Genomic DNA, 51737 nt, shown 5'->3' with positions numbered 1-51737 from the left:
GTTTTGGTTCGCACTTAAACTTACCACTTTTTCATGCCTTTTTCATATCGTTGCAACAAAGCCTTGATTGATCCTAACCTATTTATTGGACTGATGGTTAAGTTAACTTATAAGGAGCTACGTCCAAATGGTTTAAGGAGGGAGGAATATAAACCCTCAGGGGTGATTATTCATCCTTTATCCACCTGAAAGGAGTTCCTCTATTTTTATCAGAAAACTTAGCGTTAGACCACTAAGTAGTTATTGAAAATATTCGTCAAAGAAAAAGAGTGGACAAATGTCAGTACATCTGCCCACTCTAGAAAATAATAAATTATTAGCAATTATATATCATTCCCCAAAGAACCTGGTCCTTGTGAAGACTTTTGCTGCTTACCCGCCATATTTAACATAATTGTGAATCGAAGAGTATCTTCTAATGGGTGGTTTCTCTTGTTCGCAATCAGGTAAGAAAAATCAAACCCAAACATCTGGTAACGAATTCCTACCCCCAATGTAAAGTATTGACGATCGCCTTTCTGAGGGCTTTCATAAAAATAGCCAAAACGAGCAGCGAACATTTCATTATACCAATACTCCAAACCTGTACTGATCATAAACTCCTTCATCTCTTCTGAGAATCCACCAGGAGCATCTGCAAATGAACCAAAGATACCAGAGAATAATGCCTTATCAGCATTCACATTGACACCATTTTCGTCATACTCAGGTGTTGGTACTAACAACTTATTCACATCAAAAGCCCAAGTCAACTTGTTATAAGGATCCAGTTCTGCTGTCAACGCTGATCCTAAACGAAGGTTTGATGGGATAAAATCTTCTTGAGAGTTCGTACTGTAACTCATTTTCAAACCAACGTTAGATACATTTGCTCCTAATGCCCATAATGTTTTATACCCTGCAATTTCCAGGTCAGGGTTTTGCCAATACGCATTTAAGTCAAAAGCCACAGAATGTCCCGGACGGCTATCTAAACCATTAGAACTCGAGTTGACTGATCCCGCCAAGTTAGAGTAAATATAACGAGCACCAAGTCCCATACTGAATCGTTCTGACAGTAACATGGAGAAGTTTGCATCAAACGAGAATTCTCTTGGATCAAATGTTCTGGTCACTTGTGCGAACTCATTCGTAAAATCAATGCTACCCAACTCAAAGTAACGCATACTACCACTAATCACTTGTCGATCATTGATTTTATAATAACCTGATAAATAACTGATAAACATATCATCAACGACCTTGTGTAACCAAGGATTTACAGCCAAAGATACTCCGTATTTATCCTTTGCAAAAGGCAACTTGGAAGCATTCCAGTAGACTGAATTGGCATCAGGGGAAGTTGCCGCCCCTACATCTCCCATACCAGAACTTCTAGCATCTGGAGCAATCGTTAAAAAAGGTACTGCGGTAATAATCGGATTGCCATCTTGCTCCTGCCCTAATACAGATCCTGATCCTGAAGAAGTTCCTTGTCCAAAGGCTGTAATAGCGCTCAACAGAAACAATGCTGTTGCTATAAAACCATTTCTCATCATATTCATTTTAATCATTAAAATTCAATAAGTAGCTAAATATTAAGCGTAAAGGTTCTGATCTATAGGCAATCCTTTAGTATTATTATTCGATCCAAATTTACAATATTAATATATCCTTTTAATAATGAAAACGAATCACCCAATAAGTATATTATTCTCACCTATTACAATCTGACTTCAACGTTTTCACTCAGTTAAGTATCATTTTTAGATAATATTCTCCTTGTAAATTACGACCTTTATTTCGAACTTTTATTTTACAAATGTAGATACCCTTTCGTAGGTAAGAAGAAAAGGCCTTTTCTCCTTTCCAACTTAATACTTGTTCTCGTTCTGTCCATGGAATCAACTCAGAATCCTGATAAACTAACGTACCTTCCATACTGTAAACCATCAAATCAACTTCCATGGCCTCTCCCTCATAATCATGTTCAAAACGAACATTGATATCCTGTCCCTGTATAATAGGGTTCGGATAAAGCCTAACATCACGCAAGACTAGGCTTTCAGAGTATGCTACATTAATCTTTAAAGAAGTCTCACTGTAATTGTTGTGAGTATCCCATGCTGTTACAATTAACTCATGCTCCCCTTCAGGTAACTCATTTAGAGGAAAACTTAACCTTCCCGTTTGATAAGTATCAGGGTCAGTACTATAGTAAGGTGTAAGGTCAAACTCCCCCACTCCATCAATCTCTAACCATATTTCATGTCCCAATGAATAAGTGGAAACATTAATCCCAGAAGCATCTTGTAGTTCCAAGGATAATAATGCACTCTGTCCTATCGTAACGCCTTCTACATAGGGAACATCGTTTATCAGGGCATTGATAATGGGTCCTTCGGTATCCTCGTTCACCAATGAAGGATCCGCACTTCCCCCAAGGAGTAGTTGATTATGCGCACCGGCAACATCTCTATGTAAACTATCAAAAGCGTAAAAACTAAGTTTTGCAGGAGCTATTGTGTAATCGATATCTTTAGGAATAATAAAACGGGAAGTAAACTGTCCTTGTTTTACGGATGCTTTTCCTCTGAAAACTATCCCTTCCTGGGCCTCATATGAAAAAACACTTTCTTCTCCCTCATTACCCAACGTCTGCTTTTTCTCCTTCTGTCCATATAAAGTTACTTCAACCGTTCCATTAAAGGTTGTATCCCTTCGGTCTATTCCTTCTACAACTTCTCCCGTTAACATTACTTCTTGTAAAGCCCTTAAAGTATCTACTGAAGTTGCTAACGATTGATTTACCGATTGCAATCGGATATTATTTGGAGGCATTCCCAATGCCATAGAAGGATCTCCTAGCAAAGCAAAATTACGATTAGATACACCTGCCAAGCTATTATTCTTCGTCAATCGACATAAGTCTCCCAAACGCACCTTCTCTCCTCTACGATATAATGTTTGCAAAACATCATAAAAGGCTTTATTCAGTTTAAAGTTCGTGTGTGAGGTTACCGGTCTAGTGGTCGTCAATAATGCTACTCCACCTCCTTTAGGGTTTAATAGCAATTCCTCCGCTGCTGAAGTTATCACAGGATGATCGTATCGACCAAACTCACAAGTGGCCGTTACGAATAGAGGTAACCTATTCTTATTGTTTAAGTCTAAGACATCATTATAGCGCAAGATTCTTTCATCAGCCCATACAGCCGTTGATCCATGCCCACTATAGTTCACTATCAAAGAACCTTGTCTGATAGCTTCTAAAAGCACTTGATTACAATCATCAGAAACCGCTCCATTGGCTGTCGACACTTCTTCATAATTATCTAGAAATATTCTGTAAGGAGAAAATGTGGACAACTCATCGTCTATATAAGTAGCTAAACTATTTGCCTGCTCTTGATGAATATTTCCATCACCATCATCTGCTACAAACGTGATTTGACTTCTCCATTTACCAGCAGTAGTAGGCGTCAATTGATAATCAATAATCTTCTGTACAGCCGTTTGGGCTTGTTCAAGGGTCGTAACGGGTAATCTTCCTACTCCAATTTCCATATCGTATTCATCAGAAATGGTCGTTTCAAAATCTTCTAGCCAAACCCCTTCGTCTTCATCCATAAAAGCAAAAAAATCATCAGAAGAAAATGTCTTAGTCGGTGACAGTCCATCTCTTGATTCATAAATAGGTACCCAACTAGAAGAAGGATACTGGAACCCTCGATAATCGAAAGAAGCATCTCCTACCAATAATAAGTACTTTAGCTTATTGGAATGTAAATACTTCCTTCTTACATAATTTCTTATAGCTACAGGGTCCTGCTTTCCTCCTGAATACAAGTTGTATATCTTGTCAACCTCTACAACTTCAACAAGAAGGCCATCTTCGTCCCTCCTAAAGTCTGCTAAATGTTGTGCTGCTGCGACAAAATCCGAATGAGTAACGATCAGTAAATCAGGTGTAGCGATCTGTTCTAGATCCTGATTTTCAATACGCCCAATAAGGGTGGGTAATCTGACATTCTCCCTCTGAAAAGCAATCAACCTAACGGCCGACTGCGCAAACTGAGTCGCATATTCACCTGCTAAGTTTTTGGCTAGTACTTTGGCGGCTAGCGGATCTGTCACATTCCACAACTCATCGATTGACTCCACCTCCTGCAAGGAGAATTGATACTCTTGTGATTCTTGTAAATCTATAAAATGATAAAAAGATGTTTCTCCTGAAAATATAAGAGGTTGATGATAATTGAGTGTCACAAAATCTAAATATGCTTGTCCTTCTGTATCAGAAGTCTGCAAGGTAAGTTCCAAAGCAAGATCCTCATCAATAAGGATTTCTTCAGCATCTAGTAATACCTCTGAAATGTTTCCTTGCCTTCCATATTTATATGAATTGTAACTTGGAGCTCCAGCAATTTCCACTTTCCCGAATGGTATTGATTGACCTAATGTAATATCAACCGTTGATAATTGTTTTGATTTTGCTGCTATGGAAAAGAGCCCTTTAACACTTCCATTAATCTCTTTAGACGTTGCCGGAAAATTTAATGTCAATTGCCCTGAAATTCGTTCTCCATACCAATACCTGCCTGAAGGGTTGGATAAAAGCTTCCGCTGCTCATTTTCGTGATGGACCATCCTCACGTAATGTGTCAAACTTTTTATTGTACCCTGATCCGTAGCGCTACTATTGTTAGTAATACGTTTCGCTTCAGTACCCGAAGAAGGTAATACTTTTAGAAAGTAGAAATTAGCAATATCATAAAGATGGGTCTCTTCTCTCCAAAGAGCTTTTAAGGTATCAAAATAAACTTTCGACGGTCCCTCCCCATAAAATAAAAAATAGTCCTGATCTGTTAAAGATGCTCCTTTTGCTCCTGAAAACTTTAATGGTATTTCTACCAGTTGCGCTATAAGCTCTGAGTTCGGCTGTGGAAGCATCCCTGAAGAACTCACCCCATATAGTCGAATCTGATTTTCAGACAGATCTTGCCATTGGATCCCTTCAGCTTTCAACAAAGAAGCATCTATCTTATATACTCCATGTTCTTTTATCTCCAGTTTCAACAATGTTCCATCAGCTAAAACGCCTTGGGCATAAGTTAATACCCCTCCTCCCTGCAGGATCAATAAAAGTAAAAGGTGATAAATGTATTTTATCATGATAAATGGTATAGTGGTAGTCTGTGTATTCTATAATTAAGCAAATGTCCCAGAGATTCCTAGAGAAGGTTCTTTGAGTATTCCTCTCTTAAAAAAATTAAGACCTGGTTGATTATCATAAATTTACAATAATCATAAAACAAAAAACGAAGGTTCCCAGCTATGATTCAAAAAATACCCCACTTTTCACAATATCCGAGATCTTTTATAGTATTTTGATATGATAACGTTAGGTCTACAGAAAGTCATTCTACTAATTTGTAGCATTATAAACTTCCATCATCATTCGATAAAAAAATATGAGTCACCCCAAATATTCATTTAGAGTGACTCATCAAAAAACTTTTTTCAATAAAACTATGCGTTGTTGTTCAACATCTCCGCAAATTTATCAAACAAGTATCTAGAATCGTGAGGACCAGGTGAAGCTTCTGGGTGGTGCTGTACCGAGAATGCTTGCTTGTCTTTCAAACGAATTCCTTCTACTGTATTATCATTCAAGTTAACGTGTGTAATCACGACGTGATCACTGTTCTCAATATCTTCTCTGCTAACAGAGAACCCATGGTTTTGAGAAGTAATTTCACTTAAGCCTGTTTCAAGGTTTTTCACTGGATGATTCAACCCTCTGTGACCATGGTGCATCTTATATGTGCTGATTCCTGCAGCTCTAGCCAATAGCTGATGTCCAAGACAGATACCAAACAGCGGTTTTTCTTCGTTCAGAATCTCTTTAACAGTCTCTACAGCATAATCCATTACGCCAGGATCTCCAGGACCATTAGAAATAAAGTAACCGTCAGGATTCCATTGCTTCATTTTTTCAAATGGTGTTTTTGCAGGGAATACTTTACAGTAAATACCTCTTTCTGTCAGGTTACTCAAAATGGACTTCTTGATACCAATATCCAATACAGCCACTTTCAATGGGGCATGAGGATCCCCCTCGAAGTATCTTTCTTTGGTACTTACCAATGAAGAAAGCTCTAAACCTTCCATACTTGGGGTCGCTTCAAGCTTTTCTTTAATTTGCTCCAAATCCGTAGAATCAGAAGAGATAATGGCATTCATTGCTCCCTTTTGACGAATATGACGTACCAATTTACGTGTATCGATATCAGCAATACCTACGATTCCAGCTCGCTCCAAATATTCTTGCAACGATCCTTCAGAAGTAACTCTCGAATGAACATTTGAGAAGTTTTTAACGACCAGTCCTCTAATCTGTACCTCTGATGATTCATCTTCCGTTTTCACTGTACCGTAATTTCCGATATGTGAAGTTGTATTGACAATGATTTGTCCATAATAAGAAGGATCAGTATAGATTTCCTGATAACCAGTCATACCCGTGTTAAAGCAGATTTCACCTGCTGAGGTTCCTATTTTACCTACGGCTGTTCCATGAAAGGTCGTGCCGTCTTCGAGCATCAAGATTGCTGTTTTTTTCTCCATGTATACTACAGACTTTTTATTACCTTAAAATTGCGCAAAGGTAAAAATATTACGATAAAATTGTTAAAGAAATAAGGGATAATAATCGTCAACTAATAGAAATTCACTGAATATCAGTATTTTCACATCATAAAACAGCTAAAGTACCAATGTTTGTTCAACTCAGTACATTTTTAGCTCATAAAAAAAGGGAAACAGTCATAACGACTGATTCCCTTTCTTTATATTTTCAATAACGACTCGCATAAGAATTACTCAGCTGATTCGTTAGACTCAGTGCTAGCATCGGCAGCGTCAGAAGCTTTCTTTCTTCTTCTTCTCTTCGATTTAGTAGCAGTAGTACCTTTAGGGCTATAGATTTCGTTGAAATCAACCAACTCGATCATTGCCATTTCAGCACCATCACCCAAACGTCTACCAGTCTTGATAATACGAGTATATCCACCTGGTCTGTCAGCTACTTTGTCAGCAACTGTTCCAAACAACTCATCGATTGCTTGCTTGTTTTGCAAGTAAGAGAAAACAACTCTTCTAGAGTGCTGGCTATCATCCTTTGCTTTAGTGATCAAAGGCTCAACAAACTGACGAAGTGCTTTTGCTTTCGCTACAGTAGTGTTGATTCTTTTGTGCTCAATCAAAGAATTAGCCATGTTTGTAAGCATTGCTTTTCTGTGAGCAGTTTTTCTACCTAGGTGGTTGAATTTTTTTCCGTGTCTCATCGTAGATTCTTATTAACGATAGCCGTATTAGGTACTATCATTTTTACAACATTATAAACTTTATAGTACCAGCCGTATTAGGTACTGGCACTTTCTGGCCATGAAGCCACTAAAATAAACACTTACCGAAGTATACTAGCTATTAATAATCGTCATCCAGTTTGTATTTGGTAACATCCATACCAAATGTCAATCCTTTTTCCGCTACCAACTGCTCCAACTCCGTCAGGGACTTCTTACCGAAGTTTCTGAATTTCATCATATCAGAGATCTCAAGAGAAGCCAAATCACCTAACGTCTTCACATCAGCAGCTTTTAGACAGTTATAAGCTCTAACAGAAAGATCAAGCTCAGACAATGGAGTCTTCAATAGCTTACGCATATGAAGGAATTCCTCATCGATAGGCTCTTCATCCTTCTTGTCAGTAGGATCCCATGTCATTGTATCATCAGAGAACAACATGAAGTGCTGGATCAAGATATGTGCAGCTCCTTTCAAAGCATCCTCTGGGTGAATAGATCCATCTGTCTCAATGTCAATGATCAGTTTCTCGTAGTCAGTCTTTTGTTCAACCCTAAAGTTTTCTACGTGATACTTTACATTTTTCACTGGAGTGAAAATGGAGTCAATAGGAATATAACCTACAACATCCTCACCATTTTGCTGCTCTTCCGCAGGAAGATAGCCTCTTCCCTTGCTTAACGTCAGTTCAACCTGAAGATTAATCGAAGGATCTACATGACAAACCACGTGATCTGGGTTTAATACTTCGAAGTCGTTTGTAAACTGCGTAATATCACCTGCGGTGAATTTGTCTTTTCCGCTGATACTGATGTTGATCTTAAAGTTAGGATCATCGGAAACTTTCTTGAAACGAACTTGCTTCAAATTCAGAATGATTTCCGTCACATCTTCCACTACCCCTTCCATAGTCGAAAACTCATGCAACACAGTAGGGAACTTCACCCCCACGATTGCATAACCTTCCAAGGATGAGAGTAGAATTCGTCTCAGCGCATTACCTACGGTAACGCCATACCCTCTTTCAAGTGGTTTGAATTCAAAGAGACCATGAAAATCGTCTGCTTTTTCCATCACCACCTTATCAGGCATTTGAAAAGCTAAAATGGACATATATGATGTTGGTTTTTCTGGAGATTATGTATATGATAGTTGAAACAGCCTTTGAAAGAAACCTTTCAAAAGCTGCTTCGAAAATTTTATTACTTAGAGTACAATTCGACGATCAATTGCTCCTGTAGATTTTCAGGGATCTCATCTCTTTCAGGGTACGTCAAGAATTTACCAGCAAATTTGTCTGAGTCCCACTCCAACCAAGGGTAAGCAGAACGCTGACGACCAGAAACTGATTCTTGAACAACTTTCAAAGCTTGTGACTTACCTTTAACACTTACAATGTCACCAACTTTCAAAGAGAATGAAGGAATATTAACAATAGAGCCATTCACAGTAATATGCTTGTGAGAAACTAACTGACGCGCTGCTCTACGAGTAGGAGCAAGTCCTAATCTGTAAACAGTGTTGTCTAATCTAGCTTCCAACAATTGAAGCAAAATCGTACCAGTGATTCCTGGTTTAGAAGATGCTTTTTTATAAAGGTTACGGAATTGCTTCTCCAATACACCGTAAGTGTATTTTGCCTTCTGCTTAGCAGCCAACTGAACTGCATATTCAGACTGCTTTCTTCTTCTATTCTTTCCGTGCTGTCCCGGAGGATAGTTCTTTTTCTTAAGCTCTTTACACGCCCCAAAAATTGGATCATTAAACTTTCTAGCAATTTTGGAGGTAGGTCCTGTATATCTAGCCATTTCTTATTCTAAAATTAATATAATATAATAAAAATAATGATCTTGGCCACGGCTAATGGCCAACTATCTATTCAATGTATACACCCACACATTTAGCCGTTTCCTATGATTAGACTCTTCTTCTCTTAGGAGGACGACATCCGTTGTGCGGTAGTGGAGTCACGTCTCTGATAGTCGTTACTTCAATACCTGAGTTTTGAATAGTTCTGATGGCAGACTCTCTACCCGAACCTGGTCCTTTAACGAAAACTTCTACTTTTCTTAGACCAAGATCGTGTGCTACTTTCGCACAGTCTGCAGCCGCCTGCTGCGCAGCATATGGAGTGTTCTTTTTAGAACCTCTGAATCCCATCTTACCCGCAGAAGACCAAGAAATCACTTGCCCTTCCAGGTTAGTGATAGAGATGATGATATTGTTAAAAGAAGCTTTGATGTGCACTTGGCCTTGAGCTTCAACCTTAACAACTCTTTTCTTAGCTTTATCTTTTCTCTTCTGAGCCATTGCTTAATCCAGTTGAATATACTAAAAATTACTTTTTCTTGTTTGCTACTGTCTTTCTCTTACCCTTACGAGTACGAGCGTTGTTCTTTGTTCTTTGACCTCTCAAAGGAAGACCTTTTCTGTGTCTCAAACCTCTGTAGCAACCGATATCCATCAAACGCTTGATGTTCAACTGAACCTCTGACTTCAGTTCACCTTCAATTTTGTAGCCATTGTTGATGATATCACGAATTTTCATTGACTCTTCGTCATTCCAATCCGCTACTTTTTTGTTTTCATCAACACCCGCCTCTGCTAAAATACCTGCAGCAGATGCTTTGCCGATTCCGAAAATGTACGTCAAAGAGATAACGCCTCTTTTATTATCCGGAATATCAACTCCTGAAATACGTGCCATTACTTATTTAATTACTGTGAATTTAAATTGTAAAAAAGTTACACGGTAAGGTACCATTACCCTTGTCTTTGCTTATGACGAGGATTTTTCTTATTGATTACGTATACCTTTCCATTACGTCTGATGATCTTATCATCAGCACTTCTCTTCTTAATTGAAGCTCTAACCTTCATTTCTCTTTAATTTAAAGATTACAAAATAACCCCTGAAAGTTTATATATTTAGGTAAGTGTTTCTTCGTCACTAAGGTAAAAGGCAAATGTACACCCGAATAGTTCTATTATTACCCGCTCATTAACAAACGATAACAATTAACCTTTCTATTCGTCCCTTTTCGTTACATTATTTATAACGATAGACAATTCTACCTTTGGTCAAATCGTAAGGGGACATTTCCAATTTCACTTTATCCCCAGGTAGAATACGAATATAGTGCATTCTCATTTTACCCGAAATATGAGCTACCACTTGGTGCCCATTTTGCAATTCTACGCGGAACATTGCATTTGGCAAAGCTTCGACAATTGTTCCGTCCAGTTCGATATTAGATTGTTTTGGCATATTAGAATTTATAGACTTCTTCTATGTATTTAAACGTGGTCAACACTTCTGTTTCCCCATTATGTATCGCAACAGTATGCTCATAATGAGCAGACGGTTTGCCATCTCTGGTACGGATTGTCCATCCATCTGCATCCTGTACGATTCCTCTAGTCCCCAAGTTAATCATTGGCTCAATCGCAATAACTAGCCCATCTTTGATTTTGAGTCCTCGTCCTTTTTTACCGTAATTAGGAACTTCCGGCTTTTCATGAAGATCTCTCCCCAATCCATGTCCTACTAGTTCTCTTACCACACCATATCCGTGTGTTTCGGCATATTTCTGTACGGTGTAACCAATATCCTCGATGTGATTATTCAACTTGGCTTGTTGAATCCCCAAAGTTAAACATTCTTGTGTAACTTTCAGAAGTTTCATCACTTCAGGTGCAACATTTCCTACAGGGTAGGTGTATGCACTATCAGAGTGGAAGCCATTCAGGTATACTCCACAATCAATAGAGATCACATCTCCATCCTTCAACTCATAATTATTCGGAATTCCGTGTACTACTACATCATTCAATGACATACATAGTGATGCCGGAAATCCTCCATAATTCAAGAAGGAGGGGTTAGCCCCATGGTCCTTGATAAATTGCTCAGCAATTTTATCAAGTTGCTTAAGGCTCACCCCTTCTTTGATGTTTTTCGCAACTTCTGCATGAGCTCTTCCCAAAAGGTCAGCGCTTTCACGCATAAGAGCTATTTCATCTTCTGTTTTATAATAGACTTTCATTAAGCTATTGCAACATTTTGTCTTCCCTTAACGTTCCCAGACTGCATCATGCCATCATAGCTATTCATTAGCAAGTAAGAGTCAATCTGCTGGATAGTATCCAAGATTACTCCCACCATGATGATCAATGATGTTCCTCCAAAGAATGGTGCCAAACTAGCGGTTACGTTTGCATACTGTGCAAAAGCAGGAAGTACTGCAATAACTGCCAAGAATATAGCACTAGGAAGTGTGATTTTATCCAAGATCAAGCTGATGTAATGAGACGTTGCTTCTCCTGGTTTAACACCCGGAATGAAAGCATTGTTTCTTTTCAAGTCATCTGCCATTTGATCAGGATTGATTGTAATTGCCGTGTAAAAATACGTAAACAAGATGATCAACGTTGCGAAGGTTGTGTTATACGCAACCGACGTGTAATCTGAGAAGTTGTTTGCAATCCAAACTGCAGTATCGCTAGTTTCAGCGAATAAACCTGCAATAAGAGAAGGCAAGAACATCAAAGATTGAGCAAAGATGATAGGCATCACGTTTGCGGCATTCACCTTAAGAGGAATATAAGATCTCTGTCCGGTCTTGAATGATTTCTTTTTACCACCAGCTCCTACAATCTGTTTAGCATATTGTACTGGTACTTTTCTGATGGCAGTTGTCAACAACACTACACCCATGATTACGAAGAACATCATAATGAGTTCAATCACCAACCATAGCGCATTGCTATTACTGTCAATCTCTTGCATGATTGCTGCTGGAAGCGCAGAGATAATACCGATCATGATCAGCATAGAGATACCATTACCGATACCCTTATCTGTAATACGCTCACCCAACCACATACAGAAGACTGTACCTGCTGTCAGAAGGATTACTGACGACACATAGAAGAATTGTTGAGAAACGATCACTGCTCCTTCAGGAACAGACGTAGCCAAATACGCAGAAGATTGAGCCAACGTAATAGCGATGGTCAATACCCTTGTAATTTGGTTGATCTTTTTTCTACCCGACTCTCCTTCTTTCTGAAGTCGTTGAAAGTACGGGACAGCCATTCCTAACAACTGCACCACGATAGATGCAGAGATGTAAGGCATGATACCTAGAGCAAAGATAGAAACTCTACTGAATGCTCCCCCTAAAAGTGTATCTAGGAATCCCATAAGATCATTACTTGGATTACCTGCTGCAGCCGAAACAATTTCCGGATCCAAGCCTGGCAACAAAATAAATGACCCTAGTCTAAATACAGCAAGAAAACCCAGGGTATAGAAAATTCTATCTCTGAGTTCCTTGATTTGAAAAATGTCCCTTAGTGTCGTGATAAACTTCTTCATGCTTATTAAAGTGTATTTGCTTTTCCGCCCGCTTGCTCAATAGCTGCTTTAGCTGAAGCAGAAAATGCGTGTGCCGATACCTCTAAACTAGCTTTAAGCTCACCTCTACCCAATACTTTAATTTTGTCATTCTTGTTCACAAGACCAAGATTAACAAGTTCTTCTTGAGTAAATGCTGTGATGCCCTTAGCCTCAGCGATTTTTTGCAGAGTATCCAAGTTCACAGGAGTGTACTCAACTCTAAAAGGGTTTTTGAAACCAAACTTTGGCACTCGTCTGTAAAGAGGCATTTGACCTCCTTCGAAACCAATTTTTTGGCTGTAACCAGATCTGGACTTCGCACCTTTGTGACCTCTTGTCGAAGTACCCCCTCTGCCGGAACCTTGTCCTCTACCAACCCTCTTGTTGTTTCTTACAGATCCTGCTGCTGGACGTAATGTATGTAATTTCATAATAATTATAAATCAAAATATCCACAAAATACTAGTGCAGACGTGCAAAAGTACAAAAGATATTATAACTCTTCAACTATAACCAAGTGACTTACCTTGTTTACCATCCCCAAAATTTGAGGAGTAGCCTCATGCTCTACGGTTCTGTTGATTTTACCTAAGCCCAATGCTTTGATTGTAAGCTTCTGGTTCTCAGGTCTCTTGATCGTAGATCTTACTTGAGTGATTTTGATTTTCGCCATCTTCTCAAATTATTTAATTAACCATTAAATACTTTGCTCAAAGATACTCCTCTTTGCTCAGCAACGGTGTAAGCATCGCGCATTTTCAACAAAGCGTCGAAAGTGGCTTTTACTACGTTGTGAGGGTTAGAAGAACCTTGAGACTTTGCCAATACGTCATGCACACCTGCAGATTCCAATACGGCACGCATTGCACCACCGGCAATTACTCCAGTACCCTTAGAAGCTGGCTTGATCAAAACGTTACCGCCGCCGTACTTACCTTTCATAGCGTGAGGAACTGTACCTTTCAATACAGGAACTTTCACCATGTTTTTCTTAGCGTCGTCGATACCTTTAGTGATCGCGTCAGTCACCTCATTGGCTTTACCAAGACCGTAACCTACAGAGCCATTACCATCTCCAACTACAACGATTGCAGAAAAGCTGAATCTTCTACCACCTTTTACTACCTTCGCTACACGCTTGATCGCAACTACCTTCTCTGTTAGCTCCAGGTCCGTTGATTTTACTTTTTTGATGTCTTGTTTCATTCTTCAAAAATTTTTAGAATTTCAGTCCACCTTCTCTAGCGCCGTCCGCTAAAGCTTTCAACTTACCATGATACTGGTATCCGTTTCTGTCAAAGATTACAGCAGAAACTCCTGCTGCAATAGCTTTCTCCGCCAACTTTTTACCAGTTTCAGTAGCTAAAGCGATGTTAGCTGACTTACTTTCAGGAGCAACTTCTTTAGAAGATACTGCTGCGATTGTATGACCTTTTTCGTCATCGATCAACTGCGCAGTAATTGCTGTGTTGGATTTATACACAGAAAGTCTTGGTCTCTCAGCAGTACCAGAAACCTTTTTTCTGATAATCCTTTTTATTCTAAGTCTTTTTAGATCTTTCTTAGTAGCCATGTCGCTTATTATTTACCAGTTTTACCTGCTTTTCTTCTGATTACCTCACCGACAAACTTGACACCTTTACCTTTGTAAGGTTCTGTCTTTCTTAGAGACTTCAACTTCGCAGCTACTTGTCCTACTAGTTGCTTGTCGATACCCTCGATGTGCACAATCGGAGCTGCACCCTTAGGAGATTCTGTAGACACTGAAAGCTCTGCAGGAATCTGGAAAATAATAGAGTGCGAGTAACCTAAGTCCAAGTTCAATAGGTTGCCTTGGTTTGTAGCTTTGAAACCTACACCCACAAGCTCTAGAGACTTCTTGTAACCTTCTGTTACACCTACTACCATATTCTGAATCAAAGCGCGGTACAAACCATGCATTGCTTTTGATTCTTTGCTTTCGTTTGGACGAGTAAGAGCAACCTCTCCCTCATTTACCTCTAGTTCGATGCCTCCTTTCATTTCTTGAGACAACTCCCCTTTCGGTCCTTTTACTGAAACTACCCCTTCGTTGAATTTTACTTCAACACCTGAAGGAAGGGTAATCGGTTTTTTACCAATTCTTGACATTTGTCTTCCATTTTCGCTTAAGGCTTCAGCAAGATGCTGAAGCGGTCAGCTATTTTAAACAAAAATACTTGTGACGTATACCGACTAGTATACGTAGCAAAGAACTTCACCACCTACGTTAAGCTCTTTTGCTTCTTTGTCAGTCATAACACCTCTCGATGTTGACAAAATCGCTACACCCAAGCCATTCAATACGCGAGGCATATCAGATGCCTTCGTATATTTTCTTAGACCTGGACGAGAAACTCTCTCAAGACTTACTAGAGCAGGTTGCTTTGTTGCAGGGTTGTATTTCAATGCAATTTTAATAACACCCTGAGTGTTCACACCATCCTCAAACTTATATCCTTGGATAAACCCTTTGTCATGAAGCACTTTAGTCATTTGCTTCTTTAAGTTAGACGCAGGCACTTCCACGATCCTTTTGTTAGCGCGGATAGCGTTTCTAAGTCTTGTCAGGTAATCTGCTATCGGATCCATTTATCTTAATATTTTTACACACACGATGTGCGCGTGAATGTCCCTCAAATGATTAAATCTTACCAGCTTGCTTTAGTTACGCCAGGAATTTTACCAGCGGAAGCCATCTCTCTGAAAGTCACCCTAGAGATACCGAATTTTCTCATGTATCCTTTTGGACGACCAGTCAATTTACAACGATTGTGCAAACGAACTGGAGAGGCGTTCTTAGGTAGTTTATCTAGCGCTACCCAATCACCAGCTTCTTTAAGCGCTTTTCTTTTTTCGGCATATTTTGCCACCATGCGCTCTCTTTTTCTTTCTCTAGCTTTTACTGCTTCTCTTGCCATTGTGTATCTAAGTTTTTTATTTCTTAAAAGGCATTCCAAACTGCTTAAGAAGCTCAAATGCTTCCTCGTCCGTGTTGGCTGAAGTAGTGAATGTAATGTCCATACCGGTCACTTTCTTCACTTTTTCGATTGAGATCTCTGGGAAGATGATTTGCTCTTTCAATCCCAAAGTGTAATTCCCTCTACCGTCCAACTTGGTCTTGATACCTTGGAAGTCTCTTTCACGTGGCAGAGCAATAGTAATCAGCCTGTCCAGGAATTCGTACATTCTCTCCCCTCTAAGGGTAACTCTCGCACCAATTGGCATTCCGTCTCTCAACTTAAAGTTCGCAATCGACTTTTTCGCGATAGTTGGAACCGCCTTTTGACCTGCAATTACAGAAAGTTCTTCAACTCCTGTATCGATCAACTTCTTATCGGCTACCGCATCACCCATACCACGGTTGATAACGATTTTCTGTAGCTTAGGAACTTGCATAACAGTTTTATACTGAAAGCGTTCCATCAAAGCTGGCACGATCTCTTCTTTATATTTATTCTTAAGTCTTGTTGGATTTGCCATCAGTCTATGAATTCTCCAGTTTTCTTAGAATATCTTTTCAGCTTGCCTTCAGCATCTTGCTTGCGACCAACCTTAGTTTGCTCTCCTGTTTTAGGATCGATCAACGCTAGGTTAGAAATGTGAATCGGTGCTTCTTTTTTCTCCACACCACCTTCTGGCTTTTCAGCTGTAGGCTTAATGTGCTTCGTTACAAGGTTTACACCTTCAACGGTAGCTCTTTGTTTTTCACGGTCCATTTTCAGTACCACGCCTTCTTGGCCTTTGTGGTTTCCTGAAGTAACCGTTACTTTATCTCCTTTCTTGATATGAAATTTCATGTCTCTTATGAATCAAGTTATAGCACTTCTGGTGCTAGTGAAACAATCTTCATAAACTGCTTTTCACGCAGCTCTCTCGCAACTGGGCCAAATACACGCGTACCTCTTGGCTCGTCATTTGTATTTAAAAGTACCGCCGCATTATCTTCGAAACGGATGTAAGAACCATCTTTTCTTCTAACTTCTTTCTTAGTTCTTACCACTACAGCTTTAGAAACTGTACCTTTTTTCACGTTTCCTGAAGGTAGGGCCGACTTCACAGTAACAACAATCTTGTCACCTACAGTCGCGTAGCGTTTTTTAGTACCTCCCAGTACACGGATACACAGCACTTCTTTTGCACCTGAGTTATCCGCCACGTTCAGTCTAGATTCTTGTTGTATCATTGTATGATCCTTATTAGGATTTTATGATGTCTAACCAAATAGTTTATATCGAGCAATTACTTCGCTTTCTCAACGATTTCCACCAGTCTCCATCTCTTTCTCTTCGAAAGAGGACGAGTTTCCATGATCTTCACGGTATCACCGATGTTACATTCGTTTTTGGCGTCGTGCGCCATGAACTTTGAAGTATGCTTCACGAATTTTCCGTAGATAGGGTGCTTCTGGCGAGTCTCAACAGCTACTACAATAGAGCTATCCATTTTGTTGCTCACTACCACACCGGTACGTTCTTTTCTGAAATTTCTTTGCATCTTAAATCAGCTCTTTTAATTATTTGCTAATTGCTCTTAGAACCATTTTCTTGTTCACAGGAGCTGCAAACTTGTTTTTCTGTAGAAACTCACTCACTGTTTCGCGAGTAACGCCCTCTGCTTTCACCTTGTCCTCCAACTCAGCTGTAACTTTCACGTGAAGCTCTGTCTTCAGTGAAGCAACTTTTCTTCTTAGAGATCTGATTTGCATCGGATTCTCAATCGGATTTACAGCATGAGCGAATTCCAACTCGTCCAACTGCTTTTGAGAAGCTGCAAGCTCTGCATTCAACTCCTCTGCGGACATCTTCTTGATTTGCTCTTTTAATTCTTTAGTCTTCATGATGATTATCCTACGTAATCTGGTCTAACCACAAATTTCACGCTGATAGGAAGCTTTTGAGCAGCAAGTCTCATCGACTCCTGAGCTCTATCTAGAGATACCCCATCAGACTCGAATAGGATTGTTCCTGGCTTCACTGTTGCTACCCAATATGAAGGAGCACCTTTACCTTTACCCATACGAACCTCTGCAGGCTTCGATGTTACTGGTTTATCAGGGAAAATACGGATCCAAACCTGTCCTTCCCTTTTCATCGCTCTGTTAATCGCAATACGCGCAGCTTCAATTTGTCTTGATGTGATCCATCCAGACTCCAAAGCTTTCAGACCGAAGCTACCAAAAGAAATCGTGTGTCCTCTTTGAGCAACACCTCTCACTCTTCCTTTTTGTCTCTTTCTGTACTTTACTCGTTTCGGCTGTAACATGACAAAAATCTATTTAACAAACACCGGAACCGTTCCGGCGCAAAAATACTCTACAAAATAGCGCACAGCTAATATCGTTTTTGCTCTATACACAAAAACATCCCTATGAGGGTCCAACAAATAATTCTACTACTCAGATTTCTTGTTTGGGACTTATGTTCATGTCAGATAAACACAGTTTCCCTCGTAATGGGATTGCAAAGGTACACCCTTTTCTTTGTAATACAAAGATTTAGAGAAATATTTCTATATTTTCTCACTACCTCCCTGCAATGCGTTCCATTTGCATGTTACTGCGAAATCATTTGAAAAACACTATTTGACCTCTGAATAATTCAACCCCTTAACGCTTATTCACCAAAGCACCCTCTTTATCGCTTATTTTTGGTATCTACAAGTATCGTCACCGGTCCATCATTCATGATTTCTACCTGCATATCTGCTCCAAATTCTCCTGTTTCCACCTTTCTACCCAATAATTCCTCTAAAGTATCCTTCATCTGTTCATATAAAGGAATTGCTCTATCTGGCTTCGCTGCATCAATATAAGATGGACGATTTCCTTTTTTTGTACTGGCATGCAACGTAAACTGACTAATCAATAGGATATCACCTCCTACATCTTTAATAGAAAGATTCATCTTATCCTCTTCATCACCAAAGATTCTCATATTGACAATCTTATTTGCTAGCCATTGTACATCTTCTGCTGTATCTTCATGCCCTACACCTAAAAGTACATTTAAACCCTTATCTACCCTACCAACAACTTCACCATCAATACTTACCTGTGACTTACCTACTCTTTGAATTACTGCAATCATCTATTCCAAATAGTCAGTTTAATTAAAAAATACCCGAAAGCACAAAAATAATAAAAGCCTTTATACTGCAATAATTTACATTCGTCATTATCACAATATAAAGGCTCAATACATAACGCCTGATTAATCATTCCGCATCCAAAATGAATACCTGATCCAACTGATAATCCTTAGGCCTTTGTTCCCCTTGTTTCCATTCTTGCAAATAGATCACTACTTCATACCGCCCTGGCTCTAAAATTCCCATATCAACTTTTCCACTCCAACTACGAGACTCCTGCCCTTGTAGTATAATGTATTTACTGATATATAGTTCTATTCGTTGCTTTTCATCCATAATGACTGGCGCTGATAACAACACACTCACCAGTCCTCCTTTTACGATCATAGACAGTTCTACATAAGCCGTCACTGGAACCCCTTCTTCACACCCCACTGCATTAATCGTAAGCTCTGGTTGGTACTGAGAAAAAGCTATAGCTTCCATCCCAGTACCTTTTGGGTTATTTTGTTGATCTCTATCTAGCATATAAATTCCTTCAGTTGATAAGCAGTTAATTTCTTTACACAGCTTTCAACACCACAATGGAACGAGGTCCTACTCTATAAGTACTTTCTGTAATTACTGGAGCTTGTTGTTCATCAAGGATATCATAAGGAGCATTTTGATGTGTATCTATAATACGACAGAAATGGGTATGCTCCACATCTAATGAAGGCTCCGGCACCTCAAATTCCTGAGATTCCCAGAAAGCATTCAACATGACATATATTTGTTCTTTTGACTCCGTATCTGTCAACATAAAAGATATACTCCTACTATCTGGATGTGTATCAGGAGTATCAAAGTCTTTCGCCCCATGCCAAGTAATAATAGGCAAACGCTTACGCACATTGGAACTCCAGAATACCTCCCGCTGAAATACATCATGAGAAAGATTAAACTTGATCAGTTTTTTCACAAACTGATATAAATCCTGGTGTCGCTCAACATCTTCCCAATTGAACCATGCAATACTATTATCCTGGCAGTAAGCATTATTATTTCCATGCTGTGATCGCCTCACTTCGTCTCCCATCGAAATCATAGGGGTTCCTTGTGATAGCAATAGCATACAAAAGAAATTCTTGATTTGTCTCTTTCTCAATACTTCTACATCCGGCTTCACTGTTGGGCCTTCTACACCACAGTTCCAGCTCAAGTTATGACCATGCCCGTCTCTATTCATCTCCCCATTAGCCATATTGTGCTTCTGGTTATAGCTGACCAAGTCATTTAATGTAAAACCATCATGACAAGTCACAAAATTAATACTTCGGTTAGGATCTCTACCTTCTGCGTGATACATCTTATGACTGGCTTCAACACAATCCATCATATCATGAATTACGTGTCCGTCACTTTTTACGAATCTTCTCATGGTATCCCTAAAAACTCCATTCCATTCACTCCACTTGTCTCCAATGAAGTTTCCTACCTGATAAAGACCTGAAGCATCCCAAGCCTCGGCAATCATCTTGGCCCCTGCCAATACCGGATCCGACTCTATTTCCCATAAAATTGGAGGGTTTTTCAAAGGCTCTCCATCTTCTCCTCTTGATAACACAGAGGCTAAGTCAAAACGAAAGCCATCTACGTGCATTTCCGATACCCAATAGCGTAAAGAATCCATAATCATTCTCCTTACGATCGAATGATTGGCATTCAAGGTATTTCCACAGCCTGTAAAGTCCCTATATTGGTTTTCCTCATCCAGCATATAGTAAGTAGGATTCGCTAACCCTCTATAGCATAAAGTAGGCCCTTCAGCATGTACCTCTGCCGTATGGTTATACACCACATCCAAAATTACTTCAATCCCTTCCTTATGCAGTGCTTTTACCATATCCTTAAACTCACGAACCACCTGAGTTGGATCCTCAGGGTTCGTACCATACGCATGATGGGGTGCAAAAAATCCCAATGGGCTATACCCCCAATAATTGGTTTTATTTTCTGGAGCATCGTAAGGATCGAACTGTTGAACAGGTAATAACTCTACAGCAGTTACACCTAACTCCTTGAGGTAAGGAATTTTCTCTTTTACGCCGGCAAACGTACCTTTCAGTTCTTCTGATATACCAGAAGATGCATGCTTAGTAAAACCTCCCACATGCATTTCATAAATAACTGTCTTTGCATAAGGACGATATAGTGGGCGATCCCCTTCCCAACTATAATCATTGTCATCCACTACAATACTTTTAGGAGCATGGGCAGAATTGTCGCCGGGGCGAGTTGCTGCTTTTCTATTATACTTAGGACTCAAATAAATTGCCTTCGCATAAGGGTCTAACAACAACTTACTTTTATCAAAATATAAACCTTGCTCTGGATTGTATGGCCCATGTACCCTGTACGCATACACTTGTCCATGCCCTACGCCTTCTACAAATACATGCCAATAATAGAATGTTTTATTTTCTTCGGGGTTCAGCGTGATCACCCGACTAGGTTTTACGCTATCTTTATCTTCAAAAAAAAGTAATTCGACCTTTGTCGCATCAGTAGAAAATATGGAGAAGTTGGTTCCTCTTTTTTGCACCGTAGCCCCTAGGGGATAACTCGTTCCATGTAAAATTTGCCCTGTTGGGATTTCTACTGATTTCATTTCTTCCGAATCTATTATAGTTTCCATATATGGTTTAATGTTAATTATAGCCAAAGACGTCTGTTCGTTTCTTAAAAATATACGCTACAAACGTCACGCAATACAAAATACATAAATGGGCAGGAAGGAAGAATAGGACGTAAGGTGTATCCCCTAATAGGTAAAATTTATATGCATCGTACTTATTTCAAAAAATACAGTTACTGTTCCCTCTTCTCTGTAGGCTCCTGCTGTTCTGTTTCCTTTTTCCAAAAATACCAATAATATGTTTCCTCCCCTGAAAAAGTCATTTTTGTTAATACTTTTCCACCAGCAATTCCAACCACTTGTCCCATAGTTTCCGTCATTAATTCATACGCTCCTTTTTCTGTATCTAATCTGTAGATGACAGATTCTGTCGCATTGGCCTTCACTAAATAAGGTCTATACGCCAACCGGTCCCATAACATATATTCCACATTACCTTTGGTTGCTAAAGAAGGAAAAGCCACTGTTTTCCAAGAATTATTTTTCATATCCATCCACACCACTTCTTTACAACAAGGAAAGTTCAACAGTACCTGTTGTTTATAGACACTAATTGCCTCTGAAGCTGGAAAATCCTCTGAGAATCGTTCGCAATGTCTCTCATGACTCTTGATAACGGATTGTTCTCCATTTTTGGCAAACCAGGTATACACTCCTTCCGCACAAATATCGGTCTTACCTTTAGCCTTTCTACTAAGCATTCCATAAGGCGTCAATATATACCAATCCTTTTTCCCATATCGCTTTTTAAATGCTCGGTCAATCTCATAGGTGTGTACCAACACCAATCGATCTCGTTGTATTTCCCATTTCTGTAGATGCTTCTGGGTTGATGTAAATACGTGAGTTGTATCCATAGGAAACATCGCATTTAAAGTACCTGAAGGACTAAAGTCATTCACGATAATAGAATCCACGGCTTGTCCTGTGGCATTCAATAAGAACATCCTTTCCTCTGAAGCCACCACTACATAGGATGTACTGACCACCTTCATATAGGTCGGGCCTTTTTTCAGTGGATCATGAAATAAAAGTTGATTTATATCTGGAAGGGTCTGGGCAGACAGAACATACCCATTCAATAATAAAAATAGAAGTAATAGTTTTTGCATAATTAAAGGGAGTATAAAGATTATCTCCCTCTAAAATAGCAAATTACGCACCAAGGATGGTTATGAATTATACTTTGTATTAAAATAATTGGACAAAATCCTAATATACCTTTAATCTTCGTACAGTTCTTTTAGCCATTCGTTCACTGTTTCCTGATCAAAATAATCCGGATCAAAATCCTCCAACTCTATTTCCTTGAACCACTCCATGATCTCCTCGTGCTCCTTATGCTTTGGATTCTTGAAAGCATCCATCATATCCCTATATGCCCAAATACCACCGCAGTCTTCCAAAGGCCCTGCCCCTGCTCCTGCAGTACATGCAGGATAAAACTGCCCTTCTTCTACCGGCAATACCTTTTCCAATTTTAATTCATGCAACCAAGCATCTCCAAAATCATACTCATACAATAGGGTATCTTTAGGGTTTTGAATCACCTGACTTAAAATTGTCTCCTGATAATTATCCTGCTCAGGGCCTATTTCTTTTCCAGATTCTGGGTTAGTAAAACTCCAAAGATGAGCATCCGACCAGCCCATCAATACCTGAATAGTATAGTGTAGTTCCTCAAAATTAATAGCAGAATTTACGACAAAACGTCTCCAAATCGTAGGCTTGGAATCCACCAAAGTTAACTTGAACTGATAAACCTGATTATCCATATTCTTTATCTTTTTTGGCAAATTACATATTCTAGGTAGAATATCACATAAGTAGAGCACAAACACCTATTCCATAAACAATCAACTATAAAGTGATTGCCTATTTTTCAAAAAAAAAAACTGGTAGGGATTTTGTTTCCCTATCTGTTTTATCAGTATAGGAATTATTTTAACTAAAGCAGATTATAATGAACAAGTTTACCAAACTAGTATCAGCAGCAGCACTATCCGCAGCTCTTTTTTCATGTGAAGGAACAGAGAACCTGGACGGAGGAAACACTGCAATTTCATTCAAGGGAACAGGAAGTGCGCTCACACTATCTAATGCAAGAATGGCGAATACGACCATGATCTCAATCACAGAGGCTCAAATGGGGCTAAAAGCGATTGAAATGGAAGCAGAATGGGAAGTAGAGGATGACATGGGCAATGAGATGGAATATGAGAAGGAGTATGAGTTTGAAGGAGCCTATACCTTGGACTTAGTCGCAGGTACAGCTTCTCCAGAGCTACCTTTGTCTATGGTTGAGCCGGGTCTTTACAATGAGGTAGAGGTAGAGATTGATAATGTATTGGAAGGAGAGCATTCTGTGATCTTTAAAGGAACGTATGAATCAGCAGAAGGCGCTGTTGCTTTTGAATTCACTTCCAATGAGGAGTTTGAGTTTGAGGTAGAAAGCGATACAGGTTTCCAAATTGATGAGGCAACAGTAAGCAACCTTTTGGTATTGTTTGATTTTGATATCATCCTGAACGGGGTAGATATGAGTACAGCCACTGTCGCAGAGGATGGCGTTATTTATATTAATGAAGCAATGAATGCTGAATTGTATGAAACGATCACAAGACAGCTGGAAATTGCTGGTGACGTTGATGAGGATGACGACAATGATGGCGAGCATGATGACGATGAAGAAGAGGAGAACGAGGTAGAGGATTAATCCTTGATTCATTATAGATAGAACAGCCCCTGATGAGATATATGACATATTTCATCAGGGGCTATTTTTATACTATACGCTTAGGTCAATCAATCTCCAGGGCTAATACTAAATGAACCGTCACCATTAAAATCCGTTAATGTAACAGTGATCGTCCATTGCCCACGGGCTCCTGGTAAAGACACTCCAGAACGAGAATCGTCTCCTAAGCCTACACGCAATGTCTGATCCAAAACATTGCGATCATCGGTGTCATCTATCCGTAAATTGAAGCTACTTCCGGGAGTTGCCGTAATGTCCATATTCCAATCCACCGTAAACTCAGGGTTGTTCCAGGTATACACTTGCTGGGTACTTCCACCATTTCCTGTAACGTCCCCTCCAAAATCTGATCCCGTTTCGTTAATTGAGACGGAAGCCCCCACACCATCATCATCATCGCAACTCATGAAACAAAAGTTCACTGCCAACAACACTATAAATAAGGGAGTGATTTTTAAATAATTACTTTTCATACGCTTTAAATAGTTGATGATATTAACTCGAATCCTCCAATTACAATAATTTATTGCGATAAAACAGTGACTTATACCGAGCAAAAGTCATCGACTAAAAACACACCTATATGCCATGTTATTACAGTTTTCTATACCCCCCCTTGCTTTAAGCATTTTTTTGGTACGATTATTTCTCAAAAAATTACTAGTTTTCAGTAAAAAAATTATAATTTAAAAACACTACTAGCACGACACCCATAACTTGTTTCAATCAACCAACTTTTATAAGTACTGTAACTACATTGACAAGTATGACGAGGATTATATTATCAATAATTGCTGTTTTTTTACTTAGTGGTTTTTCTGTCCCTACCCCTCTCAAAAAAGTAAAAGACGACTACCTTGCTTTACGTGAAAGCATTGAGAAAGAAAGAATACAAACAGCACATCTTTATACTGAACACCTTATCAGTATGGAAGAAGTAGGGCATATTTTCACAGATAATTTTGTTACCAATATTATCCCTCAATGGATTGGGACTCCTTGGAGTCAGGATGGTAAAAGCTTCTACCCACAACAAGGAAGTATCAATGACTCCTATTTTGTGATGACAACCTTATTGCACATGGGGATCAGACTCAATCGTTATGATTATGCCCGAAAAAGTGCGCTAAAACAAGCGGAGACCATTAAGCTTGAGCATCATCTTATCAATTATCAAGGTTCTTCTGATAGCTTTTTCAAAGAATGCCAAACGCATTATGACTATGGGATTTACTTTTTAACGATCGAGGACTATGTTGGCTTTCTTTATATCGACAAGGATGATGAGTTTTACTTTATTTATACCTCCCATACCCAAGAAGAAGAACAAGTTATCATGAAAAATGTGGAGGAATGTTCCTTTTTAAAGGGGGATCTAACGGCTACTATGGTTCCTATTTCTACCAACTACTCTCTTATGGAATATTGGTTGAGTAATAAGAATATTCCTTAGTATCGATTTGCAAACCCTCGCCCTGAGGCGAGGATCTACAAGGGATATTCTATCCAATCGTTACTGTACTATGTCCATTCCCGCTTTTTTGTAAGCGGATATGAGTTCCTATTCTTTCCTGCAGTTCAGGGACATGGGAAATGACCATAATCTTTTTCTGTGTTTCATATTGTAGATTTTCCAATGTTGCCAGTACATCCTCCAAGGTTTCTTTGTCCAGCGTACCGAAACCTTCATCGATAAATAAGCTTTCGATACGGATATTATTACTTGCCATATCTGCAAGTCCCAGCGCAAGGGACAGGCTTAGTAAAAAGGTTTCTCCGCCACTCAATGTCCTCACCGCTCGCACCTCTTCTCCCATATCTTTATCATAGACGAATAAATCATCGGTAGGTGTCTGGTATACTTGTGTTACAAATTGGTATCGTTTACTAATTTGCGCCAAATGTCTATTGGCATACTCCAGCAATATTCCCAACATTAAAGCCTGGGCATAATTATTAAATTTATCTCCTGTACTCGACCCTAACATGCTATTTAGGGTATGCCATATATGGCAGTTTTTTTCTTGGTCTTTTATCTTCTTCTGGATTCTTGTTCTTTTGACCTGCTGTTCTTTATCTTGCTGGAAAGCAGCCTTAATACTCGCAATCTCTTCTTGAAGCGTATCAATCGTGATTTGTAACGCTGCGAGATCCTTTTCCAAGGTGGGTTTATCCAATGTTACATCTTGTAATTTTTGTTGATAACTGGATATACCTTGTTTTTTCTCCTGCAGTTTGGTTATAAGTACCGTTCCTTCTTCCTTTAAGCTACTTTGTTGCTTGATAATCGTTTGATATTCGTCTTCTGTCAATAACTGCTCTCCTATAGTGGCCCAATCCTGTATTCCTCTCTCTATCGCTTTTTCTTTCAGTTTGATTTCTGTTATTGCACACTCCTCCTGCAGTTGTTTTTGCTGAGAATCCAATTGTACTTTTCTATCAACAAGGTGCTTCAAGGAAGTCTCCAATCTGGTCACTTCAGCATTAAGTTGTTGTAAAGCCGTTGCGCATTCCTCTTTTTGTTGATGAAATTGCTCTTTCTCAATAGCAAGGTTTTTATCACCAAAAAGGGAGAAACGCTGTCGCTGAAGTTTTTCTTTTTGTTCTTGTAATTTTTGGTAAGCGGCCTCTCTTTTCGCTTCCTCTTCGTTTATTTCTTGTAATTGTTGCTGCTGTTGCCCCAATGTCTGCTGTAACAGTAATAACTCCTGCTTCTCCTCTTGGTAAACCAATACTTTTCGTTCATAAGCAACCTTTTGTTTTTTGAGGAAACCTAAAGCGTCTGATGGGTCGTCAATATAAGTTGTAAAAGGCTTCACCATAGTATCCCATTGTGCCTCCACCTCCTCATACTTCAACTGTGTTTTTTTAATCGCATTCAACTCAAAGAGTAACTGCTCATAACGTGCCTTTTGCTTCAAGCATTTACTCCCCTCCTTCAATTGCTCATACTTTTCACTCCTGTTCTCTATAGTATCTTCTGGAATTACCTTCTGTACTTGCTGCATACATTTATCCTCCTGCTCTTTCAACTGAGTGTACTCCTTCTGCAACTCCATTTTCTGCTCTCCCAACATCTCCATTTTTGTCTCCACTTCACCACAATTTCTCTTCAAGCTATTGGTTGACTCTTGAGACTCCTTTAACACCACCTCCCAATGTTTCAACTCTTTTTCTACCGTCGCTCGTTCTTCTTCTGCAGTTGACTGATGTCCATAAGGATGCTCTTTACTTCCACATACCGGACAAGGTTGCTCAGGACGAAGGGCTTTTCTCAAGGCAACAATATTCTCACTGCTTTCTAGTTGTACACGCTGCCATTTGACAGAGATCTCCTTATAAGAAAGTCCGGCATATTCTTGTGTCTGTATTGCTTTTTCTAATTCCCCTTGCAATGACTGCATCTTCAACTGATACGTCTTTGCTCTGTCCTCAAGAAGTTGAAGCTTCTGATTTATGGTTTCTTCTTGCTTTTGAACTCTAAAAGCCTCTTCTAATAAACCTATCGCATTGGCATATTGCTCTTCCGTCCAATTAGTATAAGGAAGTTGCTCATTCAATTGAATGACACTTTTCTTCAACTGATCCATCCAGGAGCTTAATGGTGTGATCATGTCACCTCCTTCTATCGCCTCCCATAGCCTTTGCCTCGTCTGTGTACTGGAAACTTCCTCCACCTGTTGCTGCAATACATTTTGTTGTTCTTGCAAGCGCAACTGATATGTTTGCAGTACCGCATATTTTTCTGTTAACTCTCCCAATACCTGATGCTGCTGCAACCAATTATTTGCTTGAGCTACTGCTTCCTCTTTTTGCTGAATCTTCCCATTTTTTTGCTCAATATTCTTTTGAACTGTCTCCCTCTTTCCGTTTAGTTGCTCCAGCTCCTTCCTTTCACTATTACTCAAGGTCACCTGTCTTTCCAACATTTTATCCAGCTCCTCTACCTGTTTCCATTCTGTACCCAGCGCCTGCTCTTTCTCCTTGAAGGTCTCTAATTGTTTTATATACTGTTGCTGTTTAGGGAGTATCTCTTGTAAACTTGTGTTCGTTCTTTCCCAAACCTGTTCTTGCTGGGTAATTTGCTGTTGAACTTCCGATTGCTGTGCTTTTTTATGATTCAGTTGCTCCCACAAGGCTTTAAGCGGTGCTACTTTTTCATGAAGCTCCACTCTGATTGTTTCCTGTTGAAATCCTTCTTTTTTCTTTTCCCAAGAAGCATAGTCTTCCAACAGTGCTGTATGTTCTTTTTCTAAAAGCTCCAGTTGCCTAAAGGACGATAAATACTCATTCCACTGCTTCCATACCTCCTGTTTTTCTTGCAGTAATATCTTTTTCTCCTCTTCCTCTTCTTTTTTCTGCTGTACCTCCTCCTCAGTCAACCCCTTATATAAAGCTAACTGCTGTTGCAATTGCTCCAGTGTACGTTGCTCTTGTATATGACGCTTATACACTTTTATAGAGATATCCCTGAAATCAAATGTCCTGGTGATTTTCTCCAATAAAGTATTACGCTCTGCCTTGGAAGCTTTCAGTAACTTTGTGAACTCTCCTTGAGAGAGCATGACGGCCTGTATAAATTGATCATAATGTAAGCCTATCACTTTCTCTACCTGCGGCACCACCTTTTGATAGGTTCCAGATGCAATAATCTTTTCTTCTCCATTCGCTAATTGCGCTAACTCCATATGATACCCTGTGATCCTATGGGCTGCATCCCCTCTTTGTCCCTTAAAGGCATTCCATTTACAACGATATGTCTGCTTTTTCCCGTCTACCTTAAGTTCTAGCTCTACTGCTGCAATCGCTTCTTTTTCTCCCTTGGTCACTAATCCACCTGTGGCATGCAGCACATTAGCCGAAAGGTTCTTATCATATCGAGGAACACGGTTATATAAAGCCAACAGAATAGCATCCAACAAGGTAGACTTCCCGGCACCGGTTTCTCCGGTAATGGCAATCAACCCTGCCTCATTCAAGTATTGATCAGTAAAGTCAATCTCATGTTCCCCTTTAAGAGAGTTCAGGTTTTTTATATAGATTTTATTGATTTTCATAATTCACAACAACTAAACAACATGAACGAGCGAAGCTCAATTAACATACGCCGTGTAGCGGAATAAACAAACGCTACCCGTTTTGCTCCAACAACTGCATAAATGCCTCTCGAAGGATTTCTTTTTCATCTTCCGGCATGCTCACTTCATCCTGCAAGCGAGCTTCAAATACCTTTTGTGCGTTAAAGTCCTCTTGCTTGATACGCTCTCCTTTCAATAACTCAGCAGCATTTTGTGTTTCCTGTTGAAAGTGTAAACTATATTTTACAATCTGAACGGTCTCTGTTTGCTCATGCAGCTCCATTCTCCATTGGTCAATTGTATAGCGAAGAGAGGGATCATACGCTTCTTCTTCTATCTGCAAGGCCAGTAAATCCGTAAATAAGCTATCGGTTTGAGCCGCATAAACCGTTACCTTTTCTTTCACCTGCTCAAAGGTTCCGTTAAATTGCTTAAAACGGCGTGCTATAGGAAGTAATACTGACTCCACTTTCTCTACAGCTGATGCTCCCACATGAAGCAACCACATCTGATGTGTATAGTTTCTCTCCGAAAAGCTTAAGGGATAAGGAGATCCAGAGTAACGAATATCTGTGTTTCCTTTCAGTTGCTGAGCTTTATGGATATGCCCCAAAGCGACATAATCAAATGCCTCACTGAATACTTCTGTTTGCACCCCTGCCTGATGTCCTATCTGTACAGGACGTTCTGCATCAGAATCTGCTGCTTCCGCTCCTTGTACATAAAGGTGACCGGTAGCCACTACCGGAATAGTTCGTTCTTTTGTCACCTGTTCAACCTCCTCGGCTAACTGCTGATAAACCCCTTGAATTCCCTGTCGTATGGCTTGTAAGCGATCTACCTCTCCCTCTATCAATACTGATTTTCGTAGATCTAATTCTCTCAAAAAAGGTACTGCTACCACATAGGCTGCTAGTGTTCCATCTGTATTGGTAATAGGTATTAGGTGATTTCCTCTCTCTTCATCCAGCTCACATACAACAGTGGTATTTAAGGAGGCTAATAACTGTTTCGGTACTTTCAGGGTCGTACGCCCATCATGATTACCGTCTGTAATAATGACATAACGAGGATATTCTTGTTTGAATAGCTGTGCAAGATGATTATTATAAGCTTCCAAAGCACTCAAAGGAGGATAGGCAGTATCAAAAATATCTCCCGAAACAAGCAATACATCTATCTTCTGTTCCAGTAGGTAAGTTTCCAGAAAATTCAAAAAATGTAATTGGTCGGATAAAAGATCATGTTTGTGTAGTCTTTTTCCCAAATGCCAGTCTGCTGTATGAAGTATTTTAAGCATGATCTATTTCAATGTATAAAACAAAAAATTAATTTAATAGGAGTACCCCATATATGCAATTCAGTCAAACGCTTATCCTAATATTACTATTTCCCTTATGAACTTCTTCCGCACCCATTTTCTATTCCTATTACTATCCCTTCCCTGTATATCAATCGCACAACAAGACTCTATCCGGCTGGATAACGGTAATACACTAACCGGTGAAATCAAGTCTTTAAATCAAGGCGTTTTTAAAATAGAAACGGACTACAGCAAGGATGACTTCAAGATCAAATGGAAAGAGGTCACCTATGTGCACACTAACTCCCAATTTGCCATTACACTCAGTGACGGTAGCCGACTTACAGGCCCCTTGATCGGGTATAGCGACAATGACAGTGTCATGATTATCAAAGGGGAAGATCAAACCCTCACACGGTTACAGGACATCGTATACCTGAAAAGTGTTTCCGAAGGATTCTGGGACCGAGCTTACGCCTCTCTAGACTTTGGATATAACTATACCAGAGCCCAAAGTCTACAACAAATGAGTTTGGGTAGTACCATGGGCTATATCAGCACTCGTTGGTGGGTAGATATTAAGGGTAGTTTAATTCTTACCTTACAAGAAGAAGCTGACGACATACGACGGATGAATAGCAATATCGGCTTTCGGTATTTGCTATCTAAAGGGTGGTATGTAGTCACAGATTTAAGCTTCTTATCCAATACAGAACAATCCTTAGAACTACGCTCTTTGGCCAAGGCTGGTATAGGAGTTTATTTAATACAAAGTAACCGTACGTATTGGGGGGTAGAAAGTGGACTCGCCTTTAATAACGAAAACTTTGAAGAAGAAAATGAACAAGATCTCCAAAGTGCAGAAGCCTTCTTGGGCACTGAGTTTAACCTTTTTGACGTAGGAGACTGGAGTCTACTAACTAATGTGATTGTCTATAGGAGTTTGACAGAAGACAACCGTTGGAGGATTGACCAAGGGTTTAATAGTAACATTAAACTCCCTCTCAACTTTTACATCAGTGTAGGCTTTAATATCAACTACGATAGTCGCCCCGTCGCTTCCGGTAGTGATCTCGATTATATCCTGAGAACCTCTTTTGGATGGAAGCTATAAGGTAAGAAGTAAAAAGTCAAAGGGAAGAGGTAGAGGTTTATTTTGTTTATTATCTTTGGAATAAATAGGACTATTGCGTGGCCTTTGGTCAAGATATATCACACTGAAAACTCTTTTGCGATAGGGCGACCATTAGTCAAAGTACATTATACTGAAACTCTTTTGCGATAGGGCGACCACAAGGGTCGCCCCTACCTTTTACCTTTTACCTTTTACCTTTTACCTTTTACCTTTTACCTTAAAATATGTGGGCATTAAAACTAATATCTAAACTTCCCTTTTCGGTACTCTATGTCTTATCAGACTTTCTTTTCTTCTTAGTATACCGTGTCGTTCGATACCGCAAGAAAGTGGTATTGGAAAACCTGAATAGGGCCTTCCCAGAAAAACCTGAACAAGAGATCAAGCAAATATCCAAAGACTATTACCTCAACTTTACGGATACTGTTGTCGAAATCATTAAGAGTATTAGTATTTCCAAAGAGGAACTAGAGAAAAGGGTCTATGTTAGTAACCCTGAAGAGGTCGTAAATACCCTAAATAGTGGTCAAAGTATTATTCTGTTAGCCTCTCATCAATGTAATTGGGAATGGCAATCTCTCGGTCCTTCTGCTACCTATGGTATCCGTATTGATCCGGTTTATAAGCAGTTATCCTCTCCGTTCTTTGACCAACTCATGACTTATATCCGTGAGCGTTTCGGCGGAAAGGTTATTGAAAAAGATGTAGCTGCCAAGGAAATTGAAAACAGGGTGGGAAAAGGCATCGGTATTGGCCTTGTCGGTGACCAAAGCCCTCAACATGCCAAGCAAGCCCAATGGGTTGACTTCTTAGGGCTAGATACTCCCTTTTACTTTGGGCCTACTTATTTGGCTAAGAAATATAACTTTCCAGCCTACTATGCCTATATGCATCGTCTAAAAAGAGGATACTATCAAATTGATGTGATCCCTGTAGGTAAGCCCCCTTATAAGAAAGAGGATGATATTGTGAGTCAATTTGCCAAGGAGATTGAGAAAACCATTCGTGAGCATCCTGCCGATTGGTTGTGGTCTCATAGAAGATGGAAGCTGAAGAGAAAATAAAATATAAAAGGGACTAAAAAGTCGTCTGTAGGTCGTAGCGTGGACGCTACGACCAGTTTCTTCCTTTTTACTTTGTAACTGAATTATGAAGTCTTCTAACCTTTTTGAGCTGCTCGAAGAGAAAGTAGCGCAATACAACCGTCCTTCCTTTATTGAAGATGACCCCATTAGTATCCCTCATTTATTTGAACAGAAACAGGATATTGAGATCATGGGACTTTGGGCTTCTTTGCTGGCTTGGGGACAACGAAAGACCATCATCAATAAATGTCACGATCTACTTGAACGTATGGATCACGCTCCTTATGACTTTATTATGAATCATCAAGAAGATGATCTTAAAAAGCTATTGGGATTTAAACACCGTACATTCAATGATACCGATACGCTTTATTTTATTGAATTTTTCAAGTTCCACTATCAGCAACACGATAGCTTGGAGAGTGCATTTAGTCAATTTATAACTAAGGAGGATGATACTGTAGAGAAAGCCCTGATTGGTTTCAGGACCTATTTTTTTAGTATTCCGGATGCGCCAGAGCGTACGCAAAAGCACATTGCAACCCCTGCCCGTAAATCAGCTTGCAAAAGACTTAATATGTTTTTGCGATGGATGGTGAGAAAAGACGCTCAAGGTGTCGATTTTGGGATATGGGATAGTATCCAACCTTCACAACTTGTTTGTCCTTTGGATGTTCACGTGGATCGGGTAGCGAAAAAACTAGGACTATTGCACCGAACACAAAGTGACTGGAAGGCTGCCTTAGAGCTTACGAATAACCTCAAAAAGTTCTCTACGGAAGACCCTGTGAAATATGACTTTGCCTTATTTGGAATGGGCATAGAAGGTGAAATATAGTGCGTTATTTCCTTCAATATTAAGAATCCTTAAGACCGATCCCATATTATTGTCTTTTGGTCCCCCACCTTTGAAGTGTTGACACATTTATTCATCTAAACCATTCATTTCTATGAAAGAATCAACACTATTACAGCCCTTAAAAGAAGAGCAACTACAAAACATCAAAGGAGGACTAGATCTCGGACCTTCCTTCAGTCAGATTTTTCGCAGCTTTTATCGTGGCATCATGTACGGATTATTCAATGAAACTGAATCTGTACTTTACAAATAAACCAGATCGATTTAACTAACCCAAAGACACAACGTTATGCAAGAACTTAAAACAACTGAATACACCAATATTCAAGGTGGAGGAATGATCGTACGTCCCATGAGTAAAGATGATAGAATCCTACACAAATTTTATTTATATGGACGGACCATAGGGGAGGGAATTAGGTATTTCATCAATTTATTCTAAAAAAAAGTCACCTTGATTCTTTGTGATTCAAGGTGACTTTTTTATTTCATTACTTTTTATGGTCATATGTTTTCTTACCGGTCTTGGTCCACTCTTTACGAACATAAGGCTCAAAACCTTCATCAAAAGGATCTTTGCGATGCTGTATCTCCTTTCGCCTCATTATGCGATCCTTTCGGTCATAGTATTCCATCCAGATCCCTACTTTTTCATCTTCTTTATATAGGCCCACAATCTCCAAAGCACCACTAGGATAGTATTTCAAGTAATAGCCATCCTTTAGCCCATGTTGATAAGGAATAACCTCTTTTACTCTTTTCTGGTCGGCATCGTAATATGAGACCTCTGCATCTTTGGGGAAGCCCATATAATAGTATTTCTTGTCCTGTACCATCATAGCATCCAAGACATTATTTTTTTGATAGGCTGTCCAACGCCCCGTACGGACTCCTTTATAAAACTGTCCGGTCACTACGGTATCTCCTTCTACAATTTTATAATATGGACCATGCAATGGCATTCCGTGTTTCTTGAAAACTGTTTGTTTTTGTACGACAGCGCGAGCATCGGAATTATAATAATACTTTTGATAAGGGTAAGCATTGGGACTATCCCAGCTCTTAAGTACATAAAATAGCTCAAAAGTTGTCTTACCATTGCGGGTTGTTTTGGTAAACTTGCGTTTCGTTTTTACTCCCCAAAAGACATTGCGTTTCTTTTTTTTCTTTCTTTTCCTATTCTCCTCCTCCAATTTGGCGCCCGGGTTCAGTTCAATGGTTGGTACCCCTTCCTCCATAGAGGATAAATCTACCGCCACAGAATCCTGAGGTGAAGTTTTCTTCCCTTTATCCTGGGCCCACCCTTGTAAGGTAAAGAATAAGAAAGTCACGAATAAGATTTTTCTGATCATAGGTAAAAATGAATTTTAGTATAAGTACCAATCCCTAAAAAAGACAATAATCTGTCAACGGAAGCTTAGAGCTTGTTTGGACTACCCCTTCAGAAAGGAACTTCCAAATAAGCTCTAAACAATAAAATTTATATAAAAATTCAAAGGTGCTTCGTTAAAGAATTCTCCCTTTACTTAGAAACCACCATCGTCATCATCCATTGGTTGTACTTGATCATCCATAGGGCTTCCTGTTCCTCCTCCGTCAAAATTGTCATTGCCAAAATCGTCTCCAAACCCTGGCTCTTTATCCAAGTATACAATATTAAAGTTCGATCGGAACTTAATCACATCATCCTGCTCTAGCAAGTTGACTACTTTGGACTTAGCAAAACCGTTCATAAACTCTTCATTGGAAGACCAAACTGATAACTTCCCTCTTTCTACTGAAATGAAGTACTGTACTCTTTCTTTCTCAAAGTACAGGCGGAACGTATAGTCATCTCCTCTTTGCCCAGCCTTTGGAATCTCTATCAACCCATCTACTTCTTGATTAATCATCACGCCAAAAGCACTTACTAAACCAATCGTCCCTTCATTATAGAATGCTCCTTCCTCTGACCACTTGATATGTGCGTTAGATATAAGAATACCGTTCTCTGATAAACGGGCAATATCATACAGAAGCTCTCCTGTCTCCATCGTTTCTCCAAAATTGCCAAATAACTCCGTATCTCCATTGTCAATCAACGGACGAAGTAATGCTAACACCTCTTGACGATGATGTGATAAAATCACTGCTCCCTGAGGCTCATAACTATCTCCTCGATCATCGTCAATTCCTATATCTTCCTTGATAGCACTTTTTCCTTTTTTTAATGCTTCTGCTCGGAGATATATAGCTGCATGGCTTTCAAAAATAGGAGCATCTAAGCTTTCTTCTCCCAAAGGAGGTACATTCATATGTCCTTTCCCATAAAAATCTACTTGATATTCCTTGATATTGACATTTTTGATCAATTCCATTTTCCCTTCAAAACGAATTTCATTCGCCATATGGTCATAGGTGATATGGTTCCAATAATAAGGATTAGTCAACATATCTCCATCACCTTTGACCTGATACAATCCATCCTTAAAAGATAGCTTTCCTACTCCTTTTACAATGGCTCTCCCTTTATCCAGCTTTTCATCATAGTGCAAGAACGTTCCTTGAGGCATAGCAAGAGTATTCAGGTAAATACCCACTTTAGGATTATAGTTCTGTCCAAACATCTCAAGGTTTTCATCCACAATGATTACCGGAAGAGAATCATTTTCTGGGTCCGAAAGATCCTTCTTATACGTATACCAATTGAGCCCTTCTTCATCTACTTCCAGTCGAAACTTTCCATCAAAGCCCATATAACGCATATCGTGCTTCAACATATACTTACCAGAAAATCGAAAACCTGGTTTAAAGAGAAAAGCATCCTCTTCCAGTACTTCTCCTTTTGCTGTAATAATGGTGGTTTCTACTTCTCCATCTTCTACATACTCCTGTCCTATTTCATCAATGCTTAAGGTAATGGTATCATTCTCTTCATTATGATATAGATAGTATCCTGACCCTTTATAGTTTCTACTGTCTACTACTTGGATATTAGCATTGGTCAAGCGATGATATTGATTATCCTTATCAAATACTACTTCTGCATTCTCCAGGTTCTCAATTTCACCTCCTTTTCCAACCATCACCACACTATCCTCTTCACTCGGATAGATATAACTATTAGCCACCGTAATATTCTCTACCCCTCCAATTGACAAAGAATAATCCTGAAGATCATAAATGGCATGCTTTCCAGGGATAATCAATGGGGAATTTCCATTCTTAGTAGAAGCAAAGTTTTTCCGGTCCCCCTGGCTATTCATATATACTTTTTTCTCCAGGATCTTCCAGCGGGCTTCCTCAATTTCCGTTTTAAATTCATTATTAGGAAATGTAAACTGAGAGTCTTGTCCTTCCTTTTTAATCACCACCTCATTTCTTTCCAAATCTCCCAGTACATGCATATGTACCCCTCTTAGTCCATCTTTATCAGCCACCGTTTCTCCCTTAATTGTAAAGGTAGAATTATCACTTTCGTACGTTCGTTTTCTAAACTTAAAGTTATGTGACTCTGTTTTGGACTCTTGTGTCTCAATCTTTCCATCTCCAGCAACCTTACTCGGCATTAGGGCGAGTGTTCCTGTAAATGCTATATTCTCACCACCCTGAAGCATGTCTGCATACATTCTAAATGGAGGCTCTGTATCGTCAATTGTTCTTTTCATGGTATTAAATACCATACTATCCTGATAAACATGCCATGTCATACTATAGGCATCCATATCTACCCTTGGGTGAATTTCTGACTCAATACGGGCGGAGTTACCTACAGTTGTTACGGAGTCGGTATAAAACTGGAAATCATCCGAACGGAAATTACTTCCCAAGTAATTCAACTCTCCATTTCCTCTCAGTCCTTTAGAGTCCAGTATCAATGTTCCTATATACCCCGCATTATCTTTTTCATACAAGGGATATTCTTGCTGCTTTCGCTTAAACCCGAAAGCCTTATCTCTCATATTTAATCGAATTGTATCTTCAAAGGGGATAAAAATATTTCCAGAGTAAAACTCTCCAGAGAAGGTCATATCCATTTCCTCATTAATGTTATCTACATTAATGTTCGGAATTTTCATATATACCCTCTTAGACTCAGGAAGTGCTTCTATCATCTCCGGCTTCAACTCAGAGTTCACTTGCTCATCAAAGTCCATACGTCCCCCTTCTGGCGCTCTAAAACTCGCCTTACTCTGACGCATACCACTCTTGTTATTGCCATTCATACGAAGAACTCCACCGGTATTTACGATAGAGTTAGGCGCTTCTTCTTGTTGTCCTGGAAGCCAAAAGGAAACAGATTGTATATCAGTAAGGTTTACCTGAAAAGAGTCATAATCAAAGTCAAACTGGTTTCCTCTAAAGATCAAGTTTCCTGCCCTTACCTCTCCTCCAAACATCATATTTCTATTCTCCTTCAACAGGACTTCTTTATTTCTTGGTGTTACCTGAATGCGTAGAGTGTCACTCATTGAGAATCGTTCCACTCCTCTTACTTTCAAGGTACTATCCTTTAAGTACAACGTTAGGTTGGGCGCACCCTCTATTGTAGATTCCAGGTTAAGGTTATCATAATCAAATAATTTCTTAGTCGTTTTCGCCACCTGTGTAGAGTCAGCGTCTTTTGATGCTACCGGAATAGTTTTGCGCTTTAGGCGGTGCATACGCTTATAAAAAAGATAAGCATGATGAACAAATACACCTTTAGGTAAAAGTGTAACCTCTCCGGCCGTTTGATCATAATCCATATAGCCTTCGGCAACACACAACCCGATAGATCTTTCCAATAAATTCAAAGGAATATCAGCACGTTCACTCAACTCTTCAATATCCACCAAAGGATCATTCTGCTTACGGGCCATCCAATACACTAAAGCCAAAGGGTGGAAATCGTAGTAACTTCCCAAATCCTTATACTTTGCCAGGTCAAAATAATGTTCTGAGTTCACATAGGAAGGGACTCTTTCAGAGGCTTTCCATGTCTCCAGATTCATCTCTCCCTTTTGCAGGTTCCAGTGCAATGCATTGGAATATACTCCTACCTTATGGAAGGAAAATATGTATGGACTATACTCATAAATTCCATCTGCTTTCAGATAAAATAATGTTTTATTCAGGTAATTATATTCCAATTGTCCTTTGGGATGTACAATAGAATCCTTCTCCAGGTAATTAATATTTAGATTAGCTTCTTCAGACTCCCATCCATAACTCCCTTTTTTAAATATTTTTGCCCTGGAAGTAATCATCAATGTATCCTCTTTGAAAACTTTTAGCTGGGACAATTGATCTCCGAGAGCCTCTGTACTAAACTTTCTTCCTTCCAAGGTAATTCCTCCTGTCAGTTCATAGTCTCGCTCTTTGATCACTACATTATGATAATAGGATTGGAAGTAAGGATATTTTGCCTTCTCAGGGGTCTGATTAATTCGAGTCAGGCTATATTGAAAGTTACCTTCCAATAACGTATCTCCATAATTGTAATAAAAAAGATTAGAGGAATGGGCCTCAATTTTTCGGGTACCCAACTCAAAGGAAAAATCTTTTAATACCGCATATACTGAATCCCTAGGATACCCCACATTTTCCCAATACACTTTTGCCTCTTGTATCAGTATAGAATCACTCAGATAAAAAACCTCTGCCGTTATTTCCTCCAATGCCAGAGAATCCTCATTGGCTTGAAATGTCAGTGTAGCTTCATCTAGCTTTAAATAAGGTCCTACCCTCATGGGCTTTTTATTCTCTGGGATCGCAACAAACTCTTCTTTCTCCTGCTCCTCTTCCCATGCTGTATCTTCACTTTGCTCATCACTACTCTCAAAGTAAACCTGATCACTACTCCAGGTTACTTCTCCCATATTATCCTCTTCTTCTACCTCCTGCTCTACAACCTCGGTCGCCGTACTATCTTCTTCCCATTGGAACCATTCCCCCATATCCTGGGACAATGTTTCCCCTTCTGCCGGAATATATCCAAAGTCAATATTTCCCTTCAACAGGGATGTACTAGAATAAGTAGACCGTTGCAATACCCCTTCCGTCATCAAACGCAGGGAGTTATGCAAGAAATGCTTACCTACCTTAGAAGGGTAGAAACCATAAGTAGAGCGCACAATAACCATCAGGCGCTCCAATTGTTCCTCATTCAATAAGCCGACTTTTCCTACACGAATACACTCATAGAATAGCTTTAACTCTTCTGCTGGTTGGGGAGATTTTTTATAAATCGCCTGTGCTGCCTCAAAAAACCTAAGCTGCTCCTTTTCTGACAGCAGTGTCGACAAGGAGTCCAGCACAGAGCCTTCTGTTACCTCTTCTTCACTTCCTGCTTGTTGTATATCGATCAGGCTACTTACATCCATCCAAAGACTATCTGGCTGTGTAAATAACACTGGACGGCTACTCTGTTGTGCCCAAACACTACCTACCAAGAATTGAAGTAAAATGAAGCAAAGAAGTATTATTCTCATATTCGTGTAAGAAAAATATCGTACGACTTAATTTTTTTATTGTTTCTCAAAAACAGCACTCACCCAATTGTTCAGAGTCTTGTGAGCGCTATACTGCAAGCCTTCTTTTTCTGCGGCAGCTTGAATCACCGGTAAGTCCTCCGTATAAAAACCACTTAGAAGGAGCTTACCTTCTGAACGAAGCATTCCCGCATATATTGGCATTTCAGAAAGCAAGACGTTTCGATTAATGTTAGCCAGCACTACATCATAAATATCTTTTTTCGGCATCTGTTCCACAGTACCCACTGTTACGTTAACATCTACCTCATTCAAAGAAGCGTTTTCCAAGGCATTCTCTACAGACCAATCCTCGATATCACAAGCGTCGACAGATGTCGCTCCCAACTTCATGGCCATAATCGCCAAAATACCTGTTCCACACCCTAAATCAGCGACAGTTTGATCCTTATGGTTGACAGTAAGCTGGTTTCGTAGCATTAGGGTCGTCGTTGGGTGATGCCCCGTTCCAAAAGACATTTTAGGAGTAATCACAATTTCATAGTCATACTCCTTCTCTGGTTGATGAAAAGAGGCACGTATCAATATATTGTCCGCTACCTCTACTGGTTCATAATTACTCTCCCAAAGTTTATTCCAGTTTTGCTTTTCCTCTTCCCTTACCTCATAGGTTACCTGCTCCTTAAAAGGTGCGATCACCTCTTCAAAGGCTTCCTGATCGTAGTTTTCTTTCTCAATAGAGGTATCGAATCCTTCCTCATTATCCAAGAACACTTCATAACCAATCCCTCCTAGAAGAGCCTGTACGATCTCTGATAGCTCTTCTGTACACTGAAAACTAATGGTGATAAATCCCATATCAATTACTGCTTAAATAAACGGATAAATAATTTTCTCAAAGATAGAGAAAAGGGAGGAAGTAAAAGGTATAAAGTAATAGGTATAAGGGAAAAGGGAAGTGCTGCAGGTACACTTCTGATGACTATGATCGTAAGGGGGAGTTTGTGGACATAGAAAAGATGACTTTTATTATCTTACTAAACTTTTTCCCGTTTACTTCCCTATATTTAGTCGATAAATATAATTTTAACGATTTAAACCGTTCACACTAACAATGAGAAAGAAAGTCGTAGCCGGTAACTGGAAAATGAATACCCTGAAAGACGATGCATTGAAATTGGCTTCAGAAGTGGTAAACATGGCAAAAGATGAAACTCCTGCAGACGTCACTGTAATTATGGGAGTACCATTTGTACATATTGGAAGTGTAAAAGCCTTAGTAGGTGGAGCATCTAATGTATTTGTTGCAGCACAAAACTGTCATACAGAAGAAAGCGGTGCTTATACAGGAGAAACTTCTGCGGCTATGCTTAAATCTTACGGTGTAGACTATGTAATCCTTGGACATAGCGAGCGTAGAGAATACTTCAAAGAGACTAACGCAGAGCTAGCGAAAAAAGTAGACATCGTATTGAAGCATGAGATGTTGCCTATTTTCTGTGTAGGAGAGGTATTGGAAGAGAGAGAAGCAGGAAAGCAAAAAGAAGTAGTAGGACAGCAATTGGAGGAGTCTTTATTCCACCTTTCAGAAGAGGAAATCAAGAAAGTAGTGATTGCATACGAGCCAGTATGGGCTATTGGTACAGGTAAAACTGCTTCTTCAGCACAAGCGCAAGAAATGCATGCGGATATTCGTGCCATGTTGGTATCTAAATATGGTTCAGATGTAGCTAACGAGATTTCTATCCTTTATGGCGGTAGCTGTAAGCCATCTAATGCGAACGAGATTTTCGGTGGCGCAGATGTTGACGGTGGATTGATCGGAGGAGCTTCTCTAGCTTCTAGAGACTTTATCGATATCACGAAGTCATACTAATTGAGAGAAATACTTTACTAGGGATATAAAAAGGTCTGCAACGATACTGTTGCAGGCCTTTTTTTTGGTACGTCCTCACGTACACAGGTGTTACAGACCCTTATAATGCCGCGCCAGTAGCGCGGCACTACTAGCTGATTCTACTCCAGTTGGTTTCTTTCTTGGCAAAACGGGCTTGCTGCCTACGAATCACTGCATGCTCCTCTTTCTCCAAATCGGGATCTTCTTCCAGGATCTGCTCCGCCAATGCTCTGGCTTCTTGCAACACCTGCGCATCCCTCCCCAAATCTGCAAACTTAAGATTCAGAATACCACTTTGCTGTGTACCTTCAATATCTCCAGGACCTCTTAGTTTCAAATCGGCATCAGCAATCTCAAATCCATTGTTGGTACGGCACATGGTTTCAATACGAAACTTTCCATCCTTACTAAGCTTTTTGCCAGTCATCAGAATACAATAGGATTGTTCTGCTCCTCTTCCCACTCTACCTCTCAACTGATGCAACTGGGCCAGTCCAAATTTCTCAGAGTTCTCAATTACCATTACGGAAGCATTGGGCACATTTACCCCCACTTCGATCACGGTAGTGGCCACCATAATCTTGGTTTCTCCTTTTACGAAACGCTGCATCTCATAATCCTTATCCTCAGGCTTCATACGACCATGTACAATACTGATAGGCACTCCCGGAAAAGCCCGACAGATACTCTCATATCCATCCATCAGGTTATTATAGTCCAACTTCTCAGACTCCTCAATCAAGGGATAGACAATATATGCCTGTCTTCCTTTCGCAATTTCTTCCTTGATGAACCCAAATACCCTCAAACGATTTGCATCTGTACGGTGAGAAGTAACAATAGGCTTACGTCCTGCCGGTAATTCATCAATCACAGAAACATCCAGGTCTCCATAAACCGTCATCGCCAATGTTCTTGGAATAGGGGTTGCAGTCATTACCAGAATATGTGGTGCCGCCACACTAGTCTTTTTCCATAAGGCTGCCCTTTGTGCTACTCCAAAACGATGTTGCTCATCGATCACGCATAATCCAAGGTTCTTGAAATCCACCTTCGCCTCAATCAAGGCATGGGTTCCTACGATAATTTTCAAGGAACCATCCCGAAGGGTCTCGTCTATTTCTCTTCTCTTCTTCGCTTTGGTGGAACCTGTCAAAAGGTCAATGGTCACCCCTATTTTTTCTGCATGTTCTTTTAGTCCCTCATAATGCTGTTGTGCTAAAATTTCCGTAGGAGCCATAATGCAAGACTGCGCCTCATTATCCAATGCGATCAACATACAAATAAAAGCGACAATGGTTTTTCCACTCCCTACATCCCCTTGTAACAAACGATTCATCTGATAACCTGAAGTCATATCCTTAAATACTTCCCGGATCACCCTTTTTTGGGCGTTGGTCAGATCAAATGGCAGATGCTCCTTATAAAAAAGATTTAAAGTGGGAATATTCTTAAATACTTGTCCCCGAAACTTCTCTGTCTTTTTACCCATCCGAGAAGCGATCAGTTTCATTTGCATGAAAAATAACTCCTCAAACTTCAAACGGGCATTGGCATCGGCTAATAGGGTAGGGTCTTTAGGAAAGTGAGCATAAGCTACCGCCAGTTTCTTAGACAAGAAATGAAATCGCTTCAAGATATACTCCGGTAAGGTCTCCTGAATCTGATCATAGGTATTTTCCAATAAGGCACGTGTAAGCTTACTTACTCCTTTACTGTCCAATCCTTTGGTCTTCATCTTATCCGATGTATGATACACAGGCATCAAACCTCCTTCCACCTTGGTTTCTGCCGTGATCACTTCCATCTCCGGATGGGTAATACTCCATTTATGTCCAAAGCGCTGTGGCTTTCCAAAGACCACATAGCTTACCCCATCCTTGATTTGCTTATCCAACCAATTGATACCTTTAAACCAAACCAGCTCCAACATTCCGGTTTCGTCTTTTAAGTAAGCGACCAAACGCTTACTCCTTCCACTGCCTACCACCTCTTTTCTTAGTAACTTTCCTTTCACTTGTACATAAAGCATCTCTTCATGCAAGTCTCCCACCCGATAAAACTGTGTGCGGTCTTCATGTCGAAAAGGAAAATGGGCAATCAATTCTCCAAACGTAAAAATACCCAATTCTTTGTTTAGCAACTCTGCCTTTTTAGGGCCTACGCCTTTGAGAAATTCAATCTTGGTGGAAAATATATTATTGATATTTGTCATTGGTTTTCAAATCATAAGTAATCTTGAGGCACAAATATAAGATTACCTCAAGACGCTTTAAATATGTTTAGAAGCACTCTTGGAGAATATTTCTAAATATTAAAAATAATAGTTAAATTTGAAGATTTACATGAATTCATGGAGTGTATTATTTATTGTCTCAGCTGAGTTATGAAAGTTTCGACCCGCAAACCCTTTCAAATCGTTTATTCCCTTTACGAGCATCAGTATCTAGGATACCTGTTCGAATCTTTTGTTGTGCAATTGGACGGCAAAAATAAATTGACCTTACAACATCAAAATATTTCGATACAAAATGCTCGTGAGTTTGAGAATGCGCTAGATGAGCGAGACTACAAGCTTATACGCTTGATGGATGAAATACAGCAGGGAGCAATCATGAAGAAATTTGCGGTTAAGAAAATGTCCGTCAATAAATTCTTCCATGAAATCTATGAAAAAGGAGAAGGCAATAAACTATTACAAGAAAGCATACAAGCCTACCTGGAAGAGCGACGAGCAAAGATTCTTGACCTTTTACCTGGCAAATTAGTTTTTGAAATGGGCAATGATGGAGAGCCCACTGCCAAAACACTTCGTCTACAACCTACAGCTGCGGAGGTCCGATTTGTTTTTCATCGTAATGAAGAAAACACTCATTATTTCCCCCATATCTTTTTTGAAGGAGAACGCATTGAAAAACTACACCACCATGATGCCTACTTGCTGTGCAATACTCCTGCCTGGGTTGTCTTGGATGATAAAATCATACACTTCAAAGGAGGAATAGAAGGCAATAAGATCAAGCCTTTCCTCAAAAAGAAGTTTATCGCTATTCCTAAAAAAATGGAAGAGAGCTACTTCCAGAAGTTCGTTATTCCTTTGGCCGAAACGACTGACGTGAAGATGCGCGGCTACGGTATGGTCATGGAAGCCAAAAGAACAGAAAAAATCACCCCCCTATTGTCCTTTCATACTATAGAACAAGTCAACAATATGGGAGAGGACAACTCTGAGGTAATCTTTGAGCTTCACTTTCTCTATGATGACACCATGGTTTCCAATGGTAATGGAGAAAAAGAATGGTATGTCTCTTTAGAAAAAAATGGAGACGAATACCTGTTCTCAAAAACCAAGAGACATCAAGCGCTGGAGAAAAAAGTATTATCCTTACTGGAAGATCAAGGGCTTGATTTAAACCATACCCCTACCATGTGCATGAGCAAAGCCAATGCCTTCAATTGGCTATCGGAACATAAAGACTTTTTGGATCAGGAAAACATTCTGGTCAAGCAAGAAAGCGATGAGGAGAAGCGCTACTTTGTAGGGAAATCCTCCATCAATATAGAGATCAGTGAGAATAAAGACTGGTTTGATATTAAGGCAAAAGTACTATTTGGTGCATTCGAGATTCCATTTATGGATATCCGTAAGCTAATTATACAGGGAAAACACGAGTTTCTACTTCCAAGTGGAGAAGTAGCCGTTATTCCAACGGTTTGGTTCTCAAAATATGCAGACCTCTTTCATTTTATGGAAGGAGGAACAGAGCAGCACCTTAAAAAGCATCACTTGTCTGTAGTCCATGAACTCAAAGAAAGTGATCTGGCAAAGGTCTCTTTTGACCGTAAATTAGAGCAACTGAGAGACTTCGAAACCATTGAAGACTTTGAAGAGCCTACAGGGTTTCAGGGTACCTTGCGCCCTTACCAAAAAGCAGGATATAACTGGATGAACTTCCTGAAAGAATATAACTTTGGGGGTTGTTTGGCCGATGATATGGGCTTAGGAAAAACGGTACAGACCCTAGCACTACTACAGCAGGAGCAAGAGTTGGATACTCCTCAAACCTCTTTGCTAGTCATGCCTACCTCCTTGTTGTATAACTGGGAAATGGAGGCCAAGAAGTTTACACCTTCCTTAAAGGTCCTTAATTACACGGGAACTAATCGAAATAAAAACCCGGAACTATTCAGTCAATATGATCTGGTAATTACTTCCTATGGTATCGTTCGATTGGATGTTGATATTTTGAAAGAGTACTTCTTCAACTATATCGTTCTGGATGAATCACAAACGATCAAGAATCCTAACTCCAATATTGCCAAGGCAGTCAAGCAACTAAAATCAAGGAGACGATTAATCCTAACCGGTACTCCTATTGAAAATACGACCATGGATCTATGGTCACAAATGAGTTTTGTAAACCCTGGATTGCTGGGCAACCAAACGTTCTTCAAAAAGGAGTTTTTACAGCCTATTGAACGAAAAAAAGATGAAGAGAAGTATAAAAAGCTTCATAGTATCATTAAGCCTTTTATTCTTAGACGACATAAGTCACAAGTAGCCACAGAGCTCCCCGGTAAAGTGGAGAAGGTACAATACTGTACCATGACAGAGCAGCAAAGTAAACTTTATGAGGAAACCAAGTCTTCTTATCGTAACGAAATTCTGGATCAAATTGAAGAGCAAGGGGTCAGTGGTACCCAAATGATGCTTCTCAAGGGACTTACTGAACTAAGACAGTTAGCGAACCATCCAAAGATGATGAACGAGAAGTACGAGGGAGATTCCGGTAAGATGGAAGCCGTACGAAGAACGCTGGAAAACACCTTACAAGGAGATCATAAAGTGCTTATTTTCAGTCAATTCGTTAAGCACCTACAGATTATCAAACGTTACTTGGATGAGGAAGGTATTCAATACTCGTACCTGGATGGAGGAACTAAAGACCGACAAGCAGAAGTCAATGCCTTTCAGGAAGACCCTCAACGTCAGGTATTCTTAATCAGCCTAAAAGCCGGTGGTCTAGGCCTGAACCTTACAGCCGCTGACTATGTCTTTATCCTTGACCCATGGTGGAACCCTGCCATTGAGGCACAAGCGGTGGATCGTGCCCACCGTATCGGACAAGAAAACAAGGTCTTTATCTATAAGTTTATTGCGAAAGATACTGTAGAGGAAAAAATTCTTGCCTTGCAGCAAAGTAAAAGAGAGCTGGCAGACTCCCTGATTTCTACGGAGGAAAGCTTTATGAAGCGTTTGAATAAGGAAGATATTGAAGCACTACTGAGCTAGTCTGTTCATTATGTTTAATTGAGCTTCGCTCAATTAAACATAATGAACAAAAAAGCTATTCCAACTTAGAGAGATAGTAAAGCCTTCCTAGCCTCTACTACTTTTTGTAAACCCTCTTCCAATGGCAATAAGTCTCTGTGCAAAATCTCCCTCATCTTATCAATATCTGGCTGTCTGCGTTTCATATCCCCTTCTTTCAATGGAGGAAGGTGTACAATCTCTGAGGAACTATTCGTTACTTCCTTGATTTTAGTAGCTAGTTCAAGAATCGTTGTAGACACATCGTTTCCTACATTAATTACCTCATCCATTCCCAGGTTTTCTTCTAACAGACGAATCGTCATATCAATATTATCATCTATATAACAGAACGTACGGGTTTGATCACCCTCTCCATACACTGTTAGTGGTTCTCCTCTCAACGCTGCATCAATAAACTTTGACATCACAAAGTCCGTACTTTGCTTTGGCCCATAGGTATTAAAGAAACGGAAAATGGTGTAGTCCAGATCATACTCTTGCTTGTACGATCGGCAATAGGCTTCTCCTACGTTTTTGACTACAGCATAAGGTAAGCGTGAGTTGAGTGGTGTCGTGTGTTCATGCTGTGGCAAATGAACCGGCTCTCCATACACCTCAGAAGAAGAAGAATAGAATACCCTTTTCACTCCCGTATTCTTAGAAAGTGACAGTACATTCTCTATTCCCACTATATCATTCAACACCATTACCGGATTCTCCAAGGTACGCTTTACCCCTACCACTGCTGCATAGTGAAACACGTAGTCAAACCCATAAGAGGTCATGATAGCTGCTACATCCTGATGATTATTAACATCTCCCTTGATAAACTTACAATTGGGGTGCTGAGGGACGTTCCTCAAATCTCCAGTCAGTAGATTATCCATCAACACAACATAGTTCTCTGGGTTTTCCAATAATCTGGATGCTAACGAGCTTGGTATAAAACCGGCGCCTCCGGTGATTAGTATCTTTCTCATTTTATCTTATTAATTGCTGCTTCTGCTATAACGTACCATGGCCACTTCTAGTGTAAGATATTTCATATGGTCAAAAAACTTACAGGAAATGTGCCAAAATTGGAAAGGTACAATATGGTAATATTTAATAAATTTGTAGATCGGAATCGGATAAAACAAGTGTTGATTCACTAATCATCCATTCTTATACCACATATATCCACCAAACAATAAAAGAAGACAAGTATGTTTGACGAAAAAACAATCGCAGAACAGTTCAAAAATCAGATCATGACCGCTACGGACGAAAATCAAATCGCCATGCTGATTCAACAGGCCTTTACTTTTCTGAAGATGAATGAGGCGATTACTACCGAGATGATAGGAGATATTGTTCAAAAAGTTTCTGCTGCACTGAATGATATTGATGTGGCAGGCAATGAGCAGGCAGAGAGGAATCTGGCAAAAGCGAAGGAGACGATTGAATCGCTAATAAACAGCTAAATTGATGCACTTAATTTTCAATGATTAATTTTCAATTTTCAATGATTAATTTTCAGTTAATGGTAATTGAATCATTGAAAATTGAAAATTAATAAGCACTATTTATTCGCAATCGTAATAAAAAATACGATTTGAGGTTACTTCAACCTGCACCCCTTCTTCCTCTTCTGTATAAGTTGTCGTTTGCAACGTTGGTAGTCGATCCTCATTATACTCATAAGCATACTCTGTCACACTACTAAACTCCTGATCATCTACAGAAATATACTCATCATAGGTCAATGTATTATGCGCACTGATCGTCTCCTCCATCACCAATAAAGAGATCACTGGAGAAGGATAAGTCTTTACGAAAGGATTAATCATGTCATCATAGGTATAGCGATCAGACCAGTAGTACCCTTCACCCGTACTTGATAACTCTATCAAGTTGCCAATCTCATCATAAGTCAAATCATACGTACCTGCAGAAACAAAACGATCCGCCTCTCCGAAGAAAGTTGCTATCGTTGAGATATCTCCATTCTCATTATAATCAAAAACATATTTTCCTATTTCAACATATTCCTCTGCAATACGTCCATTGGATACATTCAACTTTGCACGCTTCTCTCTCTGCATATTCATCACACGACGGATAGAGTTCGCTTTGATCACCTTAAGGTTACTGCTTGGAACATTCTCTGTATAAGTCTCAACAGCCTCTACAATACGATCGCCTTCATAGACAAATACAATAGACCAAAAAGCAACACCTGGCGTTCCACTATTTGCCTCCACTATTCGATCGCCTTCGTATTCAAAGTTGATCACGGCAGAGCTTCCTTCCCCATCGTAGATTCTAACTTTGGTCAGTTGCTCCATATCGTTGTATGTATATAACTCAGGAATATTTACTGTACCTTCCTCAAATACAGTCGGATTACTGATGTCATATGCATAGAAATAAATTTCATTATCTACGTCCGTCAACAAACAATTGACAGCTGCTGCTTCGTCCCAAGGGGTCATCTCCTCACAAGAGGTCATCCATAGCAAAGAAATACTCGTAAAGAGGTAAAGTAATTTTCTCATTTTTTAATGTTTTTGTTCAATGAATTCAGGTTGTTTTCAATCAAATATAAAAATTACCCTATAGAACAAAGACAAGTGAAATGAGAAAGTGAACAAAAAATAAAAAAGTAAGCCCTTTCAACGGTTGCTGAAAGGGCTTACTTTTTTTGTTGAATCGTTGAATTGAGCTTCGCTCGTTGAATTTCATCTTCGATGAGTTGATTCGAGTTGATATGTTGTATAAGTATCAGTATACACCTCAATCAACAATTCAACTCGAATCAACGAGCGAAGCTCAATTCAACTCATCGAAGATGAAATTCAACGATTCAACAACAACGTTTATTCTCCACCGGCTTGCATTCTTTCTGCATTCTCAGCAATTCGAAGTTGCTCAATGAAGTCACCAATATTTCCGTCCATTACGTTTGGAAGGTTGTGTACGGTATAGCCAATACGGTGATCAGTCACACGGCTTTGAGGGTAGTTATATGTTCTGATCTTATCGGAACGGTCACCACTACCTACCATTGATTTCCTGGCAGCTCCTACTTCCTCGTTGTGCTTTTCTAACTCTACTTCGTAGATACGGGCACGTAGTACACTCAAGGCTTTATCAAAGTTCTTCAACTGTGACTTTTGGTCCTGACACTGTGCTACGATACCTGTTGGCAAGTGCGTCAAACGAACGGCTGAGTACGTTGTGTTTACGGACTGTCCACCTGGACCAGAAGAACAGTAGGTTTCTTTCTTCACCTCGTTCATATTGATCTCTACGTCCACTTCTTCCATTTCAGGAAGTACCGCTACAGAAGCCGCAGAAGTATGTACCCTTCCTTGTGTTTCAGTTGCAGGAACACGCTGTACACGGTGTACGCCTGACTCATACTTCATTTTTCCGTATACGTCCTCACCAGAAAGTGATACCACAATTTCCTTGAAACCACCAGAAGTACCATCCGTAAAGTCCATTAAGCTCATCTGCCAGCCCATTGCTTCCGCAAAACGCTGGTACATACGGTAAAGATCTCCGGCAAATAAAGCAGCCTCATCACCACCTGCACCGGCACGGATCTCCAGGATCGCATCCTTACTGTCGTTAGGGTCTTTAGGAATCAGTAGTTGTTTCAACTCTTCTTCCAAGCCAGGTTGTTGCTCTTGCAACTCTTCCAGCTCCATTTTGGCCATTTCTCTGAACTCAGGATCTTTTTCATTGGACAACAAATCTTTTGCCCCTTGAATGCCGTCCAGCACCGCCTTATATTCCTCGTACTTCTTTACAACCTTATCCAGGTCTTTATATTCTTTATTTAGTTTGGCGTATACTTTCATATCCGCCATTGTTTCTGGCTTTACCAAGTCTTGAGAAACCTCCTCAAAACGTGCTTTTATCGCTTCTAATTTATCGATCATGTTTCTGTGTGTATTATTGCGAATTACCATCGCAGTATTAGAACCTTACAAAGGTAAGATTTTTAGGGAAAAAGGTACAATATACTGTCAAAGAGGATTATTCCATATCAGAACCCCTTCTCTGCAAGACAACAGGCTTTAGAATATGATATCCATTTACGAAAGCAATTGCTACATTAGTAATCACTACAGGCCAATATCCTCCCAATACGCCATAAAACGTAAAGAAACTACATCCTACAATATTAATTACCCTCAAACGCTTTACATCTTTCATCAAAAAGGATAAAAAAACAAAGGCCGAAGCCAAGTAGCCAACATACTCGATTACCTGTGGATTTGTCATAGTCTATTTGTCGTTATTAAAATAAAAGCAGTACCTATAGTCATT

General features: G+C 39.7%; 50 protein-coding genes. 9 read left to right on the top strand and 41 right to left on the bottom strand.

Annotation, left to right across the window (positions count from 1 at the left end):
• Positions 1-323 precede the first annotated feature (323 nt).
• From porV to ABD985_RS17095, 30 genes are all read right to left on the bottom strand, one after another.
• The gene (porV, locus tag ABD985_RS17240) at positions 324-1544 is read right to left on the bottom strand and encodes a type IX secretion system outer membrane channel protein PorV (protein WP_345373917.1); all 1221 of its coding nucleotides are present in this window, start codon (positions 1542-1544) and stop codon (positions 324-326) included.
• 184 nt (positions 1545-1728) lie between these two features.
• Positions 1729-5154, bottom strand: a complete 3426-nt coding sequence (gene porU / locus ABD985_RS17235) for a type IX secretion system sortase PorU (RefSeq protein WP_345373915.1) — start codon at positions 5152-5154, stop codon at positions 1729-1731.
• A gap of 357 nt (positions 5155-5511) precedes the next feature.
• Positions 5512-6609, bottom strand: a complete 1098-nt coding sequence (carA, locus tag ABD985_RS17230; protein WP_345373913.1) for a glutamine-hydrolyzing carbamoyl-phosphate synthase small subunit — start codon at positions 6607-6609, stop codon at positions 5512-5514.
• A gap of 251 nt (positions 6610-6860) precedes the next feature.
• Positions 6861-7328, bottom strand: coding sequence for a 50S ribosomal protein L17 (rplQ, locus tag ABD985_RS17225; RefSeq protein WP_345373911.1), 468 nt, complete (start codon positions 7326-7328; stop codon positions 6861-6863).
• 142 nt (positions 7329-7470) lie between these two features.
• The gene (locus tag ABD985_RS17220; protein WP_345373909.1) at positions 7471-8463 is read right to left on the bottom strand and encodes a DNA-directed RNA polymerase subunit alpha; all 993 of its coding nucleotides are present in this window, start codon (positions 8461-8463) and stop codon (positions 7471-7473) included.
• Positions 8464-8552: 89 nt separating this feature from the next.
• Entirely contained in the window at positions 8553-9158 is a 606-nt protein-coding gene (gene rpsD / locus ABD985_RS17215; RefSeq protein ID WP_345373907.1) for a 30S ribosomal protein S4, read from the bottom strand.
• 109 nt (positions 9159-9267) lie between these two features.
• Positions 9268-9660, bottom strand: coding sequence for a 30S ribosomal protein S11 (gene rpsK / locus ABD985_RS17210; RefSeq protein WP_345373905.1), 393 nt, complete (start codon positions 9658-9660; stop codon positions 9268-9270).
• 28 nt (positions 9661-9688) lie between these two features.
• The gene (gene rpsM, locus ABD985_RS17205) at positions 9689-10057 is read right to left on the bottom strand and encodes a 30S ribosomal protein S13 (protein WP_345373903.1); all 369 of its coding nucleotides are present in this window, start codon (positions 10055-10057) and stop codon (positions 9689-9691) included.
• A 56-nt stretch (positions 10058-10113) separates the two neighbouring features.
• Complete coding sequence (gene rpmJ, locus ABD985_RS17200; protein WP_345373901.1) at positions 10114-10230, bottom strand: 50S ribosomal protein L36; 117 nt, start codon at positions 10228-10230, stop codon at positions 10114-10116.
• Between the two features lie 169 nt (positions 10231-10399).
• Positions 10400-10618, bottom strand: coding sequence for a translation initiation factor IF-1 (gene infA / locus ABD985_RS17195; RefSeq protein ID WP_345373899.1), 219 nt, complete (start codon positions 10616-10618; stop codon positions 10400-10402).
• A gap of 1 nt (position 10619) precedes the next feature.
• Positions 10620-11396, bottom strand: coding sequence for a type I methionyl aminopeptidase (map, locus tag ABD985_RS17190; protein WP_345373897.1), 777 nt, complete (start codon positions 11394-11396; stop codon positions 10620-10622).
• Positions 11396-12730: a preprotein translocase subunit SecY gene (gene secY / locus ABD985_RS17185; RefSeq protein WP_345373895.1), complete on the bottom strand. Its 1335-nt coding sequence runs from the start codon at positions 12728-12730 to the stop codon at positions 11396-11398. The genes map and secY overlap by 1 nt, the downstream gene beginning before the upstream one ends.
• Positions 12731-12735: 5 nt before the next feature.
• Positions 12736-13182, bottom strand: a complete 447-nt coding sequence (rplO, locus tag ABD985_RS17180) for a 50S ribosomal protein L15 (RefSeq protein ID WP_345373893.1) — start codon at positions 13180-13182, stop codon at positions 12736-12738.
• A 62-nt stretch (positions 13183-13244) separates the two neighbouring features.
• The gene (gene rpmD, locus ABD985_RS17175; protein WP_345373891.1) at positions 13245-13424 is read right to left on the bottom strand and encodes a 50S ribosomal protein L30; all 180 of its coding nucleotides are present in this window, start codon (positions 13422-13424) and stop codon (positions 13245-13247) included.
• Positions 13425-13441: 17 nt separating this feature from the next.
• Positions 13442-13957 carry a 30S ribosomal protein S5 gene (rpsE, locus tag ABD985_RS17170; protein ID WP_345373889.1) on the bottom strand — a complete coding sequence of 172 codons (516 nt, stop codon included), beginning with the start codon at positions 13955-13957 and terminating at the stop codon, positions 13442-13444.
• A gap of 13 nt (positions 13958-13970) precedes the next feature.
• Positions 13971-14324, bottom strand: coding sequence for a 50S ribosomal protein L18 (rplR, locus tag ABD985_RS17165; RefSeq protein ID WP_345373887.1), 354 nt, complete (start codon positions 14322-14324; stop codon positions 13971-13973).
• An 8-nt stretch (positions 14325-14332) separates the two neighbouring features.
• Positions 14333-14881 carry a 50S ribosomal protein L6 gene (gene rplF, locus ABD985_RS17160; RefSeq protein ID WP_345373885.1) on the bottom strand — a complete coding sequence of 183 codons (549 nt, stop codon included), beginning with the start codon at positions 14879-14881 and terminating at the stop codon, positions 14333-14335.
• Between the two features lie 84 nt (positions 14882-14965).
• Positions 14966-15361, bottom strand: a complete 396-nt coding sequence (gene rpsH / locus ABD985_RS17155) for a 30S ribosomal protein S8 (RefSeq protein ID WP_345373883.1) — start codon at positions 15359-15361, stop codon at positions 14966-14968.
• A 59-nt stretch (positions 15362-15420) separates the two neighbouring features.
• Positions 15421-15690: a 30S ribosomal protein S14 gene (rpsN, locus tag ABD985_RS17150; RefSeq protein ID WP_345373881.1), complete on the bottom strand. Its 270-nt coding sequence runs from the start codon at positions 15688-15690 to the stop codon at positions 15421-15423.
• 16 nt (positions 15691-15706) lie between these two features.
• Complete coding sequence (gene rplE / locus ABD985_RS17145; RefSeq protein WP_345373879.1) at positions 15707-16252, bottom strand: 50S ribosomal protein L5; 546 nt, start codon at positions 16250-16252, stop codon at positions 15707-15709.
• Complete coding sequence (gene rplX, locus ABD985_RS17140; protein WP_345373877.1) at positions 16252-16569, bottom strand: 50S ribosomal protein L24; 318 nt, start codon at positions 16567-16569, stop codon at positions 16252-16254. Before rplX ends, rplE begins: the two co-directional genes overlap by 1 nt.
• 17 nt (positions 16570-16586) lie before the next feature.
• Entirely contained in the window at positions 16587-16955 is a 369-nt protein-coding gene (gene rplN, locus ABD985_RS17135) for a 50S ribosomal protein L14 (protein WP_345373875.1), read from the bottom strand.
• 56 nt (positions 16956-17011) lie between these two features.
• Positions 17012-17266, bottom strand: coding sequence for a 30S ribosomal protein S17 (rpsQ, locus tag ABD985_RS17130; protein ID WP_345373873.1), 255 nt, complete (start codon positions 17264-17266; stop codon positions 17012-17014).
• Positions 17267-17285: 19 nt separating this feature from the next.
• A complete protein-coding gene (gene rpmC, locus ABD985_RS17125; protein WP_345373872.1) occupies positions 17286-17609 on the bottom strand; it encodes a 50S ribosomal protein L29 in 324 nt (107 codons plus the stop codon).
• 5 nt (positions 17610-17614) lie between these two features.
• Positions 17615-18034, bottom strand: a complete 420-nt coding sequence (gene rplP / locus ABD985_RS17120) for a 50S ribosomal protein L16 (protein ID WP_345373871.1) — start codon at positions 18032-18034, stop codon at positions 17615-17617.
• Between the two features lie 371 nt (positions 18035-18405).
• Complete coding sequence (gene dtd / locus ABD985_RS17115; protein ID WP_345373869.1) at positions 18406-18858, bottom strand: D-aminoacyl-tRNA deacylase; 453 nt, start codon at positions 18856-18858, stop codon at positions 18406-18408.
• A gap of 127 nt (positions 18859-18985) precedes the next feature.
• Positions 18986-19387, bottom strand: a complete 402-nt coding sequence (locus ABD985_RS17110; protein ID WP_345373868.1) for a hypothetical protein — start codon at positions 19385-19387, stop codon at positions 18986-18988.
• Positions 19388-19421: 34 nt separating this feature from the next.
• Positions 19422-21536, bottom strand: a complete 2115-nt coding sequence (glgX, locus tag ABD985_RS17105; protein ID WP_345373866.1) for a glycogen debranching protein GlgX — start codon at positions 21534-21536, stop codon at positions 19422-19424.
• Positions 21537-21709: 173 nt separating this feature from the next.
• Positions 21710-22648 carry a hypothetical protein gene (locus ABD985_RS17100; protein ID WP_345373865.1) on the bottom strand — a complete coding sequence of 313 codons (939 nt, stop codon included), beginning with the start codon at positions 22646-22648 and terminating at the stop codon, positions 21710-21712.
• Positions 22649-22759: 111 nt separating this feature from the next.
• The gene (locus tag ABD985_RS17095) at positions 22760-23311 is read right to left on the bottom strand and encodes a plasmid pRiA4b ORF-3 family protein (RefSeq protein ID WP_345373863.1); all 552 of its coding nucleotides are present in this window, start codon (positions 23309-23311) and stop codon (positions 22760-22762) included.
• A 188-nt stretch (positions 23312-23499) separates the two neighbouring features.
• On the opposite strand from ABD985_RS17095, the gene ABD985_RS17090 reads away from it, so the two are divergent.
• Positions 23500-24252 (top strand): hypothetical protein, encoded by a 753-nt coding sequence (locus ABD985_RS17090; RefSeq protein ID WP_345373862.1) that lies wholly within the window; start codon positions 23500-23502, stop codon positions 24250-24252.
• A gap of 89 nt (positions 24253-24341) precedes the next feature.
• Here the strand turns inward: ABD985_RS17090 and ABD985_RS17085 are convergent, their stop codons facing one another.
• The gene (locus ABD985_RS17085; protein WP_345373860.1) at positions 24342-24767 is read right to left on the bottom strand and encodes a hypothetical protein; all 426 of its coding nucleotides are present in this window, start codon (positions 24765-24767) and stop codon (positions 24342-24344) included.
• A 293-nt stretch (positions 24768-25060) separates the two neighbouring features.
• Between ABD985_RS17085 and ABD985_RS17080 the strand changes: the two genes are divergently transcribed.
• Complete coding sequence (locus ABD985_RS17080) at positions 25061-25747, top strand: hypothetical protein (protein ID WP_345373858.1); 687 nt, start codon at positions 25061-25063, stop codon at positions 25745-25747.
• A 49-nt stretch (positions 25748-25796) separates the two neighbouring features.
• Here ABD985_RS17080 and ABD985_RS17075 read toward each other — a convergent pair whose 3' ends face one another.
• Together ABD985_RS17075 and sbcD are read right to left on the bottom strand one after the other, a co-directional pair.
• Positions 25797-29351, bottom strand: coding sequence for an AAA family ATPase (locus ABD985_RS17075; RefSeq protein WP_345373857.1), 3555 nt, complete (start codon positions 29349-29351; stop codon positions 25797-25799).
• 73 nt (positions 29352-29424) lie between these two features.
• Positions 29425-30672: an exonuclease subunit SbcD gene (gene sbcD, locus ABD985_RS17070; RefSeq protein ID WP_345373855.1), complete on the bottom strand. Its 1248-nt coding sequence runs from the start codon at positions 30670-30672 to the stop codon at positions 29425-29427.
• 97 nt (positions 30673-30769) lie between these two features.
• Here sbcD and ABD985_RS17065 point away from each other — a divergent pair, with 97 nt between their 5' ends.
• The 4 genes from ABD985_RS17065 (at position 30770) to ABD985_RS17050 (ending at position 34007) form a co-directional block, all read left to right on the top strand.
• Positions 30770-31789, top strand: coding sequence for a DUF481 domain-containing protein (locus tag ABD985_RS17065; protein WP_345373854.1), 1020 nt, complete (start codon positions 30770-30772; stop codon positions 31787-31789).
• Positions 31790-32034: 245 nt separating this feature from the next.
• On the top strand, positions 32035-32874 hold the full coding sequence (locus tag ABD985_RS17060; protein WP_345373853.1) for a lysophospholipid acyltransferase family protein: 840 nt from the start codon (positions 32035-32037) through the stop codon (positions 32872-32874).
• Between the two features lie 85 nt (positions 32875-32959).
• On the top strand, positions 32960-33733 hold the full coding sequence (locus ABD985_RS17055) for a TIGR02757 family protein (RefSeq protein ID WP_345373851.1): 774 nt from the start codon (positions 32960-32962) through the stop codon (positions 33731-33733).
• Positions 33734-33845: 112 nt separating this feature from the next.
• The gene (locus ABD985_RS17050; protein WP_345373849.1) at positions 33846-34007 is read left to right on the top strand and encodes a hypothetical protein; all 162 of its coding nucleotides are present in this window, start codon (positions 33846-33848) and stop codon (positions 34005-34007) included.
• A gap of 238 nt (positions 34008-34245) precedes the next feature.
• Here the strand turns inward: ABD985_RS17050 and ABD985_RS17045 are convergent, their stop codons facing one another.
• From ABD985_RS17045 to prmA, 3 genes are all read right to left on the bottom strand, one after another.
• Positions 34246-35106, bottom strand: a complete 861-nt coding sequence (locus ABD985_RS17045) for a toxin-antitoxin system YwqK family antitoxin (RefSeq protein WP_345373847.1) — start codon at positions 35104-35106, stop codon at positions 34246-34248.
• Between the two features lie 174 nt (positions 35107-35280).
• Complete coding sequence (locus ABD985_RS17040) at positions 35281-40206, bottom strand: hypothetical protein (protein ID WP_345373845.1); 4926 nt, start codon at positions 40204-40206, stop codon at positions 35281-35283.
• A gap of 36 nt (positions 40207-40242) precedes the next feature.
• A complete protein-coding gene (prmA, locus tag ABD985_RS17035; RefSeq protein ID WP_345373843.1) occupies positions 40243-41064 on the bottom strand; it encodes a 50S ribosomal protein L11 methyltransferase in 822 nt (273 codons plus the stop codon).
• Positions 41065-41320: 256 nt separating this feature from the next.
• Between prmA and tpiA the strand changes: the two genes are divergently transcribed.
• Positions 41321-42082 carry a triose-phosphate isomerase gene (gene tpiA / locus ABD985_RS17030; protein WP_345373841.1) on the top strand — a complete coding sequence of 254 codons (762 nt, stop codon included), beginning with the start codon at positions 41321-41323 and terminating at the stop codon, positions 42080-42082.
• 130 nt (positions 42083-42212) lie between these two features.
• Here the strand turns inward: tpiA and recG are convergent, their stop codons facing one another.
• A complete protein-coding gene (recG, locus tag ABD985_RS17025) occupies positions 42213-44309 on the bottom strand; it encodes an ATP-dependent DNA helicase RecG (RefSeq protein ID WP_425550446.1) in 2097 nt (698 codons plus the stop codon).
• Between the two features lie 180 nt (positions 44310-44489).
• Here recG and ABD985_RS17020 point away from each other — a divergent pair, with 180 nt between their 5' ends.
• A complete protein-coding gene (locus tag ABD985_RS17020; RefSeq protein WP_345373836.1) occupies positions 44490-47396 on the top strand; it encodes a DEAD/DEAH box helicase in 2907 nt (968 codons plus the stop codon).
• 65 nt (positions 47397-47461) lie between these two features.
• Here ABD985_RS17020 and ABD985_RS17015 read toward each other — a convergent pair whose 3' ends face one another.
• The gene (locus ABD985_RS17015) at positions 47462-48397 is read right to left on the bottom strand and encodes an NAD-dependent epimerase/dehydratase family protein (RefSeq protein WP_345373834.1); all 936 of its coding nucleotides are present in this window, start codon (positions 48395-48397) and stop codon (positions 47462-47464) included.
• Positions 48398-48622: 225 nt separating this feature from the next.
• Here ABD985_RS17015 and ABD985_RS17010 point away from each other — a divergent pair, with 225 nt between their 5' ends.
• Positions 48623-48880, top strand: coding sequence for a hypothetical protein (locus ABD985_RS17010; RefSeq protein WP_345373832.1), 258 nt, complete (start codon positions 48623-48625; stop codon positions 48878-48880).
• 102 nt (positions 48881-48982) lie between these two features.
• On the opposite strand, the gene ABD985_RS17005 is transcribed toward ABD985_RS17010, so the two are convergent.
• The 3 genes from ABD985_RS17005 to ABD985_RS16995 form a co-directional block, all read right to left on the bottom strand.
• Positions 48983-49954: a hypothetical protein gene (locus ABD985_RS17005; RefSeq protein ID WP_345373830.1), complete on the bottom strand. Its 972-nt coding sequence runs from the start codon at positions 49952-49954 to the stop codon at positions 48983-48985.
• A 321-nt stretch (positions 49955-50275) separates the two neighbouring features.
• Positions 50276-51346, bottom strand: coding sequence for a peptide chain release factor 1 (gene prfA / locus ABD985_RS17000; RefSeq protein ID WP_345373828.1), 1071 nt, complete (start codon positions 51344-51346; stop codon positions 50276-50278).
• Between the two features lie 97 nt (positions 51347-51443).
• The gene (locus tag ABD985_RS16995; RefSeq protein WP_345373826.1) at positions 51444-51692 is read right to left on the bottom strand and encodes a hypothetical protein; all 249 of its coding nucleotides are present in this window, start codon (positions 51690-51692) and stop codon (positions 51444-51446) included.
• Positions 51693-51737 lie beyond the last annotated feature (45 nt).

The sequence above is a fragment of the Algivirga pacifica genome (assembly GCF_039543525.1).
Lineage (GTDB): Bacteria > Bacteroidota > Bacteroidia > Cytophagales > Flammeovirgaceae > Algivirga > Algivirga pacifica.
This window is presented reverse-complemented; position numbering and strand designations above follow the sequence as displayed.

Coding starts and splice junctions, on each gene's coding strand:
- ABD985_RS17005 (WP_345373830.1), bottom strand. CDS start 49,954: ATGAGAAAATTACTTTACCTCTTTACGAGTATTTCTTTGCTATGGATG.
- infA (WP_345373899.1), bottom strand. CDS start 10,618: ATGCCAAAACAATCTAATATCGAACTGGACGGAACAATTGTCGAAGCT.
- rpsN (WP_345373881.1), bottom strand. CDS start 15,690: ATGGCAAGAGAAGCAGTAAAAGCTAGAGAAAGAAAAAGAGAGCGCATG.
- rplE (WP_345373879.1), bottom strand. CDS start 16,252: ATGGCAAATCCAACAAGACTTAAGAATAAATATAAAGAAGAGATCGTG.
- rpsD (WP_345373907.1), bottom strand. CDS start 9,158: ATGGCTAGATATACAGGACCTACCTCCAAAATTGCTAGAAAGTTTAAT.
- rpsK (WP_345373905.1), bottom strand. CDS start 9,660: ATGGCTCAGAAGAGAAAAGATAAAGCTAAGAAAAGAGTTGTTAAGGTT.
- prfA (WP_345373828.1), bottom strand. CDS start 51,346: ATGATCGATAAATTAGAAGCGATAAAAGCACGTTTTGAGGAGGTTTCT.
- ABD985_RS17020 (WP_345373836.1), top strand. CDS start 44,490: ATGAAAGTTTCGACCCGCAAACCCTTTCAAATCGTTTATTCCCTTTAC.
- rpsQ (WP_345373873.1), bottom strand. CDS start 17,266: ATGCAAAGAAATTTCAGAAAAGAACGTACCGGTGTGGTAGTGAGCAAC.
- ABD985_RS17075 (WP_345373857.1), bottom strand. CDS start 29,351: ATGAAAATCAATAAAATCTATATAAAAAACCTGAACTCTCTTAAAGGG.
- ABD985_RS17065 (WP_345373854.1), top strand. CDS start 30,770: ATGAACTTCTTCCGCACCCATTTTCTATTCCTATTACTATCCCTTCCC.
- ABD985_RS17080 (WP_345373858.1), top strand. CDS start 25,061: ATGACGAGGATTATATTATCAATAATTGCTGTTTTTTTACTTAGTGGT.
- rplP (WP_345373871.1), bottom strand. CDS start 18,034: ATGTTACAGCCGAAACGAGTAAAGTACAGAAAGAGACAAAAAGGAAGA.
- sbcD (WP_345373855.1), bottom strand. CDS start 30,672: ATGCTTAAAATACTTCATACAGCAGACTGGCATTTGGGAAAAAGACTA.
- ABD985_RS17045 (WP_345373847.1), bottom strand. CDS start 35,106: ATGATCAGAAAAATCTTATTCGTGACTTTCTTATTCTTTACCTTACAA.
- rpmC (WP_345373872.1), bottom strand. CDS start 17,609: ATGAAGACTAAAGAATTAAAAGAGCAAATCAAGAAGATGTCCGCAGAG.
- rpsH (WP_345373883.1), bottom strand. CDS start 15,361: ATGGATCCGATAGCAGATTACCTGACAAGACTTAGAAACGCTATCCGC.
- rpmJ (WP_345373901.1), bottom strand. CDS start 10,230: ATGAAGGTTAGAGCTTCAATTAAGAAGAGAAGTGCTGATGATAAGATC.
- ABD985_RS16995 (WP_345373826.1), bottom strand. CDS start 51,692: ATGACAAATCCACAGGTAATCGAGTATGTTGGCTACTTGGCTTCGGCC.
- tpiA (WP_345373841.1), top strand. CDS start 41,321: ATGAGAAAGAAAGTCGTAGCCGGTAACTGGAAAATGAATACCCTGAAA.
- ABD985_RS17010 (WP_345373832.1), top strand. CDS start 48,623: ATGTTTGACGAAAAAACAATCGCAGAACAGTTCAAAAATCAGATCATG.
- ABD985_RS17055 (WP_345373851.1), top strand. CDS start 32,960: ATGAAGTCTTCTAACCTTTTTGAGCTGCTCGAAGAGAAAGTAGCGCAA.
- ABD985_RS17110 (WP_345373868.1), bottom strand. CDS start 19,387: ATGCTAGATAGAGATCAACAAAATAACCCAAAAGGTACTGGGATGGAA.
- ABD985_RS17100 (WP_345373865.1), bottom strand. CDS start 22,648: ATGCAAAAACTATTACTTCTATTTTTATTATTGAATGGGTATGTTCTG.
- rplR (WP_345373887.1), bottom strand. CDS start 14,324: ATGGCTACTAAGAAAGATCTAAAAAGACTTAGAATAAAAAGGATTATC.
- ABD985_RS17090 (WP_345373862.1), top strand. CDS start 23,500: ATGAACAAGTTTACCAAACTAGTATCAGCAGCAGCACTATCCGCAGCT.
- ABD985_RS17050 (WP_345373849.1), top strand. CDS start 33,846: ATGAAAGAATCAACACTATTACAGCCCTTAAAAGAAGAGCAACTACAA.
- ABD985_RS17060 (WP_345373853.1), top strand. CDS start 32,035: ATGTGGGCATTAAAACTAATATCTAAACTTCCCTTTTCGGTACTCTAT.
- rplX (WP_345373877.1), bottom strand. CDS start 16,569: ATGAAATTTCATATCAAGAAAGGAGATAAAGTAACGGTTACTTCAGGA.
- porU (WP_345373915.1), bottom strand. CDS start 5,154: ATGATAAAATACATTTATCACCTTTTACTTTTATTGATCCTGCAGGGA.
- secY (WP_345373895.1), bottom strand. CDS start 12,730: ATGAAGAAGTTTATCACGACACTAAGGGACATTTTTCAAATCAAGGAA.
- rplO (WP_345373893.1), bottom strand. CDS start 13,182: ATGAAATTACATACATTACGTCCAGCAGCAGGATCTGTAAGAAACAAC.
- rplQ (WP_345373911.1), bottom strand. CDS start 7,328: ATGAGACACGGAAAAAAATTCAACCACCTAGGTAGAAAAACTGCTCAC.
- ABD985_RS17220 (WP_345373909.1), bottom strand. CDS start 8,463: ATGTCCATTTTAGCTTTTCAAATGCCTGATAAGGTGGTGATGGAAAAA.
- ABD985_RS17040 (WP_345373845.1), bottom strand. CDS start 40,206: ATGAGAATAATACTTCTTTGCTTCATTTTACTTCAATTCTTGGTAGGT.
- rplN (WP_345373875.1), bottom strand. CDS start 16,955: ATGATACAACAAGAATCTAGACTGAACGTGGCGGATAACTCAGGTGCA.
- ABD985_RS17095 (WP_345373863.1), bottom strand. CDS start 23,311: ATGGATAATCAGGTTTATCAGTTCAAGTTAACTTTGGTGGATTCCAAG.
- porV (WP_345373917.1), bottom strand. CDS start 1,544: ATGAATATGATGAGAAATGGTTTTATAGCAACAGCATTGTTTCTGTTG.
- map (WP_345373897.1), bottom strand. CDS start 11,396: ATGAAAGTCTATTATAAAACAGAAGATGAAATAGCTCTTATGCGTGAA.
- prmA (WP_345373843.1), bottom strand. CDS start 41,064: ATGGGATTTATCACCATTAGTTTTCAGTGTACAGAAGAGCTATCAGAG.
- rpsM (WP_345373903.1), bottom strand. CDS start 10,057: ATGGCACGTATTTCAGGAGTTGATATTCCGGATAATAAAAGAGGCGTT.
- glgX (WP_345373866.1), bottom strand. CDS start 21,536: ATGGAAACTATAATAGATTCGGAAGAAATGAAATCAGTAGAAATCCCA.
- rpmD (WP_345373891.1), bottom strand. CDS start 13,424: ATGGCGAAAATCAAAATCACTCAAGTAAGATCTACGATCAAGAGACCT.
- rpsE (WP_345373889.1), bottom strand. CDS start 13,957: ATGAAACAAGACATCAAAAAAGTAAAATCAACGGACCTGGAGCTAACA.
- rplF (WP_345373885.1), bottom strand. CDS start 14,881: ATGTCAAGAATTGGTAAAAAACCGATTACCCTTCCTTCAGGTGTTGAA.
- ABD985_RS17085 (WP_345373860.1), bottom strand. CDS start 24,767: ATGAAAAGTAATTATTTAAAAATCACTCCCTTATTTATAGTGTTGTTG.
- carA (WP_345373913.1), bottom strand. CDS start 6,609: ATGGAGAAAAAAACAGCAATCTTGATGCTCGAAGACGGCACGACCTTT.
- dtd (WP_345373869.1), bottom strand. CDS start 18,858: ATGATTGCAGTAATTCAAAGAGTAGGTAAGTCACAGGTAAGTATTGAT.
- ABD985_RS17015 (WP_345373834.1), bottom strand. CDS start 48,397: ATGAGAAAGATACTAATCACCGGAGGCGCCGGTTTTATACCAAGCTCG.